This is a genomic window from Pseudomonas sp. WT-JTC (assembly GCF_056711565.1).
The window spans coordinates 4,753,849-4,797,500 of record NZ_CM160042.1 but is presented as its reverse complement, the minus strand read 5'-3'; the positions used below and the strand labels follow the sequence as shown (position 1 = coordinate 4,797,500).

The following is a 43,652-nucleotide window of genomic DNA, read 5'->3' as shown; positions in this document are numbered from 1 at the left end:
AGTCGAGTCGGCCTGCGCGGAAGATGTAACGGGGCTCAAACCATACACCGAAGCTACGGGTATCACGCAAGTGATGCGGTAGAGGAGCGTTCTGTAAGCCTGTGAAGGTGAGTTGAGAAGCTTGCTGGAGGTATCAGAAGTGCGAATGCTGACATGAGTAACGACAATGGGTGTGAAAAACACCCACGCCGAAAGACCAAGGTTTCCTGCGCAACGTTAATCGACGCAGGGTTAGTCGGTCCCTAAGGCGAGGCTGAAAAGCGTAGTCGATGGAAAACAGGTTAATATTCCTGTACTTCTGGTTATTGCGATGGAGGGACGGAGAAGGCTAGGCCAGCTTGGCGTTGGTTGTCCAAGTTTAAGGTGGTAGGCTGAGATCTTAGGTAAATCCGGGATCTTAAGGCCGAGAGCTGATGACGAGTTACCCTTTGGGTGACGAAGTGGTTGATGCCATGCTTCCAAGAAAAGCTTCTAAGCTTCAGGTAACCAGGAACCGTACCCCAAACCGACACAGGTGGTTGGGTAGAGAATACCAAGGCGCTTGAGAGAACTCGGGTGAAGGAACTAGGCAAAATGGCACCGTAACTTCGGGAGAAGGTGCGCCGGTGAGGGTGAAGCATTTACTGCGTAAGCCCACGCCGGTCGAAGATACCAGGCCGCTGCGACTGTTTATTAAAAACACAGCACTCTGCAAACACGAAAGTGGACGTATAGGGTGTGACGCCTGCCCGGTGCCGGAAGGTTAATTGATGGGGTTAGCTAACGCGAAGCTCTTGATCGAAGCCCCGGTAAACGGCGGCCGTAACTATAACGGTCCTAAGGTAGCGAAATTCCTTGTCGGGTAAGTTCCGACCTGCACGAATGGCGTAACGATGGCGGCGCTGTCTCCACCCGAGACTCAGTGAAATTGAAATCGCTGTGAAGATGCAGTGTATCCGCGGCTAGACGGAAAGACCCCGTGAACCTTTACTATAGCTTTGCACTGGACTTTGAATTTGCTTGTGTAGGATAGGTGGGAGGCTTTGAAGCGTGGACGCCAGTTCGCGTGGAGCCATCCTTGAAATACCACCCTGGCAACTTTGAGGTTCTAACTCAGGTCCGTTATCCGGATCGAGGACAGTGTATGGTGGGTAGTTTGACTGGGGCGGTCTCCTCCTAAAGAGTAACGGAGGAGTACGAAGGTGCGCTCAGACCGGTCGGAAATCGGTCGTAGAGTATAAAGGCAAAAGCGCGCTTGACTGCGAGACAGACACGTCGAGCAGGTACGAAAGTAGGTCTTAGTGATCCGGTGGTTCTGTATGGAAGGGCCATCGCTCAACGGATAAAAGGTACTCCGGGGATAACAGGCTGATACCGCCCAAGAGTTCATATCGACGGCGGTGTTTGGCACCTCGATGTCGGCTCATCACATCCTGGGGCTGAAGCCGGTCCCAAGGGTATGGCTGTTCGCCATTTAAAGTGGTACGCGAGCTGGGTTTAGAACGTCGTGAGACAGTTCGGTCCCTATCTGCCGTGGACGTTTGAGATTTGAGAGGGGCTGCTCCTAGTACGAGAGGACCGGAGTGGACGAACCTCTGGTGTTCCGGTTGTCACGCCAGTGGCATTGCCGGGTAGCTATGTTCGGAAAAGATAACCGCTGAAAGCATCTAAGCGGGAAACTTGCCTCAAGATGAGATCTCACTGGAGCCTTGAGCTCCCTGAAGGGCCGTCGAAGACTACGACGTTGATAGGTTGGGTGTGTAAGCGCTGTGAGGCGTTGAGCTAACCAATACTAATTGCCCGTGAGGCTTGACCATATAACACCCAAGCAATTTGACTACTCGAAAGAGCATCAGATTGCGGTGTGTGAAGACGAAAGAACCGAAAGTTCGACGCTCACAAAACACCGATTTCCATCACATACCCAATTTGCTGAAGCGAGGCCCTCCGGTCACGACTCAGTACCCGAATTTCTTGACGACCATAGAGCGTTGGAACCACCTGATCCCATCCCGAACTCAGCAGTGAAACGATGCATCGCCGATGGTAGTGTGGGGTTTCCCCATGTGAGAGTAGGTCATCGTCAAGATTAAATTCCGAAACCCCTATCTGCGCACGCAGGTAGGGGTTTTGTTTTTGGCGCCCCCCCCCCCTGTAGGAGCGAGCTTGCTCGCGAAAAACCCGAGACCGCTGCGGGGCCTCAGGTTTCCCGCGTCATCGTTAACGTCCATCGCGAGCAAGCTCGCTCCTGCAAAGTCAATTGTGAAAAAAATCACACGAACGTGACTCCACGGTTTTGCTAAGGTGCAGCTCATTTTTAATGGACTGAGTTTGCGCCCACGGATCGGCATTCTTTTCAAAGAGTTGCTGCACAAGTGCCCGAACCGATTCCCATCAAGGACCACGAAAAAGAAACACGCCTGGTCAACAAGAGACTCATGGCCTGCGCCTTGTTCGTTGCCGCCATTACCTGTGCTTTGGTGGTACGCCTGTACGTCCTGCAGGTAGTCGAGTTCGACTATCACTCGACCATCTCCGAAAACAACCGCGTACACGTCCTGCCGATTACGCCTACCCGCGGATTGATCTATGACCGCAACGGTGTACTCCTCGCGGACAACCGTCCCAGCTTCAACCTGACCATCACCCGCGAGCGCGCCACCGATGTGAACGCCGAACTGGACGAAGTGGTCAATCTCCTGCACCTGCCCGCTGAAGACCGCTCGCAGTTCGACAAGGCGATGAAGCAGGCACGTCACCCCTTCGTACCCGTGACGCTGTTCTACGAACTGAGCGAAGAACAGATTGCCGTACTCGCCGTCAACGAGTTCCGCTTGCCCGGCCTCGATGTCGAGCCGCAATTCGTTCGTCACTATCCATTGGGGGAGCACTTCGCTCATTCAGTCGGCTACGTCGGACGTATCAACGAGAAAGAGTCAAAGGCGCTGGATACGGTCGAGTACCGAGGCACCCAATCCATCGGCAAGACCGGGATCGAGAAATTCTACGAGGCGCAACTGCACGGCCATGTCGGATATGAGGAAGTCGAAACCAATGCTCAGGGCCGCGTGCTGCGAGTGCTCAAGCACACTGACCCGGTGCCAGGCGAAAACATTGTCCTGAGCCTCGACGTCAAGCTTCAGGAAGCCGCCGAGCAAGCCCTGGGCGATCGTCGTGGCTCCGTGGTCGCGCTCGATCCGTCGACCGGTGAAGTGTTGGCCATGGTCAGCAACCCGAGTTTCGATCCCAATCTGTTCGTCACCGGCATCAGCTCCAAGGAATACTCCACGCTACGCGACTCCATTGACCGACCGCTGTTCAACCGTGTGCTGCGCGGGCTCTACGCGCCGGGTTCGACCATCAAGCCGGAAGTCGCAATCGCCGGCCTCGATACGGGTGTCGTCACGCCACAGACCCGTGTGTTCGACCCCGGTTATTACCAGCTGCCGGATTTCGATCACAAGTACCGCAACTGGAACCACAGCGGCGATGGTTGGGTGGATATGGATGCGGCGATCATGCGTTCCAACGACACCTATTTCTATGACCTCGCACACAAGCTTGGTATCGATCGCCTGCACGACTACATGGCGATGTTCGGACTGGGTGAGAAAGTCTCCCTGGACATGAATGAAGAAGCCCCCGGCCTGATGCCATCCCAAGCCTGGAAGCGCGCCACGCGTCGTCAGGCCTGGTTTCCTGGCGAGACGGTGATTCTCGGTATCGGCCAAGGCTACATGCAAGTCACGCCGCTGCAATTGGCCCAGGCCACGGCGCTGATTGCCAACAAAGGCGTGTGGAACCGCCCGCACCTGGCCAAGACCGTGGACGGCGTCGCACCGGTGGATGAGCATCCGATGCCGAACATTCTGCTCAAGGACCCACGCGACTGGGAGCAGGTCAACCATGGCATGCAGATGGTGATGCACGACGCCCGCGGGATTGCCCGGGCTGCAGCGGCGGGCGCGCAGTACCGTATTGCCGGCAAGAGTGGTACCGCGCAAGTGGTGGCGATCAAGCAGGGCGAGCGCTACAACCGGGAGAAAACCCGTGAGCGTAACCGCGACAATGCCTTGTTCGTCGGTTTCGCACCGGCCGAGCACCCGAAGATCGTGATTTCGGTGATGATCGAAAACGGCGAGGCCGGTGGTCGTGTCGCCGGGCCGGTCGTACGGGAGATCATGGACGCCTGGCTACTCGATCAGGACGGACACCTGAAGCCGCAATACGCAGCGCCGAGCAAGGCGCCGGGCGATCCTCACGTCTGAATCATCGTGGCTCACAGCACAGGCTCACGGATGCTGAGCATGTGCTGGAAGCTCTCGAGGAACACCGTTTCGGCCTGGCTCATCTTCTGTTCGCGATTCCACAACAACTGGATATCGAAATCCACCACGCCGTCTTCCGGCGGCAAGCGCCAGAGCAGACCTTGCTCGACATCCCGGCGCACCAGATGCGTGGGCAAGGCGCCGATGCCGTAGCCTGCGCAGATCAGGCGATGAATTTCTTCGAAACTGGTGGATGAGGCGACGATCTTGCCGGTGAAACCCTGCTGATCGCGGAACAGTGTCAGGGGTGAAAGATTGCCGCCCAATTGATCGCTGGTGAAGCTGACGAAGTTTTCCGCCGCCAGTTGTTCCAGGGCCAGGTTCTCTTGACCGAACAATCGGTGACGCGGGCCACAAAAGTAAGCGTAGGTCTCGCGAAACAGCACCCGCTGTTCCAGTCTCGGCTGTGGCAAACGACACAGGCCGACGCCGATGGTCGCAGTCTTTTGCAGCAGCGAACTGATGATGTTCGAACTGCCCATCACCTCGACTTCCAACTCGATTTTCGGGTGAGTTTCATGGAAGTCAGCGAGGAAATCATCGTAATGCCGCGCCTGCACACCGCTGACGGTGAGGATGCGGATCTTGCCCACCACGTCGTCGTGACGGCTCTCCACCACCGTTCCCAAGCGTGAAATATCACCATAGATATCCGCCGCTATGCGCAGGACTTCTTCCCCGGTTTCCGTCAGGTCAAAGCGTCGTCCGCTGCGGGCAATCAACACGCATTCCAGTTGTTCCTCCAGCCGTTTCAATGCCTGGCTGACCGCCGACTGGGTGATGTGCAAGCGCGCGGCCGCGCGGCTCATGCTGCCTTCCTGGCCAATGACCAGATAGGTGCGCAGCAGGTTCCAGTCGAGGCGGTCATTGAGAAAGCGTCGGCCGACCCACGGGTTGGAAGTGGAGGGCATAAAACCTCACGTAGTAGCAGTGCTAATAGTAAAGATAAGAATATGAAAATTGACTAATCCTGGCACGAAAGCGATAAAGCCCACAAGCGCCACAGAGCGCAACCGTCACCAGCCTTAACACCTGCCCAAAACTATAAGTACACAGGGTCCTTGCATGCACACTACTCCCCAACCGCGCCGAGCCGCGGCCGCTGCCTTCATTGGCACGACCATCGAGTTCTACGACTTTTACATCTACGCCACCGCGGCGGCGCTGGTCCTCGGGCAGGTGTTCTTCCCCAGCAGCGACCCGGTCATGAGTACCCTTGCGGCATTTGGCAGTTTCGCTGTCGGCTTTATTGCGCGGCCCATGGCCGGGATGGTGTTCGGTCATCTGGGCGATCGTCTGGGGCGCAAGAAAATGCTGTTGGTGACCATGGCCTTGATGGGCATCGCCACCGCCGGCATTGGCCTGTTGCCGAGCTATGCCAGCGTCGGCATCTGGGCGCCAATCGGTCTGATCGTGCTGCGTTTGATCCAGGGCATTTCGGTCGGTGGCGAGTGGGGTGGGGCGGTGTTGATGGCGAGCGAACACGCGCCGGCCAGGCGCAAGACGTTCTACGCGTCGTTCGCCCAACTCGGCAGCCCGGCCGGTTTGTTGCTGGCACTGATCGCTTTCCGCCTGGTGACGTCCCTTGAGCCAGAGGAGTTCCTCGCCTGGGGATGGCGCCTGCCATTTCTTGCCAGCGGCGTGTTGATGATGGTCGGCCTGTTGATCCGTTCCGGAGTTCACGAGTCGCCGGAGTTCGCCAAGGTCCAGGACAACAACGAGACCGCCAGATACCCGGTGATGGATGTGATCCGCACCTGCTGGCGGCAGATCCTGTTCGCTGCTGCGGCAGTGACCATTGGCTCGGCCGGGTTCTTCTTCACCAACACCTTCATGATCACCTACGTCACCCAATACCAGGGCATTGCCCGTTCGACGATTCTCGATTGCCTGTTTCTGGTGACCATCATCCAGTTGCTCTCGCAACCGGTCTCGGCGTTGCTGGCCGAACGTATCGGCGAAGGGCGTTTTCTCAAATGGGTCGCGCTGCTGTGCATGGTCACGCCGTACCCGATGTTCCTGCTGGTGGGTACGCAGAACATTCTGTTGATGACGCTCGGTATCGCGTTGGCCGTGGTGATTCTTTCGGCCCTGTACGCGGTGATCGCCGGCTACATGACCCAGGCCTTCCCGGTGCACCTGCGCTACTCGGGCATTTCCATCGCATACCAATTGGCTTGCGCCGTGGCCGGCGGCACCACGCCGCTGATCGGCACCCTGCTGGCCAGCAAGTTTTCCGGACAATGGTTGCCGCTGGCGGTGTTCTTCACCTTGCTTTCGGCGCTGTCCTTGATCGGTGTTTGCGGCCTGGCCCGCCTGCGCGCCAACCCGGTCGTCACCCACGCTGCTAAAGAGGTGTATTCGTGAGTAAACCTGCACACATCGACCCGGTTGAATGGCAAGCCCGTTGCGAACTGGCTGCGCTGTATCGACTGGTCGCGCACTTTCGCATGACCGACCTGATCGACACCCACATCACCCTGCGGATTCCGGGGCCCGAGCACCACTTCCTGATCAACCGCTACGGGGTGATCTTCGACCGCATGCGGGCCTCGGACCTGGTGCGTATCGATCAGGAAGGGCGGGTGGTCGATCCAGAGTACGCGGGCCATAGGGTCAACGCCGCCGGCTTCGTGATTCACTCGGCGATCCACATGGCGCGGCCCGATCTGAACTGTGTGATCCACACCCACACGGCGGCGGGCATGGCCGTCGCGGCACAGAAGCAAGGCTTGCTGCCGATCAGTCAGCACGCGCTGAAGTTCTACGGCAAGCTGGCCTATCACACCTATGAGGGCATCGCGCTGTCGCTGGATGAGCGCGAGCGGTTGATTGCCGACCTCGGCCCGCACCGGGCGATGATTCTGCGCAACCACGGATTGCTGGTGGGTGGCTCGGGCGTGGCCCAGGCGTTCCAGGAGATCCATTTTCTGGAGCGCGCCTGTCAGGCCCAGGTGCAGGCGCTGGCCGGTGGTTCGGCACTGCATTACCCATCGCCGGAAGTCTGCGCGCACACCGCCGAGCAGTTTGACCGTGATGAGCAGGACAACATCATCGACCTGGCCTGGGAGGCCGCCCTGACCTTGATCGAGTCCCAGCGCGAGTCCTATTTGTCATGAACGCGGTCATCAACACCGTGGTTCTGCTATCCCGCGACACCTTGCTGCTCAAGCAGTTGCAGGCTGCGTTTGCCCGCAGTGCGCCGCAGCTCACCGCCGTGCTGGCCGATGATTCGCGGGCAGCCAATGCACAGATGGCGGCGTGCTGGTTTCCCTTGCCGGGCAGTCTTGGCGCCTTGCCGAACCTGCAGGTGATTCACTCGGTGGCCGCCGGTATCGATCACCTCGATCACGATCCGTCATGCCCGGAGCTGCCGATCTGCCGTGTGGTCGATCCGGGTCACCGCCAGGGCATGACCGAGTACGTGCGCTGGGCGGTGATTCACTATCACCGTGGATTCGATCAGGTGTTGTCGCAACAACGGGAGCAACGCTGGGAGCGGCCGCTGCAACGGGCGGCGGGCCAGTTCAAGGTCGGTGTGATGGGGCTCGGCTCGCTGGGCAGCGCGATTGCTCTGGACCTGGCCGCAGCAGGTTATGACGTGCGCGGCTGGGCGCGGCGCAGCAAGGACTTGCCGGGTGTGCATACGTTCGCCGGGGCTGATGCGTTGCATCCGTTTCTCGACGGCGTCGAGTTGCTGATCAACCTGTTGCCGCTCACCAGCGAAACCCGCGGGATTCTCGGACGAGCCACTTTCGAGCGGCTCGCCAGCGGCGCGGCACTGGTCAACTGTGGCCGGGGCGGTCATTTGAACATCGATGACCTCGAACAGGCATTGGCGAAAGGGCACTTGCGCGGCGCCTTGCTGGATGTCTTCGAACAGGAGCCGCTGCCGGTCGATAACCGGCTGTGGACCATGCCCGGTGTCAGCATCACCCCGCATATGGCTTCGGCGGCTTCCCATGACTGTATTGCCGAACAAGTGGCGGAGAACTTCCGTCGCCTGAATGCTGGGGAGCCGTTACTCAACTGTGCCGACCGAGTATTGGGATATTGAACTAACACACCCCTTGTAGGAGCGAGCCCGCTCGCGATGGTCGTTAACGATTTCGCGTGTTTGCCGGTTAAACGCGGTGTTCTTGAGTTCATCGCGAGCAGGCTCGCTCCTACAGGAACCAGCTTCCCGTAAGCCATAACAACAACCTTCGCCTCAACCGTTTTACTGCCAGTTCAAAACAATTAAATAAATTCCTGGAGACAGTGATGAGCGATCTATCGTCCGCAGAAAAGTCCGGCGCACCACCGGAAGTTGCAATCAGCATGAAAAAAGTCGCGGTGGCCAGTGTGATTGGCACCACCGTGGAGTGGTACGACTTGTTCGTGTTTGCTACGGCATCGGCGCTGGTGTTCAACAAAGTGTTCTTTCCGGATTTCGTGCCGCTGATCGGAACGCTGCTGGCTTTCGGCACGTTCGCTTCGGCGTATCTGGCGCGGATTGTCGGTGCGGCATTGTTCGGGCATTTCGGTGATCGCCTGGGGCGCAAGTCGATGCTGTTGATTTCGCTGTTGACCATGGGCGCAGCGACCTTCGCCATCGGCTTGTTGCCTGACTTTGCAACCATCGGTATCTGGGCGCCGATCCTGTTGTTGCTGCTCAGGGTCGTGCAAGGCCTGGCATTGGGTGGCGAATGGGGCGGGGCGGTGTTGATGGCGGTGGAGCATGCGCCGGCCAACAAGCGTGGCTTGTACGGTTCCTGGGTGCAGATCGGCGTGCCGGCCGGGACCATGATTGCCAACCTGGCATTCCTGTTGATCGCGGCGTGGCTGTCCCCTGAGGACCTGTTGGCCTGGGGCTGGCGTATTCCGTTCCTGGCCAGCGTGTTGCTGATCGCCGTCGGTTTGTACATCCGCCTGAACATCTCGGAAACCCCGGCCTTCAACAAGGTCAAGGAGGCCGAGGTGCAAGTGAAAATGCCGCTGGCGGAAGTGTTCCGCAAGTACTGGAAGCAAGTGGTGCTGGGTGGGATTGCCACCATGTCTACGGGCGCTTCGTTCAACATCATCGTGGCGTTTGGTTTGACTTATGGCACACAGAATCTCGGCTTCAGCCGCAGCGTGATGCTTGGTGTGGTGCTGCTCTCCTGTGCCTGGTGCATCGTCATGCTGCCGGTATTCGGCGCGCTCTCGGACCGTGTCGGACGCAAGCCAATCATTGTCGGCGGCATCATCGCCGAAGCGCTGGTGGCGTTCCCGATGTTCTGGCTGATGGACACCAAAGAGCTGTCGATGGTGGTCTTCGGTTATCTGTTGTTGATGACGGCGTTCGCCGCCAACTACGGGCCGATCGCGACCTTCCTCGCCGAACTGTTCGGCACCCGGGTGCGTTATTCCGGGTTGTCCATCAGCTACATGTTGTCTGGCCTGCTCGGTAGCGCGGCAACACCGATTGTCACCACGGCCTTGCTGGCCGCGACAGGCAAAGGCTCTTCAGTGGCCTGGTACATGATCGGCGCAGCGTTGATCTCGCTGGTGGCGCTGTTGCTCCTGACCGAGACCTTCAAGAAAGACATCAGCGAAATCCCGAGCATCGTCCCGACAGACGCCCCGACCCCCGGCAAACCCTTCAAATCGGCTACGGCCTGAATCCTGGAGTTCTACAACATGCGCAGAATTCAATCGGCCCCGGGCTACATCGGCCCGGTCGGCCCTTACTCCCAGGCCGTGGTCAGCGGTCACCTGGTGTTTACCGCCGGGCAAATTCCGGCCCGGAACAATCTCGACGAACAACCTGCTGATTTCCGGGAGCAGGTGCGGCAAACCTTGCACAACCTCGAAGCGATCCTGATTGAAGCCGGGTCCGGTTTCAGCCACGTGATCAAAGTCAATGCCTACCTGACCGATCCCGCACAACTGGAGCCGTTCAACGCCGTGTACCGCGAGTTCCTCGGCCATGCGCCACCGGCACGCACCACGGTGTGCGTGGCCCTGTGGGGCGTGTCGCTGGAAATCGATTGTGTCGCCGAACTGATTGCCGGGGAGGCGCAACATGGATGAGTCGCTACTGATCGAACAACTCAAGGCCGTGAGCTTTCCGACCCTCGGGCATTTTCTCGAAGAGGGTTTTGCCGACCCGCAACTACGGGCCATGGTGCCCAATGTGAAAGTCGTTGGCCGTGCGCTGACCCTGAAGCTGGTGGGCGCCGATGCCGTCGCCGTCAACCAGGCCCTGGCGCAAATCAGGCCGGGTGACGTGCTGGTGATCGACACCAGTGGCGATCATCGGCACGCTCCGGTCGGTGCGGTGACCAGTTGCGCGGCACACTGTGCCGGGGCGGTGGCAATAGTGGTAGATGGTGCGGTGACCGATCTGCTGGAGTTGCGCGAGGCCGGGTTACCGGTGTTCGCCCGCGGCACCAGCCTGTTGACCACCAAGCTGCACGGGCGCGGCGACAGCGCCATCAACCAGCCCATCCACTGCGCCGGCGTGACGGTGCAACCGGGGGATTGGGTGCTGGCGGACGACAACGGCGTGTTGTTTCTCGACACGGCAGCGGCGCAGGCGGTCATCGAGCAGGCGCTGGCCTCGGATCGTACCGAGCCACGCTTGCTCGAACGCTTGCGGTCCGGTGAGCCGGTGGCGCAAGTCCTGCGCGTTTAGTCCGTCAGCCGTTGCTGCAGGCTTTCGAGAAAGATCGTCTCGGCCCGGCTCATGCGCTGTTCGCGGTTCCACAGCAAATGAATGTCCACATCGGCAATGCCCTCGTGGGGCGGCAGGCGCCAGAGCAATCCGGCGTCGACGTCGGCCGCCACCACGTGCTCGGGCAAACAGCCGATGCCGAAGCCGGCGATGACCAGTCGCCGGACTTCTTCCAGGCTCGGTGACGATGCAACGATGCGGCCGCTGAAACCCTGCTGATCGCGAAAAATCGTCAGTGGCGAGAGCATGCCGCCGATCTGGTCACTGGTGAAGCTGACGAAATTCTCCCGCTGCAAATCCCCTTCGGCGACGTCCTGTTGGCCGAACATGGCGTGATGCTTGCCGCAGAAAAACGCATAGCGTTGCCGCAGGAACAAGCGCTGCTCCAGGCGTGGCTGCGGGCGCCGATTGAGGCTCAGGCCGAGGGTCGCGGTTTTTTCCTGGAGTGCGCTGACGATGTCGGAACTGCGCATCACATCGACTTCCAGATCCACTCGCGGGTATTGGCGATGGAAGTCGGCGAGGAAGTCATCAAAGCGCTCGGAGAAGATCCGGCTGATGATCAGCAACCGCACTTTGCCGATCACCTCGTCGGCCGGTTGTTCCAGCACGCTGCTGACCTGGGACATTTGCCCGTAGATTTCCCCGGCCAGGGCGAAGATCTGCTCACCGACTTCGGTCAGGGCAAAGCGTGGCCCGCGACGGGCAATCAGTTGGCGGCCCAGTTGTTCTTCCAGGCGCTTGAGGGCCTGGCTCACTGCCGGTTGAGTCAGGTGCAGGCGGGCGGCGGCGCGGCTGATGCTCAGCTCCTGGCCAATCACCCGAAAGGTGCGCAGCAGGTTCCAGTCCAGGCGGTCATTGAGCAGGCGTTGCATAGGCGTTCAGCAGCAAGTCAGGGGCCAATGGGGAGAGTCGGCGGCTTGCACACACAGTGCGCAAGCCATGGACATCTACAGTCGCGGGATCGTAACACTGTTGGAACTCAGTGGCAGAGGCAAGTCGGTTCCTGCAAAAAAAGCGTCATGCGTAGGCGAGGGCTTTCTCTTCCAGCAGTTCCTCATACAACGCCGTCCATTTGCGACCCATTTCGTCCGCCGTGAACAGGTTCTGATAACGGGCCTGCGCCTTCTCGCCCATTTGCGCCGCCAACACCGGGTTTTCCCAAAGCGTGCGCATCGCCTCGCGAAACGCTGATGGATTGCTCGGCGGCACCACCAGCCCGGTCTCGTCATGGATGTTTATGTAGCTGGTGCCCGTGCCAATCTCACTGGAGATCATCGGTTTGCCATACATCGCACCTTCAAGCAGCGAAATGCCGAAGGCTTCGGAGCGCAGGTGCGAGGGGAACACGATGGCGTAGCTCAGTTGCAGCAGCGCCACCTTGTCCTCGTCCCCCAGACGTCCGAGGAAGTGCACATTGCGCAGACCCAAGGCAGCCGCCTGGGCATGCAGCTCTGCTTCCAGCGGGCCGGCACCGACAATCACGGTCGGGTAATCCAGGTCCTTCAGGGCATCGAGCAGGATGTGCAAACCTTTGTAGTAGCGCATCACACCCACAAACAGAAAGAACTTGTCGCCAAGCTTTTGCCGCCAGTGAGCCATTCGATCGCTGTCCGGCAGTGGGTAGCCTGCCTTGTTCAATCCATAGGGGATCACTTGGGTCTTGTGCTGAAACTGTTGCAACACATCACTGGTGTGCAGGTAATTGGGCGATGCAGCGACGATCCGGTCGGCGCTGTGCAGAAAGCGGTTCATCAGCGGCCGGTAAAGTCTGAGCAGGTGTTTCTGGCGGATAATGTCCGAGTGGTACGTCACCACGCTGGGTTTTTTCAGGTCGCTGGCGAAATGCACCAGGTCCATGAACGGCCATGGAAAGTGGTAGTTGACCACGTCGGCCTCGGCCGCCAGCTCGCGGAACTGTTTGAAGACGCTCCAGGAAAACCCTGTGGAAGCGAACTGAATGTCGAGTCTGGCCCGATGGACTTCATGGTGAGCGATCTGCATCGCCGCGGGGGTCGGATCGGCACTGAGTGTCAGCACCTTGCCTTCAACGCCGTGCAGGGCACCGCTTTCGCACAACTGGAAAATCACCTGTTCGATCCCGCCGACCGAGTCAGGCAGGTACGTCTTGAAAAAATGAAGAACTCGCATTCAATCTCCCATGGCCTGGCGGTAAGCGCTGGCCGTGACTTGCGCGCAGCGTTCCCAGGTAAAAAGCCTTGCCTGTAGCAATCCGGCTTCCCGGCATGCCTGCCAATGCGCTGGATCCTCAATCAGACGGCTCATTGCATTACGCAAGCCGTCGGGGTCATCAGGTTCAATGTAATTGCCCGCAGAGCCTGCCACTTCGGGCATGGCCGAGCGTCGAGTCAGAATGACCGGCGTGCCGCAGGCCATGGCCTCCAGCACCGGCAGGCCAAAGCCTTCGTATAGCGACGGAAAAATCAATGCCCGGGCGCCGGCCAACAGCTGCGCAACGTGCTCGTCAGGCAGATAGCCCAGCAAACAGACATGACCGCTGGCCAGGGCCTGGTGTAATTCTTCGCTGAACTGCTCGCGCTGCCAGCCCGCCATGCCGACGATCAGCAATGGAAAACGCTGACGGACTGATTCCGGCAATCGGGCGTGGGCGAGCAGGGCGAGGGACAGATTCTTGCGCGGTTCCAGGGTTCCGACACAGAGGAAGTATTCCCGTGCTTCGACGCCATGGGTCTTGAGTACGGCGTCGATAGCCTCGGGGGGCCGCGGGTGAAAACGCGCGGCTGCACCCAGCGGTGCAACAACAAACCGCTCCGCCGGTAGCCTGAAATATGCCCGGGCTTCGTCGGCAATGTATTGCGAGTCGGTAAGAATCAGGCTGGCCTGTTGCACGCCGTCGGCTACGCGCCGTTCGATTTCTCGCAAGCGCGCCGGTGGCTGCGTTTCAGGGTAGTGCAGGTGAGTCAGGTCATGCAGGGTGATGACTGTCGGGCCGTCGAACGACAGCGGCCACAAACTCGGTTCGTGGTAGAGGTCGATGGCTTGCGCGCGGCCTTGATCGAAGCGTTTCTGTTCCAGCCACCGTCGGGCCTGATAGGCCCCCGGAATCTGCCGCAGCAATGGCGTCAGTCGGGAATAACCGGGCATGGCCGCTTCAGGCAGCACAGTGCTCCAGCCCCAGCCATGAAACAGCGCCAGTTCAATATCCGGTTGACCCACCAGGGCGTTTGCCAGTTCGGCGACGTAGTGGCCGATGCCGGTGCGCGGCGCCTGGAGAATTCGGGCGTTAAGAGCAATGCGCATGTTGCCTCTCTTGTACGAGCGGCACGTCCGGGAGATTGCGCAGGGTGCGTTCGGCCAATTGCGCACTGGCTTCACGCCAGCCGATCCAGCGCCAGTGCGCGATGTCGCGAGTGGCCGGGAACTGACCGCTGCGCTCGAACCCCATGACCAGATCAGCCAGGCTTTGTGGCTCGGCCAGATCGAAGTACGCCATGAACTCGCCGCCGATTTCACGAAAGACTGCAATGTCGCTGCCCATGGCCGGCAGCCCACGCTGCATGGCTTCTACCAGCGGCAGGCCGAAGCCCTCCACAAAAGACGGAAACACCAGTGAGCTGGCGTGGATGTAGGCATGTTCGAGGCTGGTGTCGCTCAGGTCATTGAACATGAACAGGCGTTGGTTCAGCTGCGGGTGATTGCGTATGCGGGCCAGCAGTGCATCGCATTTCCAGCCGACTCGCCCGGCAATGCACAGCCGGGTTTTGGAGCCCGCCGCCCAGGCCCGTTCGAAGGCGTCCAGCAGGTAGGCGTGGTTTTTGCGCGGCTCGATGGTACTGACCATCAGGAACACCGGTTCCGGCGTCGCGAACAGTTGGGCAAGACGCGGTTCTACGTCAGCGCTGACTTCGCTCAGGTCGAGTTCGGAGCCCAGGTGGAAATAATCAAACCACAACTCGCTGGCCTTGGCAGGGCCCAGGCGGCGCTGAACCTCCTCGCGCACCTGGTCACGCACTGTTGCGGAAATGGCCACGTAGCCATCGGCGGTTTGGGTGATCCAGTCGAACCACTCGTTGAATACCTGCACCAGCCGTGTGTCGTAGAACTGTGGGTGAGTCAGGGGAATCAAATCGTAGATCACTGAAACGATGCCCACGCCTTCACGTTTGAGCTGTTCGGCAAACGGAAAAAAGTCGGTGTGCCAGGATGAATCCAGCAACACCAGTTGATCTCCCGGCTGATGCTGCAACGGTGCGCAACGTTTGGGCAGTTGATACTGGTTGATGCCCTCGATCGCACGCAGTGGAAGGCTGAAACAGGTGATCGCGGTCACCCGGTAGGCCACGTGCAGCAAACGCTTGATCGCCCGCGAGTTGCTTCGGTTATGCAAGCGCTGATGCAGTTGCCAGAAGCGGTGAGCCAAGCGCCCAAGTCGTCCACCAAAGGTCATCAAGGCATCGAAAAACGGGATGTTCAGCGCGCCGAGTTTCAGTACCCGATAGAGTTTGCCCTGCAGCAACACCACAGGGATGCATTCAACACCGTCGACCGAATCCGGTAGCTGGTTGACGACGTTGCGCACCACCCGCTGAATGCCCGAATTGACCTTGGGGTGTTGGAATACGTGGGTGCACTCCACCAAAAGACGCGTCATGGCGTGCCCTCCGAGGTGACCGGCGCGCTCAAGCGCGTGACGGTGGTCTTCGCGGCCAGCCACGAGCAGCCGACAAAATCTTCCTGCCGGTTGTTGATCACATGGAACACCAACCCGTAGTCGCGCCACTCGAAGTTGCGGTCCAGGTGCGAATCCAGGCGTGACAGGCTCAACGCCACGGAATAGTTACCCTTGCCCAAGCCCATGACGAAAGCGAAGCGGTAGGTCACACGCTCGCCAGCCTGCAGATCGGTCAGCGCCTGATCCTGGCGATGGGTGTTGATGCCGTACATGGCCTGGCCAAGGCGATCCTTGATCATGAAGCCCAGCACCAGCCGCTCGATGTCCTGGCGAACTTCGACATTCACCTCCAGCACCACCGGCTGGCCGACTTCGGCGGCATCGATGGCGCGTTCATGTTTGTCGAGCAGGCGAACGTTCAGAATCCTGGCTTCACCCGTTCCCGAAATGGTACTGAGCTGGCCGCCAGCGAGGGCTTCCTGGCGCACGGTCTGTCCTTCACGCTCGGCGAGCAGGGCGTTGTAGTAGTCCATGACGGATTCGGGGGTGTCGTGCATGGCCATGTAGCCGTTTTCCAGGAGGATCGCCGAGTCGCAGATCGACTGAATCGCCGAGCGGTCATGGGAGACGATCAACAGCGTGGTACCAGCTTTGCGAAAGCCGCGGATGCGGTCGAAACTTTTGTGCTGGAAGTAGGCGTCGCCCACCGACAGCGCTTCGTCGACGATCAGAATGTCCGGGCGCCGCGCGGTGGCCACGCTGAACGCCAGGCGCATTTGCATACCGCTGGAATAGGTGCGCACCGGGTGGTCGATGGCGTCGCCAATTTCCGCGAAACGTTCGATTTCCGGCATCAGCGCTTCTATCTCTTCGACCTGCATGCCCAGCAGTTGCCCGGCCATGACCGCATTCTGCCGGCCGGTAAAGTCCGCATGAAAACCCATGCCCAATTCCAGCAGGGCAGCGACGCGGCCTTCGAGCTCGATGGTGCCGCAGGTGGGTTGGGTGGTGCCGGTGATCATCTTCAACAAGGTGCTTTTGCCGGCACCGTTGACCCCGACGATACCCACCGATTCTCCGGGGGCAATCTGGAAGGACACGTCCTGTAGCACCCAGTGCTGGCGATGGCGGATCGGTGAGAACGGGACCAGCCATTCAACCAGTCGACTCCAGCGGGTAGGGTATTGTTTATAGGCCTTGCCCAGGCCGGTGACGCGTATGTGCCCCATCAGAGTTCATCCACCATTTCACCGACCCTCTGCCGAAACAGCCGCAGTCCGATGACCAGGAGCAATACGCTGGCGACCATGATCGGCAGCAGCGAACTCCAGACGGGCCATTGGCCGTACAGGAAGATGTTCTGATAGCTGGTGATCAGGTTGGTCAGGGGGTTGAGTTGCAGCAGGCGCTGCACCCAGTCGGGCAGGATGCTCATCGGGTAAACGATTGGCGTCAGCCAGAACCAGAATTGCAGGCAGATGGCGAAAAATTGCCCGACATCGCGAAAAAACACATTCAATACGCCAAGAATAATCCCCAGCCCGGCACAGAACATCACCTGTAACGCCAGCAGCGGAATGAGTGCCAGCAGCGCCAGGCCCGGCAGGCGACCGGTGATCAACAGAAAGCCGAGGAACAGGCCGATGATGATCGCGAAGTTGATACTGGCATTCAACAGCACGATCACCGGCAGGCAGATCCGTGGAAAGCTGATTTTTTTCAGCAGGTTGGCGTTATCCAGAAACATGTTCTGGCTGCGCACCGTGATTTCTGCAAACAAGCCCCAGGTCAGCAACCCGGCGCAGAGGTAGATGCTGTAGGCCATGCCGTCATCTACCCCAGGCAAGCGCGCGCGCATGATCTGGGAAAAAATCACGGTGTAGACAATGATCATCGACAGTGGATTGAGCACGGTCCACAGGGCACCGAACAACGAATTGCGATAACGCGCCTGAAACTCTCGCTGGACGCTACCGAGGATGAACCCTCGATAGCTGCCCAGCGTGCGGTAAAGGGAAAGCAGCATTCAAACCGTCCTGCCGTATTGATCTTCGAAGCGGACGATGTCGTCCTCTCCCAGATATTCGCCGCTTTGCACTTCGATGATCACCAGGTCGATCACGCCGGGATTCTCCAGGCGATGCTTGTGACCGGCAGCAATGAAGGTCGATTCGTTCTTGGCCACCAGATGAGTGCCGGTGCCATTGTTGGTGACCTTGGCCATGCCTTCGACCACCACCCAGTGTTCATTGCGATGGTGGTGCATCTGCAACGACAACTTGGCGCCGGGCTTGACCACGATGCGCTTGATCTTGAAACGCGGGCCTTCCTCAAGCACTGTGTAGGTGCCCCATGGCCGGCTGACCGTCCGGTGCAGGCGATAGGCTTCGTGCTCTTTATCCTTGAGTTGCCGGGCCACCCGGCGCACATCCTGGGCGCGGTCGGCGTGGGCCACCAGCACCGCGTCGGCGGTGTCGACGATGATCAGGTTATCCACACCCACGGTCGCGACCAGACGGTTATCGCTCTGGACGAAATTGTTGTGGCTGTCGATGAAAATCGACTCGCCGACGGCGCGATTGTTCTGTGCATCCGCCGGCACCAGCGCGGCCACCGCACCCCAGGAGCCGATATCGCTCCAGTCGAAACGGGCGGGCACGACAACCACCTTGTCGGAGCGCTCCATCAATGCGTAGTCGATGGAAATGTCCATGATTTCGCCAAACAGGGCCGGTGACAGTTCCTGTTGCACGCTCCCGGCGTTTTCCACGGGGGCGCTGGCGGCCATGCAGGTTTGTGTCTGCTCCAGCAAAGCCGGCGCATGGGTTTGCAGTTCGGCCAGCAGGGTGGCGACCGAGAAGCAGAACATCCCGGAGTTCCACAGGAAGTTGCCGCTTTCCAGGTAATGAGTCGCGGTTTGCAGGTCGGGTTTTTCGACGAAACGCCGCACCCTGGCAGCGCCTTTATCGTCCAGTGATGTGCCGGCTTCAATGTAGCCAAAGCCGGTTTCCGGAGCGGTCGGCACCACACCGAAGGTCACCAGGTGACCGCCCTTGGCCAATGTCACGGCATGCTCGACGGCGTCCTTCAGCGCATCGACATTGACGATCAGATGGTCGGCGGGCATGACCAGCATGATCGCGTCGTCGCCATGCAGGGCCTGGAGCGAGAGGGCGGCGGCGGCAATGGCCGGCGCCGTATTGCGCCCCGTCGGCTCCAGCAGGAAGTGACCGCGATGGCGGCCAAGGTGCGCGTCCCGAAAGTGATCCTTGCTCTGGAAGTAATACTCGCGGTTGGTCACCGTGACGATATCGCCCCAGCCGTCGAGCAGGTCCGCGGCACGCCGATAAGTCTTGGCCAGCAGCGACTGGCCGTCAGGCAATGCCATGAACGGTTTGGGATGGCCTTCACGCGACACCGGCCACAACCTTGTCCCGGCACCGCCGGAGAGAATCACGGGAATCAGCATGGCCTACTCCTTGGCAACGCGTTTCATGTCCGCATCCATCATCATGCGGATCAAGGCATCCAGATCGGTTTTTGGCTTCCAGCCCAGCACACGCTGGGCCTTGGCCGGGTTGCCGAGCAACACTTCCACTTCGGCCGGGCGGAAGAACGCCGGGTCGATCTTCACGTAGTCGCGGTAGTTCAGGCCCACATGATCGAAGGCGATCCGGCACATCTCGCGCACGGTGGTGGTCACGCCGGTGGCCACCACGAAGTCGTCGGGTTTGTCCTGTTGCAGCATCAGCCACATGGCCTCGACGTAGTCCCCGGCAAAGCCCCAGTCACGCTTGGCGTCGATGTTGCCCAGGCGCAGTTCCTGCTGTTTGCCCTGCTTGATCCGGGCGGCGGCGTCGGTGACTTTGCGCGTCACGAACTCGATGCCGCGCAGCGGCGATTCATGGTTGAACAGAATCCCGCTGCTGGCGTGCAGGTTGAAGCTTTCGCGGTAGTTCACGGTGATCCAGTGGCCATACAACTTGGCCACGCCATAAGGGCTGCGCGGATAGAACGGTGTGTTCTCGTCCTGCTGTTCGGCCTGGATCAGGCCGAACATTTCGCTGGTGGACGCCTGGTAGAAACGCGTGTGCGGACTGAACTGGCGGATCGCTTCGAGCAAGTGGGTAACGCCCAGGCCGTCGACGATGCCGGTGGTCACCGGTTGATCCCAGGAGGCCGCGACAAAACTTTGCGCGGCGAGGTTGTAGACCTCGTCCGGTGCCGACTTGATCACCGCGCGCTGCACTGAACAGGCATCGGCCATGTCGCCGTCCAGGTAGACGATGTCCGCTTCGACCCCCATCTCACGCAGACGCCAGCGCGAATCGCTGCTGCGACGCGCGACCAGGCCGTGGACTTTGTAACCTTTGTCGAGCAGCAGTTTGGCCAGATACGCGCCATCCTGGCCGGTGATACCTGTGATCAATGCACTTTTAGTCATTCTTGTCGTACTCGCTTCTCCCAGTCGGACAGGATCGTCCGCAGGGATTGTTGTGTTGTGATTTCAGACTTCCATCCGGTGATCCGGGTCAGCCTTTCAGGACTGCCACACACCCGACGCTGATCCGCGCGGCGAAGTCGCGCAGGGTCCTGGACGAGTTGCAGGTCGACCTCGGCAAGATCTGCCAGTTGTTCGATCAAACTGCGAATGCTCTGCTCGCGCCCCGAACAAATGTTGTAGACCTGTCCCGGCGTACCTTTTTCCAGCAAGGCCAGGTAGGCCGAAACCACGTCCCCGACATCGAGGAAATCACGCGTGACGTCGATGTCCCCGACTTCCAGTTGTGGCGCTTGCAGGCCTTGTTTGATCCGGCAGACCTGACGGGCGGCGCTGGCGATGACGAAGCTGTCTTTCTGCCCGCTGCCGATATGATTGAACGGGCGGGCGACCAGTACGGGCCAGCCTTCGCTCAAGCCCCATTGCAAACTCAGGAACTCTGCCGACAGTTTGCTGACGGCATAGGGATTGCGCGGGCAGGGTGGCTGCAATTCAGTGATGGGCAGATCGTCTTCAGTGACCTGGCCATAGACATCACCGGAGCTGACGTACAGAAACGTGCCGGTGAATCCGCGTGCCTTGAGGGCTTGCAGCAGGTTCAGGGTGCCCAGCAGATTGACATTCAGGGTGCCCGCCGGATCACGAAAGGCTTGCGGGACGAAAGTCTGGCCGGCCAGGTGAATCACCGCATCGGGCATTTCCGGCCACAAGCCTTCGAGACTGTCCGGCACAGCGAGATCGTAGCGGCAAGGAACAGGCAAAAGCTCCCATTCCGAGGCATCAGCCTGTAAACGCGACTGGATGTGTTGTCCGACGAATCCGCTCAGACCCGTGACAAACAGACGTTTTTTCAAACAGCGACCCCTTGGTCATGCATTTCATCCACTTTCCACAGGCTTTATGGAACGGTTTCACGAGTCGAAATGATCGCTCGAAAATCAGGTGAAATGTTTGTTGTAGTTGTTTGGTAGCCAATCTGTGCCATTTGCTCGGCAATTTCAACAGGTCCAATCGTGACCGGTCAGTTCTCGTCAGCGTAGCCCGATTTATTCTCGTCGGGCGGTTCACGAATCCTCAACGGATGTGGTTAGAATGCCCCTCGTCACGATTATCCGGGGTTCGGCAGCGTCGCTTCGAAACTGCGAGAAACTGACCACTAAAACAAGAACGAAGGCGGGCAGGAAGACGATGGACGAGCGCCAGTAAACACTGACTCGAACCGTGTCCTCCCCGTCATGGCGTGAGGCTGCCGGGATGGCGGCGTCACCGTGGGATACCATGAATTTTATTCTTTACTCCGACGTCAACGACAGCTCCATCAGCCAGAGTCTCGGCCGTCCCGAGTACAGTTACTATTTCGTGCTCAAGGCGTATCGCCCTGTACTCGAAAGCCTTGGGCGAGTGCATGTGGTGTCCTCCACCGCCGAGGTCGATCCGCTCTACAAACAATTATCGGCCGCCGGCGAAGACAGTCTGTTCCTGTCATTTACGCCACCGCAGAAAACACCGAACGACCTTGAGTGCCCGACGATCTGCGTGGTGGCCTGGGAGTTCGATTCGATTCCCGATGAGCAATGGGATAACGATCCGCGCCAGGACTGGACGCAAATGCTGGCGCGGCAGGGCCGGGTGATCACGCTCTCCAGCCATACCGCCCGGGCGATTCGCCGGAGCATGGGCGAAGACTTTCCGGTGCTGGTGTTACCGACGCCGTTGTGGGAAAACTTCGCCGACATTCGTAGTCGCCACACCAGCGCCCCGATCAGCGCCGGCTCGACCCTGGACATCAAGGGCTGCATCTTCGATACACGCACACTCGGGCTGAGCGCCGATGCACTGATTCCTGTCGTGCCGACCGCCGAGGAACTGGCGGCACTCGAGGCCGAGCTGGAGGCATTGAAGCCACCGCCGCTGACGCTCAAGCGCCGCTTCGTGATTGCTCGCCATTATCTGCATATGTGGCGCCTGGACAAAGGCAAATCGCTGCCGATCCCGGTGCATCGCACCCATTTTCTGAGCCAGTGGTATTGGGAAGGGATTCGCGACCTGTTGTCGCAAGCCGCCCATGAGCGCCTCGCCGAGTGGTTGCCGGCCATCGCCGGCCCGCAGACGATTGCAGTGCCCGAGCCAGAGCCGCGAGCGTGGCCGGACACCACCGCCCGGGTTGAAACACAGGTTGACGGAGTGGTGTACGTCACCGTGTTCAACCCGCGTGACGGTCGCAAGAACTGGCATCAACTGATTACTGCATTCTGCTGGGCGTTCCGCGAAACGTCTGACGCGACGCTGGTGCTGAAGATTACCCAAAGCGATCTGTCGTCCTACCACGACGAACTGATGACGTTGCTCGCGCAGCTTTCGCCGTTCGCCTGTCGGGTGGTGGTCATGCACGGCTACCTGGACGATCCGCAATACGCCCGGCTGTACGAAGCCGCCAGTTACTACGTCAATGCCTCACGCTGCGAAGGGCTGTGCCTGCCGCTGATGGAGTTCATGGCCAGCGGTAAACCGGTGATTGCTCCTGATCACACGGCCATGGAGGACTACATCGACGAGCGTGTGGCGTTTGTGGTCAAGTCCAGCGAAGAGCTGACCATCTGGCCGCAGGACACTCGCATCATCTACCGCACCCTGCGTTACCGGCCGGATTGGGGTTCGCTGAAAACCGCTTACGAAAACAGCTACCGTCTGGCCAAGGAACAACCGCTGGAGTATCAGCGCATGTCCCACGCCGCCGTCGAGCGTATGCACGATTACTGCGCTTTCGCCCCGGTGCAGAAACGCATGGCGGATTTCTTCGGGCTGGCGCCACAGGCTTTGCCGACAGCAACCGTGACGGATAACGCCCCATGCTGATCATCATTCATTCGGAAACCAACCAGCACACCATTGCCCAGAACCTTGGCCGCTCGGAGTACAGCTATTACTTCGTACTCAAGGAGTACCGTCCCGTGCTGGAACGGCTGGGGCGAGTGGTAGAAGTCAGCGACCCGCAGACCGAAGTCGATGCCTTGTACCTGGACTGTTTGTCTCGTGGTGAAGCGTGCGTGTTCCTGTCGTTCTCACCGCCTCATCGCACGCCGGTCAATTTGACCTGCCCGACGCTGCCGGTGTTCGCGTGGGAATTCAGCACCATCCCCAACGAACCCTTCGCCGGTGACCCGCTCAATGACTGGCGCACGGTGTTGCGGGCAGCGGGTGCGGCGATTACACATTCCAGCTACACCGTGAATGCGGTGCGCGAGGCGATGGGGGCCGACTATCCGATCATCGCGGTACCGGCCCCGGTATGGGACCGGTTTTCCGAGCGCGGCGCCCAGTTGCAACGTCAGCCCCTGGCCCGTCAGGTGCGGTTGACGCTCAAGGGGTTGCTGGCAGACAGCCGCGAACTCGACTTGCGAGCCTTCGGCCCCGTGGCAACTCGCGAAGGTGTGGGGATTGATTTCCAGGCCCCGCCGAGTGAACACGAGTTGGTCCTCGATGGCGTGATCTACACTTCGGTGTTCAACCCCGGTGACGGGCGCAAGAACTGGGAAGACATGCTCAGTGCCTTTTGCGTGACGTTTCGCGAGGTGGACGACGCAACGCTGGTGCTTAAATTGACGCACCACGATGCCGAAGAAGCGCTGACTGATATCCTTCACCACTTGTACAAGAACCAGTCCTACCGCTGCCGGGTCGTGTTGATTTACGGCTATCTGGCTGACGCGGACTATGAGCGGCTGGTGCAAGCCACGAGTTACGTGGTCAACACCTCCTACGGCGAAGGCCAATGCCTTCCGCTGATGGAGTTCATGTCCTGTGGCAAACCGGCCGTGGCGCCACGGACCACGGCGATGATCGATTATCTGGACGCCGATAATGCATTCCTGATTGACTCCACCGATGAGCTGACGGCCTGGCCACATGACCCGCGCAGGGCGTTTCGGACCTTGCGCTACGTCACCAATTGGGCGTCGTTGTGCAGGGCTTACCAATCAAGCTATGACGTGGCCAAGGGTGATCCCGAACGTTATGCACAGATGTCCGTGCACGCAGTGGCCAGCCTCAGGAAATTCTGCAGCCAGGCCACCGCCGAGCAGCGGCTTGGCGTATTTTTCGAGCGCCTGTTCGAGAGCGGTGCCGTGGAAACCCCCGAGGCATGATTCGCGCATTGGTCAGACGTTTCTTTCCGGAGACGAAACCCGAGCCCCGGCCCGCGCCGCTGCCGGTCGAGCAATCCCGTGTGTCGCCAAGAGATGTGGGCTTGCACGATGCGATGCATGACGGCTGGTTTTCGGGCGACAGCGGCGAATTGCTCAAAGGGTTTGCCATCACCGCCGACGACACCCTGCTGGATGTCGGATGCGGCGAAGGCGTGGCGACGTTGTTCGCGATCCGCCAGGGCGCCTCGGTGATCTTCACTGACAGCGAATACGACAAGGTCCATGACCTTGCCCGGCAAGTGGCCGCGCAATCAGACAAACCGAACCTGGGGCTGGTCAGCAACAGTTTGCCGCTGCCATTGGCCGAAGGCTGCGCCAGCAAAGTCGTGTGCATGGAAGTGCTCGAGCACATCGATCAGCCAGAGCCCTTCATGGCCGAACTGGTGCGCATGGGCCGCCCCGGTGCGCTGTACCTGTTGAGCGTGCCATCCCCGGTGGGCGAGCATTTGCAGAAAGGCATCGCCCCGGCCAGCTACTTTCAATCGCCCAATCACGTGCAGATTTTCAGCCCCGAGCGATTCGCCGCGCTGGTGGAGGACGCCGGCCTGGTCATCGAGCATCGTCAGGCATCCGGGTTTTTCTGGGTCATGGGCATGATCTTTTTCTGGGCCAGTGAGCGGGCCGCCGGCCGGGATTTGGGCGGTGCGGTGCGTGACCGGATTCAGGCGCCGTACCCGCCGCTGATGGAAAGCTGGGCGAAAACCTGGCAGGACTTGCTGGCCCAGCCCGACGGGTTGGCGATCAAGCGGATGCTGGATCAGTTCATGCCCAAGAGCCAGGTGATCATTGCTCGCAAACCTCATGTCCAGGAGGGCGAATGAGTAACGAAAAACGGATCATGGACATCGAATTGCTGCGCGGCATTGCGGTGCTTGGCGTGCTGTTTCATCACCTGCAGGACAGCCTGTTCGCGGCGGCCGTGCCATTGCTGCAGAGCATCACGCTGTACAACCAGCCGTGGTGGGGCGTGGATCTGTTTTTCGCGATCTCGGGCTTCGTCATTGCCCGCAGCCTGATCCCGGCCTTGCGTCGTTGCACTACCGGTCGGGATTATTGGCAACAGACGCGCAATTTCTGGTTGCGCCGGGCTTTTCGTTTGCTGCCGTCGGCCTGGTTATGGCTGGCGCTGATGTTGCTGGCATGCCTTTTTCTCAACCGCTCCGGCGCGTTCGGCACGCTGCACGCGAACATTCAGGCGACCCTGGCCGGCATTGCGCAGTACGCCAATTTCCGCTTTGCCGACAGTTTTTATCGCTACGAGTACGGCACCAGTTTCGTGTACTGGAGCCTGTCGCTTGAAGAGCAGTTCTACCTGCTGTTTCCGTTGTTGATCGTGTTGTTTCGCAAACACCTGGTGTGGGCTTTGCTGGCGCTGGTTGCGGTGCAGTTGTTTACCTTGCGCACGCCGATCCTGATGGTGGTGCGCACCGACGCGCTGGCCCTTGGCGTGCTGTTGGCGATGTGGAGCGTGCAGCCTTCGTACCGACGCTGGGAGCCGACCTTCCTGGGTCGCCCATGGGCCGGCCTGTCGGCACTGGTCGGGGTTTCACTGGTGCTCGGTTTCATGGCGACGGACCGCTTCACCTTTACCCATTACCGGATCGGCGTGATTGGGCTGTTGTGTGCGCTGCTGGTGTGGATCGCGTCCTACAACCGCGATTACCTGATGCCCAAAGGCGCGTTGAAGAACGTGATGACCTGGATCGGTAGCCGCTCCTACGGCATCTACCTGATCCACATTCCGGCCTATCTGTTGGTCCGCGAATTCACCTTTCGGTTGCAGGAAGCCAACCTGCCGAACCCGGCGGGTCATCCGCTGCCGACGTTGCTCATCGCGTTCGGATTGATCGCCCTGTTGAGCGAACTCAACTACCGCTTCATCGAAATGCCCATGCGCCAGCGCGGTGCCTCGCTGGTACAACGCCTGAGCCCGTCCCGTATCGCCGTCCCATCCTCTGGAGCCACCTCATGCTGAGCCTATTGAAGAAACTCACGGCGGGCACGCCCGTGCCTGTGCAGCCAGAGACACCGCCTGCGCCACCCGTGGCGGAGAAGGTCGACCCCTATATGCTCGGCCTGCACGACGCGATGCTCAGCGGCTGGTTCAATCAGCAAACCGGCGAACTGTTCAGCGGATTCCCGGTGACCCCCGAGGACACGCTGCTGGACGTGGGCTGTGGTGACGGCGGCAACGTGCATTTCTGCGGGATGCGCGGGGCAAAGATCATCATTGCCGATATCGACGCGGCCAAGGTCGAAGCGACCCGTCAGCGCCTGAGCGATACACCGGCCCGCGACGTCGAATGCCACGTCACCGACTGCAACCCGCTGCCGATTGCCGATGCGACCGCCACGCGGGTGGTGTCGACCGAGGTCATCGAACACGTGGACGATCCAGCCCAGTTCCTCGCTGAACTGGTACGCGTCGGTAAACCGGGCGCCTTGTATCTGCTGAGCGTCCCCCATCCGAGCTCCGAAGACCTGCAGAAAGATATCGCGGCGGCCGAGTATTTCCAGAAGCCCAACCACATTCGCATCATCAGCGAAGAGCAGTTCAAGGCCATGGTCAGCGATGCCGGCCTGGAAGTGATCAGTCACAGCCAGTACGGATTCTACTGGTCGATGTGGATGCTGTTGTTCTGGGAAGCCAAGGTCGATTTCAGCAACCCGGACCATCCGTTGCTCAACCACTGGGCGGATACCTGGCAGGCGATTCTGGCCTCGCCACGGGGCACCCAGATCAAGCAGGCGCTGGATGCCGTGGTGGCGAAAAGTCAGGTGATCATTGCGCGTAAACCCTGATCACCCTGCTGTGGGTGCGACGGTCTGCAACAGACCGTCCGTCACTGTCATTGGCTGACAGTTGCCTTTGGTGAGAGGCCGCTTCCGGTCATTCCATCAAAGTCAGCAAACGGGTTTCAATACCCATTGGAGCTGGCCTTCTTTCTCTTGATTCACAAAATCCATCCAGTGATTGCAGCAATTTGGGTTGCGATCAGGTCAGCGTCAACAGCATTGTCATTCATCATGTCGTATGGGGAGGCCGCTAAGGGGCAGGCAGCTTAGGTAGGCACCTTTCGCGATACCACACCTCTCGTTTCACCCAAAATATTTTATGTTCTGCTGAACCCGTATGACTTTCCGCTGAACACCTGCGCATTGCATGGGCGATCCCTGCGATGAAATCCTCAGAAATCATAGCGAGGGCTCGCGAAGGCGTTGCTACCCGCCAAATCCAATGATTGCTTTGATTTCCAGGTACTCCTCTAAGCCGTAAACACCATATTCACGACCATTACCAGATCGCTTGTAGCCGCCGAACGGAGCCATTGGATTCCAGGCAGGGTAGTTCAGATGCACTTGACCCGCGCGGATACGAGAGGCAACTGCACGAGCAAGATCGAGGTTCTGAGCCTGAACATGAGCACCCAGTCCATATACCGTATCGTTTGCGATAACGACCGCCTCATCGATCGTTTCATACGGAATAATGCACAGCACCGGCCCGAAAATTTCTTCTTGGGCGATACGCATTGCGGTATCTACCTCGGAGAAAACTGTCGGTCGGGTGTAGAAACCCTTTTCATAACCCGGCACACGCCCTGGTCCGCCGCAAACGAGTTTTGCACCCTCACTCAGGCCAGCCTCGATCATGGCTTGCACGCGATTGAACTGGGCCTCGTTGGCAATGGGACCGAGCACTGAATCTTCGGATTGCGGATCACCCACGATGATTGCATTGGCGGTTTCGGCTGCCAGCGATTCGACTTCCGCCAGCCGGTCCTTAGGTACGATCATTCGTGTCGGGGCGCTGCACGATTGTCCGACGTTGCGGAATGCCGACATCACGCCTAATGGAACGGCTTTGGCAAAGTCGGCGTCGGGAAGCAGAATGTTCGGGGATTTGCCTCCCAGTTCTTGCGTGACGCGCTTCACCGTATGGGCGGCTGCCTGCGCGACCAGCGCGCCCGCGCGGTTTGAGCCGGTAATCGAAATCATATCGATATCCGGGTGCGCAGCGATTGCTGCGCCGACCTCGTGACCACTTCCGTTCACGAGGTTGAAGACGCCAGGTGGAAGGCCCGCGTCATGGACCAGTTGTGCAAAAAGCAGGGCACTCAGAGGCGACAGTTCGCTTGGTTTGAGGACCACAGTGCATCCGGCAGCTATAGCCGGGGCGACTTTCGCGGTGATTTGATAAAGCGGCCAGTTCCACGGAGTTATGAGACCACAGACGCCTATAGGTTCGCGTTCAATCGCGGTTCCCCCTTCAATCGTCCGGAAGCGATAAGTGGACAGGAGGTCACGGGCGACCCGAACGTGTTCGGCCGCGAGAGGCACTTGCATTGCCCGAGCGGAACTGATGGCAGCGCCCATTTCGAGAGAGAGAGCCTGCGCGAGCACCTCTTTTCGCTCAAGGATGAGATCGTAGATCTTTCCAAGGACAAGCGCGCGCGACTCTGCGCAGGTAGCAGACCAACCAGGAAACGCTGCACGCGCCGCAGCTACTGCCCGATCAACATCCTCGGCAGAGCCTTGCGCGACCTCTGCGACGACCTCTTCAGTTGCCGGATTTACCACGGACAAACTTGCCGGAATTGCCGGGGAAGACCAACAGCCATTGATATAAAATTTGTGAGCCGTTTGCGGATCAACGCTGTAGCTATTCGAAGATTGTATTGTCATCTAACTGGCTCCCTAGAGCGGTGATGGGCACTGCAAGCAGCAGAGGGCGGTCTGGCTCGCGACCTTGCAAGGCCGCTGAAATAAACGACCAAGCCGAAGGTGGCCTTGGGATTGGCAAATCACCAGAACATCGCGGTGGCGACCAGGACATCGCTATGCCGGGTCTTCTCAATAAGCTAACAAAGCAGGCCAGATAAAATGTGCTGTTCTTCAGGTTCGCAAGGGAGAATCTGCTGTTTCTGTCAGGCTGACTTTGTATGAGAACAAGTTGAACCGATTTCGTCAGTAAACCTTCTGATAGACCGCCCAGTGAGACCATTCCTGGTCAGTGCGTTCGTAGGCACATCGGTGGCGATGATGGGGCATATAGATAGGCCGGTGGGGGCGTGGTGATGCATCGTGCAACGCGCCACCTTTGTAGAGCTATCGCGACGCATACAGATGTTGCTTTGACCGGTATGTCACGCCTATCGCTAATAGAAGCAAGATTGTCCCATAGCGCATGACTCTTAATTAGCCCCCGCCTCACCTCGCAGCACAATCAGCGGGCGCATCCTCAGCGAAAGCTCTCTTTCTCCTTCCGCAAGTCATAAATACTGCCGCACATGGCGTTGTGCGTGGCTTACCAGCGCACCATAAAAGCCCGCAAAGGCTTAAGAGCAGGGGGTCGAGCGCCCGAGTCTGGAGCGTCCCGCAAAGTCTGCTGAGCAAGCCCTGCAAAACGGTGGTTTGTACCAAGCGGCCTATACTTTTAACAGTTTATGCATGGTCTCTTGGTGTTGTAATAAATCCGTGATGCAGCGTTGCACCGATGCTTCCAGAGCGGAGTAACTGCTTGCCCCGTCATGACCTCAACAATCATAAGGACCGCACTCATGAGCTTTCTTCGACCCAAGTTTATTACCTTTGACTGCTACGGCACGTTGACCAACTTTCAAATGGGGAACATGACGCGCGAACTGTTCGCTGATCGTGTCCCTTTCGAGCAAATGGATCAGTTCGTCAAGGACTTCTCTGCCTATCGCCTGGATCAGGTGATGGGTGACTGGCGGCCGTATGATGAAATCATCAAGACCGCCCTGGCGCGCGTCTGCAAGCGTTGGGGTGTCGAGTACAAGGGCGAAGGCCAGCTCTACTACGACGCCGTACCGTCTTGGGGCCCCCATGCTGACGTTCCAGCTGGCCTGGCAAAAATTGCCGACAAGATTCCGTTGGTGATTTTCTCCAACGCGATGGACGAGCAGATCATGTCCAACGTCGACAAGCTCGGCGCACCTTTCCATAAAGTCTTCACCGCCCAGCAAGCCCAGGCCTACAAGCCGCGCCTGGCTGCCTTCGAGTTCATGCTCGATAACCTCGGTTGCGGGCCTGAGGACGTTCTGCACGTGTCCTCGAGCTTCCGTTACGACCTGATGCCGGCCAACGACATGAAGATCAAAAACAAAGCCTTCGTTGCTCGTGGTCATGAACAGCCGGCGAATGCCGTTTATGGCTACCACCAGATCCCGGATATCGGCGCATTGCCCGGTTTGGTCGGTCTCTAAGTCTCAAGGCACTCTTCAAGGCAAAAGGGGTTAGACATGGGCAGTGAGTCCTATTGGCTCGATACCGCACCGCAATTCACCGGTGCACAGCTCGGCGCATTGCCCGGGCAGGTCGATGTGGCCATCGTCGGTGGTGGTCTCACTGGCCTGGCCGCGGCCCGAGCCCTGGCCTTGAAGGGGGCCAGTGTGGTGGTGCTGGAAGGAGGGCGGGTGATTGGCGAGGCTTCGGGGCGCAATGGTGGCCACTGCAGCACCGGCGTTGCCCAAGACTACGCGGCACTCAGCGCCAGCCTCGGTGCTGATAAGGCGCGTGCTTATTACCAAGCCTATGAAAGCGCCGTACAGAGCGTCGTTTCGTTGGTGGAGCAGGAGCAGATCGCCTGCGACCTCAAGCGCAATGGCAAGCTGAAGCTGGCCGCCAAACCGATGCATTACGAAGGTTTGGCGCGCACCTGCGAATTGATTCGACGGGAGGTCGACGCCGAGGTCGAGTTGCTCTCTCCAGAAGAAGCCCGTGCTGAAGCCAACTCGGCCCAGTTCCATGGAGGCATGCTGCAGCGCAACGGCGTGCAGATGCATGTCGGGCGCTTCGGTGTCGGGTTGGCCGAGGCGGCAGCTCGTCACGGCGCATTGATCTTTCAGGGCGTGTCAGTGACGGACTGGAAAGCCAGTGCCGGCGGCTATCAGGTCAATACCACCAAGGGCTCGCTACACGCCACGCAGATTCTGCTGGCCACAGGCACGTGCCAGCAGGGCGGATTGGGCTGGTATCGGCGGCGGATCGTGCCGGTGGGCAGTTTCGTGATCGCCACCGAGGTGCTACCGCAGGCCCTGATCGACAGCTTGCTACCGGCACGGCGTTCCTATGTCACCAGCCGCATGATCGGTAACTACTTCCGCCTGACACCGGACAACCGGTTGCTGTTTGGCGGTCGTGCCCGGTTTGCCATGTCCGACAGCATTTCCGACGCCAAGAGCGGCAAGGTATTGCAGGCGGCGATGGTCCAGATGTTTCCGCAACTGGCTAGCGTGAAGATCGATTACTGCTGGGGTGGCCTGGTGGATATGACCTCCGATCGGTTACCCCGCGCCGGGCAGCATGGAGGGGTTTATTACTCCATGGGCTACAGCGGTCATGGGGTGCAAATGTCGGTGCACATGGGGCAGGTCATGGCCGAGGTAATGGCTGGCAAGGTCGAGGCCAATCCGTGGCGCGAACTCGATTGGCCTGCCATTCCCGGGCATTTCGGCAAACCCTGGTTCCTGCCTCTGGTGGGTGCGTATTACCGCCTGCAGGACTACCTGCACTGAGTTCATGGTGTTGCTTTACGTTTCAACCACGCTGCACTTAATCAGCAGCACTTGAGCCTTATCATTGACGAAAGGTAGGACTGACATGACTGACAATAAAAAAAATATCGACTCCCAGCTGATCACCGGTGAAGAAAGTCTGCGCGTTTTCGAAGGGCTCAATCGCGGCATGTCACGCCGCAATGCATTGCAGATGCTGGGGTTGGCCGGGGTGGCTGTCGCGGGCGCCAGTAGTCTGTTCGGCGCCGCTGGCAAGCTGTTTGCCGATGATGAAGCTGCAAGCCCTGGCAAAGGCAAGCCCGGCGGTCGTATCCGCGTCGCAGGCTCGTCCAGTTCCACCGCCGACACTCTTGATCCGGCCAAAGGTTCAGGGTCCACCGACTACGTGCGCCATTACATGTTCTACAACGGTCTGACGCGTTTCGACAGTCATATGGTGCCGCAACTGGAGTTGGCCGAGCGTATCGAAACCACTGACGCCACGCTCTGGGTGATCAGCCTGCGTAAGGAAGTGACCTTCCACAACGGCAAGGCGCTGACCGCCGCTGACGTGGTGTTTTCGCTGTTGCGGCACAAGGATCCTCTCACCGGTTCCAAGGTCCTGCCGCTGGCGTCGCAGTTCGCCGAGGTCAAGGCCGTCGGTACCCACGAAGTGCAGATACAATTGAGCGGCCCGAATGCTGAATTGCCGTCGGTTCTTGCCGTCTCTCACATGTTGATCGTTCCCGAGGGTACGAGCGATTTCAGCCAGGGCATCGGTACCGGTCCGTTCAAGGCCAAGGAGTTCCAGCCCGGGGTGCGTTCGATTGCTGTGCGCAATACCAATTACTGGAAACCCGGCTTGCCCTACCTGGACGAGATCGAATTTATCTCAATTGCCGACGAGTCGTCACGGATCAACGCCCTGTTGTCGGGCGACGTGCACATCGTCAACGAGGTTAACCCGCGCTCAACGGTTCGCATCAAGGCCAGCCCCAAGCATCGGGTCGTGGACTCGCCGTCGGGTAACTACACTGACCTGATTATCCGTCAAGACCAGATGCCGGGCCAAAGCCCGGAGTTCACGCAGGCCATGAAATACTTGATGGACCGCGAGCAAATCAAGTCGGCGATATTCCGTGGCTACGCCCGGGTTGGCAACGATCACCCGATCGCACCGGGTGCGCGCTTCTTTAACGCCGACCTGCCACAGCGTGCCTACGATCCGGAAAAAGCCAAGTTCCTGCTCAAAAAGGCCGGCATGGAAAGCATCACTATGCCGCTGATGTGCTCGCCGGCTGCGACCGGTTCGGTGGACATCGCCGTGCTGCTGCAGCAGTCAGCCAAAGAGGCAGGGCTCAAGCTCGACGTCAACCGTCTGCCGAGCGATGGCTACTGGTCCAACCATTGGGCGAAGCACCCACTGAGCTTTGGCAACATCAATCCGCGGCCCAATGCCGACATGCTTTTCTCGCAGTTCTTCCAGTCGACAGCACCCTGGAATGAGTCCGGCTGGAAAAACGAACAGTTCGACCAACTGTTGGTACAAGCCCGAGGTGAAACCGACGAGGCCAAGCGCGGCAAGATGTACGCAGATATGCAAACCCTGGTGCATGAGCACAGCGGTATCGGCGTGCCAGTGTTCATCAGCAACATCGATGCCGCCGATCAGCGAGTCAAGGGCTACGGCACCAACCCTCTAGGCGGTTTCATGGGGTACATGTTTGCCGAGCAGGTCTGGCTGGACGCTTGATGAAAGTTGGGTTTTTGCTGCAGCTACATTGCATGAGGATTGGGTGATGAATAGCAACACACTGTGGTTGATCGGCCGGCGCTTGGGCGCGGCGATCGTGACCTTGTTGATTGTGTCCATGGTGGTGTTCGCCATCACGGCGGTGCTGCCGGGAGACGCGGCACAACAGTCTCTGGGGCAATTCGCCACGCCCGAGCAGGTGGCAGCCTTGCGCCTGAAAATGGGGCTGGATCAGCCCGGTGTGTTGCGTTACCTGCACTGGTTGATGAGCCTGCTCAGCGGTGACATGGGGCAGTCGGTATCCAACGCCATGCCGGTCCGAGACTTGATGGCTGGGCGTCTGCCCAACACCCTGATGCTGGCGGCCGCCACGGCGCTGGTATCAGTGCCGGTGGCGTTGATTCTGGGCATCGGTTCGGCCATGGGCCGGGGCGGGCGCATCGACAGTGTCCTCAGCTTTTTTACCTTGACCATGGTGGCGGTGCCAGAGTTTCTGGTTGCGACCCTGGCGGTGCTGATTTTTGCGGTGAACCTGGGTTGGTTGTCGGCGTTGTCCTACGCCAGTGACATCACGTCACCCTGGCAATTCATGCGCACTTACGCCTTACCGGTGATGACGCTGTGCTGCGTGATTGTCGCGCAAATGGCACGCATGACCCGGGCGGCGGTGATCGATCAGCTCGACAGCCCTTACGTGGAAATGGCCCGGCTCAAAGGTGTGAGCAAGATTCGGATCGTTCTACGCCATGCCTTGCCCAACGCCATCGGGCCCATCGCCAATGCCATCGCCTTGAGCCTGTCTTACCTGTTGGGCGGGGTGGTGATCGTTGAAACGATCTTCAACTACCCCGGCATCGCCAGCCTGATGGTCGATGCCGTGACCAACCGCGACATGGCCCTGGTTCAAGCCTGCACCATGTTGTTTTGTACGGCGTATTTGACGTTGGTGCTGATTGCCGACCTGTGCGCGATTCTTTCCAATCCGAGGCTGAGAAATCAATGAACAATCTCATTGTGAAATCGCCGGCTACCACCAAATTGGCGCTGGGCAAGGTTTCCCACAGATCGTCCTGGCTCGGCCTGATCGGCGCTGCGATGTGTGTGATCTGGTTGCTGGTGGCCATCTTCGGCCCATGGCTGGCACCGCATCCGGTAGGGGAAGTGGTCTCCGACAATGTCTTCGACAACCTGAGCGCTGCTTACCCGTTCGGCACCGATTACCTGGGCCGCGACATGCTCAGCCGGATCCTCGTCGGCGCACGATTCACCGTCGGCCTGGCCTTGGTGGCGGCGGTGTTGGCCAGCGGTATGGGGACCAGCTTCGCGTTGCTGTCGGTGGTGTCGCCGAAGTGGCTGGATGAGTTGATCAGTCGCTTGATGGACGCCTTCATTTCGATCCCCAGCAAGATGCTGGCGTTGATCATGGTCTCGGCCTTCGGCTCCTCGGTCACCTTGTTGATCTGCACGGCGGTATTGAGCTTCACCCCGGGTGCATTCCGCATCGCCCGCAGCATGGCGGTGAACATTGAGGCGCTGGAGTACGTGCAGGTAGCTCGTACCCGTGGCGAGCGCCGGCTGTATGTGGCTTGCGTGGAAATTCTGCCGAATATGCTCAACCCGGTGCTTGCAGATCTGGGGCTGCGCTTCGGTTTCATCGTGTTGTTGCTCAGCGGTATGAGTTTTCTTGGCCTGGGTGTGCAACCGCCGGATGCCGATCTCGGGTCGCTGGTGCGCGAAAACATCGGCGGTCTCAACCAGGGTGCGCCTGCCATCGTGATTCCGGCTTTGGCCATCGGCACCCTGACCATCGGTGTGAATCTGTTTATCGACCGACTGTCGTCGCGACGTAGTCGACGTTCGGGAGGTCATTGAAATGAGCGAGTTAATTAAGGTTCAGGACCTGCGGGTGGTCGCCTGTGGTGAGCTTGGTGAGGTGGAAATCGTCAAGGGCGTAAGCTTCTCCCTGCAGAAAGGCGAAGTGCTGGCGTTGATCGGTGAGTCCGGCTCCGGCAAGACCACTATCGCCCTGGCGTTACTCGGTTATGCCCGACGCGGTTGTCGGTTGGCGGGCGGGACGGTGCAGATCGGCGAGCACGACATGCTGGCGTTGAGCGAAGGCGAGCTGCAAGGCTTGCGCGGCAACCGTGTGTCGTACATCGCTCAGAGCGCCGCCGCGGCGTTCAATCCGGCGAAAAAACTTATCGACCAAGTAGTGGAGGGCGCGTTGATTCATGGCCTGGGCAGCAGGACTGTGCTTGAGGCCAAGGCCATCGAGTTGTTCCGCGACCTGGCCCTGCCAGACCCCGATCACATTGGCCAGCGTTACCCTCATCAGGTTTCCGGCGGGCAACTGCAACGTGTGATGGCGGCTATGGCGCTGATCAGCGATCCATTGCTGGTGGTGCTCGACGAACCGACGACGGCACTTGATGTGACCACCCAGATCGATGTGCTGCGCGCCTTCAAACGGGTGGTCCGTGAGCGTGGCGCGACGGCGGTCTACGTGTCCCACGACCTGGCGGTAGTGGCGCAGATGGCCGATCAGATCGTGGTGCTTAATGGCGGTGAGATCTTCGAGCAGAGCGCCACGGCACCCTTGCTTAAAGGCCCGGCCCACGAATACACCCGCAGCTTGCTGGCGGCAGCACGGCCGGACACCACTATCCGTCCACCCTGCGGTGTCGCTGAAGACACGCCTTTGCTGACCATTCAGGGTCTGACCGCCGGTTACGGCAACAAAAACTCGCATGGCATGCCATCGATCCTCGTATTGGAGGACATTGATCTGACCGTGCGTCGGGGTCAGGCGATTGGCGTCATCGGTGAGTCAGGTTCTGGCAAGTCGACTTTGGCACGGGTGGTTGCCGGGTTGTTGGCGCCGGCCCTCGGCGGGCTGACCTTCGATGGCCAGCCCCTGGGTGGCAGTCTGTCGTCGCGCACCGACGAGCAGTTTCGACGCATTCAAATGGTCTTTCAGAATGCCGACACCGCACTCAACCCGATGCACAGTGTCAGCACTATTTTGAGTCGCCCGCTGAAGATGTATTTCGGCCTCAAGGGTGCGGCTTTGCGCGAGCGTATCGGTGAGTTGCTGGATCTCGTTCGTTTGCCGCGCACGCTGGCTGAACGTCGTCCGAACGAACTGTCCGGCGGGCAGAAACAACGGGTCAATCTGGCCCGGGCCCTGGCGGCCAAGCCGGATCTGATTCTCTGCGACGAAGTGACCTCGGCGCTGGATACCGTGGTCGGTGCAGCGATTCTCGAACTGCTGCGCGACCTGCGACAGGAACTGGGGGTGTCCTATCTGTTTATCAGCCATGACATCTCCACCGTGCGAGCCCTGTGCGACGACATTGTGGTGATGTACAGCGGCCACAAGATTCAGGCCGGTACTCGACAATCGTACGCCGAAGCACCATTCCATCCCTATACCGACCTGTTGATCCATTCGGTTCCGGAGTTGCGCCAGGGCTGGCTGGAAAGCTGCGGAACAACGACCTGTGGCACGCTGCCGCCCATAGGTGCCAAGGCCAATGTGCCAGGGCTGTGCACCTTCCTCAATCGCTGTCCTGTGCGGGTTGACGGTCTGTGTAATTGCGTCCCGCCGGACCGCCGGATGATTGTTGGCGGCAGTGAAATCCTTTGCCATCACGACAGTGCGGAGTTGATAAAAACTCAGCAGTATTCAAACAACATGATCGTGGGAGCCTATGCATGAACGGGCGTTTCGTCAGGCTGGCCGAACAGGATCGGCCAACCGTCCAATTAAAGGTCGACGGCATGCCGATCGAGGCGCTGAAGGGCGATACGCTGATGGTTGCGTTGCTGACTCAGGGCTCGACGTTGCGCCAATCGGAGTTCGATCCAGGGCGGCGCGCCGGTTTCTGTCTGATGGGAGCCTGCCAGGACTGTTGGGTCTGGACCCGCAGCGGCGAGCGTCTACGCGCCTGTTCCAATGAGGTCCGTGAAGGCCTGGATATTGTCACCACACAACCGGAGGCGATATGGCCACTGCGCGGCTGAGCACTCATCGAGTCGTTATCGTCGGCGCCGGACCGGCCGGCACACGTTGTGCCGAAACCCTGGTCGCCGCTGGACTCAAGCCCATCCTGATCGACGAGAATCGCCGGGATGGCGGGCAGATCTACCGGCGCCAACCCGAAGGGTTTACCCGGAATTACGCCACGCTGTATGGCACCGAAGCCGCCAAGGCCAACGACCTGCACCAGAGCTTCGACCGCTTGCACGGGCAGATCGATTATCGCCCGGACACGCTGGTGTGGAACCTGACACCGGGCCAACTGTGCTGTGTCAGCCAGGGCAAGCACTCGACAGTGGATTACGACGCGCTGATCCTCTGCACCGGTGCCACCGACCGCTTGATGCCGATCGAAGGTTGGCAGTTGGCGGGCACGTATAGTCTCGGCGGTGCTCAGATCGCCCTGAAATCTCAGGCTGTGTCCATCGGCCACCGCGTGGTGTTCATGGGCAGCGGGCCGTTGCTGTATCTGGTTGCCAGTCAGTATGTGAAGGCGGGAGCCAAGGTCGCGGCAGTGCTCGACACTTCGCCTCTGAGCAAACGCATCCTTGCCATGCCGAAACTGCTGGCACGCCCGGGGTTGCTGTTCACCGGGATGAAGTTATTGGCGCAGTTGTATCGCGCGAAGATCCCGGTGCATCTGGGCATTTCGCCGCTTCAAGTGCAGGGCGATGCGGCCAGCGGTGTCAGTGCCGTACGCGTGCGCACGGCACGTGGTGAGACCTTGACGGTGGATTGCGATGCCGTCGCGCTGGGTTATCACCTGCGCCCGGAAACTCAATTGGCCGACCTGGCCGGTTGCCGTATGCGCTTCGATGAAGCGTCGAGCCAATGGTGGCTGGCTACGGATGAAGACGGCCGGACCTCGGTCAGCGGCGTGTATGCCGCCGGTGACGGTTCGAAGATTCGCGGCGCCGATGCCGCCGAGCACGCCGGGCGCCTGGTGGCCATGGCGCTGCTGGAGGATCAGCAGCAACCGATAAACGTCGGGTTGCGCGACGAACAACGCCATGCACTGGCGGTGATGGATGAATTTCGCCTCGGTCTGGCACAGGCGTTTCCCTGGCCTTCCGCCCAGGCCAAAGCGCTACCGGATGAGGCGATCGTCTGCCGCTGCGAAATGATCACTGCCGGTGAGTTGCGTCGGACCGTCAGTGAGAAGGGGGCCTGTGAAGTCAACCGGGCCAAGGCCTTCAGCCGGGTCGGCATGGGCCGCTGCCAGGGGCGTTATTGCTCGCAAGCCGGGGCAGAGGTGATTGCCGCTGCCGCGGGCGTCAGCGTGCAACAGGTCGGCCGACAACGGGGTCAGGCGCCGGTTAAACCCCTTTCGATACTCACCGAGGAGGTGTCGCCATGACGGTACAGAAAGCCGATGTTGTGATTGTTGGCGGCGGCCTGATGGGCTCAGCGGCGGCGTTTTTCTTGCGCCTGCGCGGGCAGTCGGTGATCTTGCTGGAGCGAGACCAGATCGGTCAGTACGCCAGCGGCGTGAATTTCGGCAACGTGCGACGTCAAGGGCGTTTTCTCGGGCAGCTGGAACTGGCCAATCGTTCCTGGGCGTTATGGAAGCGTTTGCCGGAGCTGATCGACGATGACCTGGAATTCATCGCCAGCGGGCATATGCGGGTGTGTTACCGCGAAGACGAGATCGCCGAGCTGCAAGCCTACGCAGACGCTCCTGAGGCGGAGCAGCTGGACCTGAAGATCTTTTGTGGCGACGAGTTGCACAAGCGCTTTCCATTTCTCGGCCCGGATGTGAAGGGCGGTTCTTATGCCCCCCACGATGGTCACGCCAATCCGCGTCTGGCGGCCCCGGCGTTTGCCCGTGCAGCACGACGCCTCGGTGCGCGGATCGAAGAGCGCACGGAAGTGGCCGAGGTGCATAAGATCGGTGATGAGTTCCACATCAGCACCACCGACGGTCGTCAGTTCAGCGCCGCTCAGCTGTTGATCACCGCTGGCGCCTGGGGCCAAAAACTCTCGGCGCAGTTCGGCGAGCCGGTGCCGCTGGAAACCCATGGTCCGCAAATGGCCGTGACCGAGCCGGTGCCTTACGCCTTGCCGACAGTGCTCGGTGTCTATACCAAGATTCCCGAGGAAGTGATTTATTTCCGCCAAATACCCCGTGGAAACATCATCATCGGTGGCGGCTATCGCAGCGAACCGGACATGCTCAACCGCCGGGCCTATGTCGAGCCGCGCAGCATTCTCAATCAGTTCGATCAGATGCGTCGCCTGCTGCCGGGTGTCGGCAACCTGAACATCATTCGGGTCTGGAGTGGTATCGAAGGTTACCTGCCTGATTCACTGCCCGTGATGGGGCCAAGCGGCACCGTTGATGGTTTGTTCTATGCGTTCGGCTTCTGCGGTCATGGCTTCCAACTTGGCCCGGGCGTCGGCGACGTGATGGCCGAGCTGATCAGTACCGGCAGCACCAGCACTTCGATTTTGCCGTTCTCCATCAACCGGTTCGCCTCTTCAGTCGAGCAACGGAGCAAGGCCTCATGAAGCCCCGTGTACTGGACATTCTTAAACGCCTGATGGCCTTTGAAACCGTTTCTTCGGAATCGAACATGGCCTTGATTGAGTACGTGCGCGATCTGCTGCTGACCAAGGGCATCGAGTCGCTGATCGTCAAAGACTCCAGCGGCAAAAAGGCCAACCTGTTCGCCAGTACCGGTCCGCGGGAGGTGCCGGGGGTTCTGCTGTCCGGCCATACCGACGTGGTGCCGGCAGCGGGGCAGGCCTGGACCTTTCCGGCGTTTCAGGCGAGCGTGCAGGACGGTCGGATCTATGGCCGTGGCAGTTGCGATATGAAGGGTTTTGTCGCACTGGCTATCGACGCCATGCTCGATGCCGCCGATCATCCGTTGAGTCGGCCGTTGCAACTGGCGCTGTCCCATGACGAAGAAATCGGCTGCGTGGGTGTACGACGCTTACTGGATGTGTTGCATCTGGCGCCGGTGCGGCCGTTTCTGTGCGTGATCGGTGAGCCGACCAACATGCAGTTTGTTCTTGGGCACAAGGGCAAGGGTTCTTACCGCTCTTACTGTCGCGGCCTGGAGGCCCATTCCTCCCTGGCGCCACGCTCGGTCAATGCGATTCACGTGGCTTGCGATTTCATCGCTGCGCTGCGTCAGGGCCAGCAGCAACTGCAAGAGCAGGGCGCTCAGGATGCCGAATACGACGTGCCCTACAGCACCGTGCATGTCGGGCAGATTGTCGGCGGCAAGGCGCTGAACATCGTGCCGAACCTGTGCACCTTGGATTTCGAAGTGCGTAACTTGCCGGCGGACGACCTGGATCAGTTCCTGGAGCAGATGCGCGAACGGGCCGAGCTGATCGTTCGCGAAGCCAAAAAGCTGTCCAGCGTGGCGGATATCGAGATCGAAACCCTGAACGTCTATCCGGGCCTCGATACCCACCCGAGCGTTGAAGCGGTGCGTTTTCTGAAAAACTTCGCCGCCCCGGACACCGGCACTGCCAAAGTTTCATTCGGCACCGAGGGCGGGTTGTTCAAACAACGCCTGGATGTGCCGGTGGTGGTCTGTGGCCCAGGCTCGATAGAACAGGCACACAAGCCTGACGAGTTCATCGAGATCAGCCAGATGGAAGCCGGCGAGCACTTTCTACAAGGGTTATTGGGCTCGATGCGGCTTTAGTGTTCCGCTTGCCTGGTCCGAACACTCGCTCACCGCGCTTATGGCCCCTTTATGGAATGGCGTCCAGGAACGCGTGACGTCCCGAGCTTGAGTTCACCCGCTCATCGTACTGACAGTGTGGGAAGTGCTGAGAAAGGCTTCCCAGGCTTGCTTGACTGCGCCTATCAAGAAAAACCGCCAGCCACTCGCAACCCTTCCGGAGTCCCCCCATGAAAGTGCTTGAGCGCCTGTCATTCTCTGGCAAGTTCGTCTTGCTCGGCTTGCTAGCCGTGACCCTGATTACCATTCCAACCTGCCTTTACGTACTTGGCGCCTATCAGAGTAGCTACCAGACAAATCAGGAGCTTCGCGGCGTACGACCGGTGCAGGCGTTGCTCGAGCTTATCCACTTGACGCAGCAGCATCGCGATTTGTCATCCGTCGCGCTGGCCGGCAACCGGGACTTCCACAAAACCGGTCTGGATAAACAGGCCGAAGTGGATCGCGCCATCGAGGCAACCGATCGGGTTTTACAGGACGCCCAAGTCTCCCCCACCATTCTGGCTGCCTGGCGACAGGCGCAGCAACAATGGCAAGAGCTGGCCGGCCAGGTTGCTCAGTCCTCAGTCAAGGGCCCGCAGAGTCTGGCCCGTCATAGCCAGTTGATCGCAGCCTACCTGCTGATCGAGGACGCAATGCTCGATCACTTCAAACTTTCCCTGGATCCGGTTTTAGGGACTTACTCGCTAATGGCGGGTGCCTTGATCGAATTGCCGCAAGCCACCGAGTTATTAGGTCAGTTGCGGGGTGCCGGCGGCCTGTATCTGGCGCAGGGCCGGATCCTGCCTGAGCAACAAGGTGCACTGCGTGGTTTGGCTACCCAGGCGCTGAGCAGCGTTGACAAGACGATACGTGCCTTGACCAAGGCGAGTGCCGCCGAGCCGGAACTCAAGGCTCTGCTAGAAGCACCGCTAGCGGCACTAGGACCGCAAATCCAGCGGGCGCTTGAACTCAGCAATACGCGATTGGTATCGGCCGTCGAAATGGACATGGATTTCGCGCCCAGCGTAAGCCCCGCAGGAAATAACGAGCCTACCGATGCCTTGTACGCGCTTAAGCTGAGTTACCCGGTCGGCGACTATCTGACTGCTTACAGTAAACCCGTTGACGCCTTGTACGCCCTTGGCCGTTCAGCGCTGACGGCGCTCGATGAAGCGCTGATAGAGCGTCGCGACAGCGCCCGGCAGAGCGTCATCCTGATGTCCGCAGGTTTGCTGGCGCTGCTGTTGGCTGGCGGTATCTTGGCCACCTTGATCGTGCTGCGTCTGCTTAAACAGTTGGCGATGGCCATGGCAGCAGCCGAGCGTATCGCCGAGGGTGACCTGACCCAACCATTGGATATCGTTGGTATGGATGAAGCGGCGCGCCTGTTGCAGGCGCTTGAGCGCATGCAAATGAACCTGCGCAGTACGGTCAGGCAGGTTTTGAGTTCTTCCGAGCGACTGGCCACGACGTCAGCTCAGTTAAGTTCAGTGACCGATGACGCCACCCGTGGTGTGCGACGGCAGAGCGCTGAACTCGACCAGGCGGCCACTGCGGTCACAGAGATGACGGGTGCGATCGAAGACGTTGCGCGGAATGCCGCCTGGGCCTCGGAGGTTTCCCAAGCAGCAGACCAGCGTTCGCGTCAGGGGCAAGAGAGCGTCAGCCGTACAGTCGGTGCCATCGAATCGTTGACCGAGGATATCGAGGATACCGCAAGCGCCCTGCAAACCCTGGCAGGCCAGATAGGTGACATCGGCTCGGTGTTGGATGTGATTCGCGGCATTGCCGAACAAACGAGTCTGCTCGCCTTGAATGCGGCAATCGAGGCGGCTCGCGCGGGCGAAAGCGGACGGGGTTTCGCCGTGGTAGCCGACGAGGTCCGGGCCTTGGCGCAACGAACCCAGGAGTCGACCAAACAGATTGAGACCATCATCGGTTCGGTGCAAAAAAGCAGTCAAGGCACCCTGCGAGCCATGCAGAGCAGCAATGGTAAAACCCGGGAAACTTTGGAGGTCGCCCGTGCGGCAGGCACGGCACTGAATGCCATCGTAGACGACATCGCCCAGATCAACGAACGCAATCTATGTATTGCAAGTGCCACCGAAGAGCAATCGCATGTAGCCCGTGAGGTGGATCGCAACCTGCTCAATATCCGTGATGTTTCCCAACTGGCCTCAGCTGGCGCCAATCGGAGCCAGGCCTCTAGCCGGGAACTCGCGGGCTTGGCCAGCGAGCTGAATGGCATGGTCAAGCACTTTGTCGTCTGACCGGGGCTCGCTGCGTCTCGGTA

Annotated in this window: 34 protein-coding genes, 2 rRNA genes and 1 pseudogene (1 of these 37 running past the window's edge); 26 read left to right on the top strand and 11 right to left on the bottom strand. The window is 59.6% G+C overall.

All coding sequences use genetic code 11. The features are described 5' to 3' along the window. From AC06G5_RS21680 to mrdA, 3 genes are all read left to right on the top strand, one after another. Positions 1-1,796: ribosomal RNA gene (locus AC06G5_RS21680) — 23S ribosomal RNA — on the top strand (it extends 1,096 nt beyond the left edge of the window). A 156-nt stretch (positions 1,797-1,952) separates the two neighbouring features. Beyond that, a 5S ribosomal RNA gene (gene rrf / locus AC06G5_RS21675) occupies positions 1,953-2,068 on the top strand. A gap of 286 nt (positions 2,069-2,354) precedes the next feature. Next, positions 2,355-4,247: a penicillin-binding protein 2 gene (gene mrdA, locus AC06G5_RS21670; RefSeq protein ID WP_413422457.1), complete on the top strand. Its 1,893-nt coding sequence runs from the start codon at positions 2,355-2,357 to the stop codon at positions 4,245-4,247. A gap of 11 nt (positions 4,248-4,258) precedes the next feature. Here mrdA and AC06G5_RS21665 read toward each other — a convergent pair whose 3' ends face one another. Further along, the gene (locus AC06G5_RS21665) at positions 4,259-5,218 is read right to left on the bottom strand and encodes a LysR family transcriptional regulator (protein ID WP_413422459.1); all 960 of its coding nucleotides are present in this window, start codon (positions 5,216-5,218) and stop codon (positions 4,259-4,261) included. A 154-nt stretch (positions 5,219-5,372) separates the two neighbouring features. Here AC06G5_RS21665 and AC06G5_RS21660 point away from each other — a divergent pair, with 154 nt between their 5' ends. From AC06G5_RS21660 to AC06G5_RS21635, 6 genes are all read left to right on the top strand, one after another. Continuing rightward, a complete protein-coding gene (locus AC06G5_RS21660) occupies positions 5,373-6,674 on the top strand; it encodes an MFS transporter (protein WP_413422461.1) in 1,302 nt (433 codons plus the stop codon). Further along, entirely contained in the window at positions 6,671-7,426 is a 756-nt protein-coding gene (locus AC06G5_RS21655; protein WP_007988289.1) for a class II aldolase/adducin family protein, read from the top strand. Before AC06G5_RS21660 ends, AC06G5_RS21655 begins: the two co-directional genes overlap by 4 nt. Beyond that, positions 7,423-8,364, top strand: coding sequence for a 2-hydroxyacid dehydrogenase (locus AC06G5_RS21650; protein ID WP_480458288.1), 942 nt, complete (start codon positions 7,423-7,425; stop codon positions 8,362-8,364). The genes AC06G5_RS21655 and AC06G5_RS21650 overlap by 4 nt, the downstream gene beginning before the upstream one ends. 206 nt (positions 8,365-8,570) lie before the next feature. Then, positions 8,571-9,950 (top strand): MFS transporter, encoded by a 1,380-nt coding sequence (locus tag AC06G5_RS21645; RefSeq protein ID WP_413422466.1) that lies wholly within the window; start codon positions 8,571-8,573, stop codon positions 9,948-9,950. Between the two features lie 18 nt (positions 9,951-9,968). Next, positions 9,969-10,361, top strand: a complete 393-nt coding sequence (locus AC06G5_RS21640; RefSeq protein ID WP_413422468.1) for a RidA family protein — start codon at positions 9,969-9,971, stop codon at positions 10,359-10,361. Continuing rightward, the gene (locus AC06G5_RS21635) at positions 10,354-10,965 is read left to right on the top strand and encodes an RraA family protein (protein WP_480458287.1); all 612 of its coding nucleotides are present in this window, start codon (positions 10,354-10,356) and stop codon (positions 10,963-10,965) included. Before AC06G5_RS21640 ends, AC06G5_RS21635 begins: the two co-directional genes overlap by 8 nt. Here the strand turns inward: AC06G5_RS21635 and AC06G5_RS21630 are convergent. The 9 genes from AC06G5_RS21630 to AC06G5_RS21590 all read right to left on the bottom strand — a co-directional run bounded on the left by AC06G5_RS21630 (position 10,962) and on the right by AC06G5_RS21590 (position 21,013). Further along, on the bottom strand, positions 10,962-11,879 hold the full coding sequence (locus tag AC06G5_RS21630; RefSeq protein ID WP_057397602.1) for a LysR family transcriptional regulator: 918 nt from the start codon (positions 11,877-11,879) through the stop codon (positions 10,962-10,964). The genes AC06G5_RS21635 and AC06G5_RS21630 overlap by 4 nt on opposite strands. Before the next feature lie 145 nt (positions 11,880-12,024). Then, positions 12,025-13,155 carry a glycosyltransferase family 4 protein gene (locus tag AC06G5_RS21625; RefSeq protein ID WP_413422472.1) on the bottom strand — a complete coding sequence of 377 codons (1,131 nt, stop codon included), beginning with the start codon at positions 13,153-13,155 and terminating at the stop codon, positions 12,025-12,027. Further along, positions 13,156-14,286 (bottom strand): glycosyltransferase family 4 protein, encoded by a 1,131-nt coding sequence (locus AC06G5_RS21620; protein WP_480458286.1) that lies wholly within the window; start codon positions 14,284-14,286, stop codon positions 13,156-13,158. After that, positions 14,270-15,637 carry a glycosyltransferase family 4 protein gene (locus AC06G5_RS21615; RefSeq protein WP_413422476.1) on the bottom strand — a complete coding sequence of 456 codons (1,368 nt, stop codon included), beginning with the start codon at positions 15,635-15,637 and terminating at the stop codon, positions 14,270-14,272. Before AC06G5_RS21615 ends, AC06G5_RS21620 begins: the two co-directional genes overlap by 17 nt. After that, on the bottom strand, positions 15,634-16,887 hold the full coding sequence (locus tag AC06G5_RS21610; protein ID WP_413422478.1) for an ABC transporter ATP-binding protein: 1,254 nt from the start codon (positions 16,885-16,887) through the stop codon (positions 15,634-15,636). Before AC06G5_RS21610 ends, AC06G5_RS21615 begins: the two co-directional genes overlap by 4 nt. Continuing rightward, positions 16,887-17,684 carry an ABC transporter permease gene (locus AC06G5_RS21605; RefSeq protein WP_480458285.1) on the bottom strand — a complete coding sequence of 266 codons (798 nt, stop codon included), beginning with the start codon at positions 17,682-17,684 and terminating at the stop codon, positions 16,887-16,889. The genes AC06G5_RS21610 and AC06G5_RS21605 overlap by 1 nt, the downstream gene beginning before the upstream one ends. Next, positions 17,685-19,127 carry a mannose-1-phosphate guanylyltransferase/mannose-6-phosphate isomerase gene (locus tag AC06G5_RS21600; RefSeq protein ID WP_413422480.1) on the bottom strand — a complete coding sequence of 481 codons (1,443 nt, stop codon included), beginning with the start codon at positions 19,125-19,127 and terminating at the stop codon, positions 17,685-17,687. Between the two features lie 3 nt (positions 19,128-19,130). Next, positions 19,131-20,102: a GDP-mannose 4,6-dehydratase gene (gene gmd, locus AC06G5_RS21595; protein WP_015094126.1), complete on the bottom strand. Its 972-nt coding sequence runs from the start codon at positions 20,100-20,102 to the stop codon at positions 19,131-19,133. Continuing rightward, positions 20,099-21,013 carry a GDP-mannose 4,6-dehydratase gene (locus AC06G5_RS21590; RefSeq protein WP_480458284.1) on the bottom strand — a complete coding sequence of 305 codons (915 nt, stop codon included), beginning with the start codon at positions 21,011-21,013 and terminating at the stop codon, positions 20,099-20,101. Before AC06G5_RS21590 ends, gmd begins: the two co-directional genes overlap by 4 nt. A gap of 424 nt (positions 21,014-21,437) precedes the next feature. Here AC06G5_RS21590 and AC06G5_RS21585 point away from each other — a divergent pair, with 424 nt between their 5' ends. The 5 genes from AC06G5_RS21585 to AC06G5_RS21565 are packed head-to-tail and all read left to right on the top strand — an operon-like array spanning position 21,438 to position 27,166. Next, positions 21,438-23,015: a glycosyltransferase gene (locus tag AC06G5_RS21585; protein ID WP_413422485.1), complete on the top strand. Its 1,578-nt coding sequence runs from the start codon at positions 21,438-21,440 to the stop codon at positions 23,013-23,015. Continuing rightward, the gene (locus AC06G5_RS21580; protein ID WP_480458283.1) at positions 23,009-24,304 is read left to right on the top strand and encodes a glycosyltransferase; all 1,296 of its coding nucleotides are present in this window, start codon (positions 23,009-23,011) and stop codon (positions 24,302-24,304) included. Before AC06G5_RS21585 ends, AC06G5_RS21580 begins: the two co-directional genes overlap by 7 nt. Continuing rightward, positions 24,301-25,185 (top strand): class I SAM-dependent methyltransferase, encoded by an 885-nt coding sequence (locus tag AC06G5_RS21575; protein ID WP_413422489.1) that lies wholly within the window; start codon positions 24,301-24,303, stop codon positions 25,183-25,185. The genes AC06G5_RS21580 and AC06G5_RS21575 overlap by 4 nt, the downstream gene beginning before the upstream one ends. Further along, the gene (locus AC06G5_RS21570) at positions 25,182-26,339 is read left to right on the top strand and encodes an acyltransferase family protein (RefSeq protein ID WP_480458282.1); all 1,158 of its coding nucleotides are present in this window, start codon (positions 25,182-25,184) and stop codon (positions 26,337-26,339) included. Before AC06G5_RS21575 ends, AC06G5_RS21570 begins: the two co-directional genes overlap by 4 nt. Continuing rightward, positions 26,333-27,166, top strand: a complete 834-nt coding sequence (locus AC06G5_RS21565; protein ID WP_413422493.1) for a class I SAM-dependent methyltransferase — start codon at positions 26,333-26,335, stop codon at positions 27,164-27,166. The genes AC06G5_RS21570 and AC06G5_RS21565 overlap by 7 nt, the downstream gene beginning before the upstream one ends. 420 nt (positions 27,167-27,586) lie before the next feature. Here AC06G5_RS21565 and AC06G5_RS21560 read toward each other — a convergent pair whose 3' ends face one another. After that, entirely contained in the window at positions 27,587-29,050 is a 1,464-nt protein-coding gene (locus AC06G5_RS21560) for an aldehyde dehydrogenase family protein (RefSeq protein ID WP_480458281.1), read from the bottom strand. A gap of 875 nt (positions 29,051-29,925) precedes the next feature. Between AC06G5_RS21560 and AC06G5_RS21555 the strand changes: the two genes are divergently transcribed. The 12 genes and pseudogenes from AC06G5_RS21555 to AC06G5_RS21500 all read left to right on the top strand — a co-directional run bounded on the left by AC06G5_RS21555 (position 29,926) and on the right by AC06G5_RS21500 (position 43,629). Further along, on the top strand, positions 29,926-30,594 hold the full coding sequence (locus AC06G5_RS21555) for a haloacid dehalogenase type II (protein WP_413704305.1): 669 nt from the start codon (positions 29,926-29,928) through the stop codon (positions 30,592-30,594). A gap of 36 nt (positions 30,595-30,630) precedes the next feature. Next, positions 30,631-31,905, top strand: coding sequence for an NAD(P)/FAD-dependent oxidoreductase (locus tag AC06G5_RS21550; protein WP_413704306.1), 1,275 nt, complete (start codon positions 30,631-30,633; stop codon positions 31,903-31,905). A gap of 85 nt (positions 31,906-31,990) precedes the next feature. After that, entirely contained in the window at positions 31,991-33,637 is a 1,647-nt protein-coding gene (locus AC06G5_RS21545; protein ID WP_413704307.1) for an ABC transporter substrate-binding protein, read from the top strand. Positions 33,638-33,683: 46 nt separating this feature from the next. After that, positions 33,684-34,640, top strand: coding sequence for an ABC transporter permease (locus AC06G5_RS21540; RefSeq protein WP_008017120.1), 957 nt, complete (start codon positions 33,684-33,686; stop codon positions 34,638-34,640). Continuing rightward, on the top strand, positions 34,637-35,509 hold the full coding sequence (locus AC06G5_RS21535; protein ID WP_413704308.1) for an ABC transporter permease: 873 nt from the start codon (positions 34,637-34,639) through the stop codon (positions 35,507-35,509). Before AC06G5_RS21540 ends, AC06G5_RS21535 begins: the two co-directional genes overlap by 4 nt. A gap of 1 nt (position 35,510) precedes the next feature. Next, the gene (locus tag AC06G5_RS21530; RefSeq protein ID WP_413704309.1) at positions 35,511-37,355 is read left to right on the top strand and encodes an ABC transporter ATP-binding protein; all 1,845 of its coding nucleotides are present in this window, start codon (positions 35,511-35,513) and stop codon (positions 37,353-37,355) included. Continuing rightward, positions 37,352-37,660, top strand: a complete 309-nt coding sequence (locus AC06G5_RS21525; RefSeq protein ID WP_413704310.1) for a (2Fe-2S)-binding protein — start codon at positions 37,352-37,354, stop codon at positions 37,658-37,660. The genes AC06G5_RS21530 and AC06G5_RS21525 overlap by 4 nt, the downstream gene beginning before the upstream one ends. Further along, on the top strand, positions 37,642-39,033 hold the full coding sequence (locus AC06G5_RS21520) for an FAD/NAD(P)-dependent oxidoreductase (protein WP_413704311.1): 1,392 nt from the start codon (positions 37,642-37,644) through the stop codon (positions 39,031-39,033). Before AC06G5_RS21525 ends, AC06G5_RS21520 begins: the two co-directional genes overlap by 19 nt. Next, complete coding sequence (locus AC06G5_RS21515; RefSeq protein ID WP_413704312.1) at positions 39,030-40,184, top strand: NAD(P)/FAD-dependent oxidoreductase; 1,155 nt, start codon at positions 39,030-39,032, stop codon at positions 40,182-40,184. The genes AC06G5_RS21520 and AC06G5_RS21515 overlap by 4 nt, the downstream gene beginning before the upstream one ends. Further along, the gene (argE, locus tag AC06G5_RS21510) at positions 40,181-41,338 is read left to right on the top strand and encodes an acetylornithine deacetylase (RefSeq protein WP_413704313.1); all 1,158 of its coding nucleotides are present in this window, start codon (positions 40,181-40,183) and stop codon (positions 41,336-41,338) included. The genes AC06G5_RS21515 and argE overlap by 4 nt, the downstream gene beginning before the upstream one ends. Before the next feature lie 209 nt (positions 41,339-41,547). Further along, a pseudogene (locus tag AC06G5_RS21505) lies at positions 41,548-42,771 on the top strand (nitrate- and nitrite sensing domain-containing protein); the annotation flags it as partial. Next, complete coding sequence (locus tag AC06G5_RS21500) at positions 42,766-43,629, top strand: methyl-accepting chemotaxis protein (protein WP_480459917.1); 864 nt, start codon at positions 42,766-42,768, stop codon at positions 43,627-43,629. The pseudogene AC06G5_RS21505 and the gene AC06G5_RS21500, both read left to right, overlap by 6 nt. Positions 43,630-43,652 lie beyond the last annotated feature (23 nt).

Bases quoted from the DNA above. Each gene is read 5' to 3' on its own strand.
- AC06G5_RS21665 (WP_413422459.1), bottom strand. From the start codon at position 5,218: ATGCCCTCCACTTCCAACCCGTGGGTCGGCCGACGCTTTCTCAATGAC.
- AC06G5_RS21660 (WP_413422461.1), top strand. From the start codon at position 5,373: ATGCACACTACTCCCCAACCGCGCCGAGCCGCGGCCGCTGCCTTCATT.
- AC06G5_RS21650 (WP_480458288.1), top strand. From the start codon at position 7,423: ATGAACGCGGTCATCAACACCGTGGTTCTGCTATCCCGCGACACCTTG.
- AC06G5_RS21645 (WP_413422466.1), top strand. From the start codon at position 8,571: ATGAGCGATCTATCGTCCGCAGAAAAGTCCGGCGCACCACCGGAAGTT.
- AC06G5_RS21640 (WP_413422468.1), top strand. From the start codon at position 9,969: ATGCGCAGAATTCAATCGGCCCCGGGCTACATCGGCCCGGTCGGCCCT.
- AC06G5_RS21635 (WP_480458287.1), top strand. From the start codon at position 10,354: ATGGATGAGTCGCTACTGATCGAACAACTCAAGGCCGTGAGCTTTCCG.
- AC06G5_RS21630 (WP_057397602.1), bottom strand. From the start codon at position 11,879: ATGCAACGCCTGCTCAATGACCGCCTGGACTGGAACCTGCTGCGCACC.
- AC06G5_RS21625 (WP_413422472.1), bottom strand. From the start codon at position 13,155: ATGCGAGTTCTTCATTTTTTCAAGACGTACCTGCCTGACTCGGTCGGC.
- AC06G5_RS21620 (WP_480458286.1), bottom strand. From the start codon at position 14,286: ATGCGCATTGCTCTTAACGCCCGAATTCTCCAGGCGCCGCGCACCGGC.
- AC06G5_RS21615 (WP_413422476.1), bottom strand. From the start codon at position 15,637: ATGACGCGTCTTTTGGTGGAGTGCACCCACGTATTCCAACACCCCAAG.
- AC06G5_RS21610 (WP_413422478.1), bottom strand. From the start codon at position 16,887: ATGGGGCACATACGCGTCACCGGCCTGGGCAAGGCCTATAAACAATAC.
- AC06G5_RS21605 (WP_480458285.1), bottom strand. From the start codon at position 17,684: ATGCTGCTTTCCCTTTACCGCACGCTGGGCAGCTATCGAGGGTTCATC.
- AC06G5_RS21600 (WP_413422480.1), bottom strand. From the start codon at position 19,127: ATGCTGATTCCCGTGATTCTCTCCGGCGGTGCCGGGACAAGGTTGTGG.
- gmd (WP_015094126.1), bottom strand. From the start codon at position 20,102: ATGACTAAAAGTGCATTGATCACAGGTATCACCGGCCAGGATGGCGCG.
- AC06G5_RS21585 (WP_413422485.1), top strand. From the start codon at position 21,438: ATGAATTTTATTCTTTACTCCGACGTCAACGACAGCTCCATCAGCCAG.
- AC06G5_RS21580 (WP_480458283.1), top strand. From the start codon at position 23,009: ATGCTGATCATCATTCATTCGGAAACCAACCAGCACACCATTGCCCAG.
- AC06G5_RS21575 (WP_413422489.1), top strand. From the start codon at position 24,301: ATGATTCGCGCATTGGTCAGACGTTTCTTTCCGGAGACGAAACCCGAG.
- AC06G5_RS21570 (WP_480458282.1), top strand. From the start codon at position 25,182: ATGAGTAACGAAAAACGGATCATGGACATCGAATTGCTGCGCGGCATT.
- AC06G5_RS21565 (WP_413422493.1), top strand. From the start codon at position 26,333: ATGCTGAGCCTATTGAAGAAACTCACGGCGGGCACGCCCGTGCCTGTG.
- AC06G5_RS21560 (WP_480458281.1), bottom strand. From the start codon at position 29,050: ATGACAATACAATCTTCGAATAGCTACAGCGTTGATCCGCAAACGGCT.
- AC06G5_RS21555 (WP_413704305.1), top strand. From the start codon at position 29,926: ATGAGCTTTCTTCGACCCAAGTTTATTACCTTTGACTGCTACGGCACG.
- AC06G5_RS21550 (WP_413704306.1), top strand. From the start codon at position 30,631: ATGGGCAGTGAGTCCTATTGGCTCGATACCGCACCGCAATTCACCGGT.
- AC06G5_RS21545 (WP_413704307.1), top strand. From the start codon at position 31,991: ATGACTGACAATAAAAAAAATATCGACTCCCAGCTGATCACCGGTGAA.
- AC06G5_RS21540 (WP_008017120.1), top strand. From the start codon at position 33,684: ATGAATAGCAACACACTGTGGTTGATCGGCCGGCGCTTGGGCGCGGCG.
- AC06G5_RS21535 (WP_413704308.1), top strand. From the start codon at position 34,637: ATGAACAATCTCATTGTGAAATCGCCGGCTACCACCAAATTGGCGCTG.
- AC06G5_RS21530 (WP_413704309.1), top strand. From the start codon at position 35,511: ATGAGCGAGTTAATTAAGGTTCAGGACCTGCGGGTGGTCGCCTGTGGT.
- AC06G5_RS21525 (WP_413704310.1), top strand. From the start codon at position 37,352: ATGAACGGGCGTTTCGTCAGGCTGGCCGAACAGGATCGGCCAACCGTC.
- AC06G5_RS21520 (WP_413704311.1), top strand. From the start codon at position 37,642: ATGGCCACTGCGCGGCTGAGCACTCATCGAGTCGTTATCGTCGGCGCC.
- AC06G5_RS21515 (WP_413704312.1), top strand. From the start codon at position 39,030: ATGACGGTACAGAAAGCCGATGTTGTGATTGTTGGCGGCGGCCTGATG.
- argE (WP_413704313.1), top strand. From the start codon at position 40,181: ATGAAGCCCCGTGTACTGGACATTCTTAAACGCCTGATGGCCTTTGAA.
- AC06G5_RS21500 (WP_480459917.1), top strand. From the start codon at position 42,766: ATGCAAATGAACCTGCGCAGTACGGTCAGGCAGGTTTTGAGTTCTTCC.